This window comes from Pseudomonas sp. C5pp, assembly GCF_000814065.1.
GTDB lineage: Bacteria > Pseudomonadota > Gammaproteobacteria > Pseudomonadales > Pseudomonadaceae > Aquipseudomonas > Aquipseudomonas asiatica.
The window spans coordinates 1-57671 of record NZ_JWLN01000027.1 but is presented as its reverse complement, the minus strand read 5'-3'; the positions used below and the strand labels follow the sequence as shown (position 1 = coordinate 57671).

General features: G+C 63.3%; 46 protein-coding genes and 1 pseudogene (1 of these 47 running past the window's edge). 28 read left to right on the top strand and 19 right to left on the bottom strand.

Going from position 1 to position 57671, the window contains the following annotated elements; genetic code table 11:
• Positions 1-2354, bottom strand: the 5' portion of a protein-coding gene (locus RR51_RS20545; RefSeq protein WP_039614539.1) for an AAA family ATPase. The gene continues 1291 nt to the left of window position 1, outside the view; 2354 of the gene's 3645 nt are visible here — the first part of the coding sequence; it begins with the start codon at positions 2352-2354; its stop codon lies off the left edge, out of view.
• On the bottom strand, positions 2351-3589 hold the full coding sequence (locus tag RR51_RS20540; RefSeq protein ID WP_013971635.1) for an exonuclease SbcCD subunit D C-terminal domain-containing protein: 1239 nt from the start codon (positions 3587-3589) through the stop codon (positions 2351-2353). The genes RR51_RS20545 and RR51_RS20540 overlap by 4 nt, the downstream gene beginning before the upstream one ends.
• 307 nt (positions 3590-3896) lie before the next feature.
• Here RR51_RS20540 and RR51_RS20535 point away from each other — a divergent pair.
• The 7 genes and pseudogenes from RR51_RS20535 to RR51_RS20505 all read left to right on the top strand — a co-directional run bounded on the left by RR51_RS20535 (position 3897) and on the right by RR51_RS20505 (position 11906).
• Positions 3897-8129 (top strand): annotated as a pseudogene (locus RR51_RS20535) (RHS repeat-associated core domain-containing protein).
• Positions 8123-8539 (top strand): SMI1/KNR4 family protein, encoded by a 417-nt coding sequence (locus RR51_RS20530; RefSeq protein ID WP_013971636.1) that lies wholly within the window; start codon positions 8123-8125, stop codon positions 8537-8539. Before RR51_RS20535 ends, RR51_RS20530 begins: the two are co-directional and overlap by 7 nt.
• A gap of 70 nt (positions 8540-8609) precedes the next feature.
• Positions 8610-8966: an HNH endonuclease signature motif containing protein gene (locus RR51_RS20525; RefSeq protein ID WP_039614538.1), complete on the top strand. Its 357-nt coding sequence runs from the start codon at positions 8610-8612 to the stop codon at positions 8964-8966.
• Positions 8967-9017: 51 nt separating this feature from the next.
• Positions 9018-9509, top strand: a complete 492-nt coding sequence (locus tag RR51_RS20520) for an SMI1/KNR4 family protein (RefSeq protein WP_039614537.1) — start codon at positions 9018-9020, stop codon at positions 9507-9509.
• 32 nt (positions 9510-9541) lie between these two features.
• Complete coding sequence (locus RR51_RS20515) at positions 9542-9988, top strand: YrhA family protein (protein ID WP_236693287.1); 447 nt, start codon at positions 9542-9544, stop codon at positions 9986-9988.
• 430 nt (positions 9989-10418) lie between these two features.
• Positions 10419-11021, top strand: a complete 603-nt coding sequence (locus RR51_RS20510; RefSeq protein WP_039614536.1) for a suppressor of fused domain protein — start codon at positions 10419-10421, stop codon at positions 11019-11021.
• Positions 11022-11474: 453 nt separating this feature from the next.
• On the top strand, positions 11475-11906 hold the full coding sequence (locus tag RR51_RS20505; RefSeq protein ID WP_039614535.1) for a DUF2628 domain-containing protein: 432 nt from the start codon (positions 11475-11477) through the stop codon (positions 11904-11906).
• 321 nt (positions 11907-12227) lie between these two features.
• Here RR51_RS20505 and RR51_RS31605 read toward each other — a convergent pair whose 3' ends face one another.
• From RR51_RS31605 to RR51_RS20470, 7 genes are all read right to left on the bottom strand, one after another.
• The gene (locus tag RR51_RS31605) at positions 12228-12374 is read right to left on the bottom strand and encodes a hypothetical protein (RefSeq protein WP_236693286.1); all 147 of its coding nucleotides are present in this window, start codon (positions 12372-12374) and stop codon (positions 12228-12230) included.
• A 542-nt stretch (positions 12375-12916) separates the two neighbouring features.
• Positions 12917-14551: a BatD family protein gene (locus RR51_RS20495; RefSeq protein WP_015269458.1), complete on the bottom strand. Its 1635-nt coding sequence runs from the start codon at positions 14549-14551 to the stop codon at positions 12917-12919.
• Positions 14548-16266 (bottom strand): vWA domain-containing protein, encoded by a 1719-nt coding sequence (locus RR51_RS20490; RefSeq protein ID WP_039614534.1) that lies wholly within the window; start codon positions 16264-16266, stop codon positions 14548-14550. Before RR51_RS20490 ends, RR51_RS20495 begins: the two co-directional genes overlap by 4 nt.
• Complete coding sequence (locus RR51_RS20485) at positions 16263-17339, bottom strand: vWA domain-containing protein (protein ID WP_015269460.1); 1077 nt, start codon at positions 17337-17339, stop codon at positions 16263-16265. Before RR51_RS20485 ends, RR51_RS20490 begins: the two co-directional genes overlap by 4 nt.
• Entirely contained in the window at positions 17332-17826 is a 495-nt protein-coding gene (locus RR51_RS20480) for a DUF4381 domain-containing protein (protein ID WP_015269461.1), read from the bottom strand. Before RR51_RS20480 ends, RR51_RS20485 begins: the two co-directional genes overlap by 8 nt.
• Before the next feature lie 13 nt (positions 17827-17839).
• Positions 17840-18784, bottom strand: a complete 945-nt coding sequence (locus RR51_RS20475; RefSeq protein WP_013971643.1) for a DUF58 domain-containing protein — start codon at positions 18782-18784, stop codon at positions 17840-17842.
• A gap of 4 nt (positions 18785-18788) precedes the next feature.
• Complete coding sequence (locus RR51_RS20470) at positions 18789-19748, bottom strand: AAA family ATPase (protein WP_013971644.1); 960 nt, start codon at positions 19746-19748, stop codon at positions 18789-18791.
• Between the two features lie 231 nt (positions 19749-19979).
• Here RR51_RS20470 and RR51_RS20465 point away from each other — a divergent pair, with 231 nt between their 5' ends.
• Entirely contained in the window at positions 19980-21287 is a 1308-nt protein-coding gene (locus tag RR51_RS20465; protein WP_039614533.1) for a T6SS phospholipase effector Tle1-like catalytic domain-containing protein, read from the top strand.
• An 88-nt stretch (positions 21288-21375) separates the two neighbouring features.
• Here the strand turns inward: RR51_RS20465 and RR51_RS20460 are convergent, their stop codons facing one another.
• Both RR51_RS20460 and RR51_RS20455 read right to left on the bottom strand, forming a co-directional pair.
• The gene (locus RR51_RS20460; protein ID WP_013971646.1) at positions 21376-22572 is read right to left on the bottom strand and encodes an MFS transporter; all 1197 of its coding nucleotides are present in this window, start codon (positions 22570-22572) and stop codon (positions 21376-21378) included.
• Between the two features lie 59 nt (positions 22573-22631).
• Positions 22632-23846: a benzoate/H(+) symporter BenE family transporter gene (locus RR51_RS20455; RefSeq protein WP_024086547.1), complete on the bottom strand. Its 1215-nt coding sequence runs from the start codon at positions 23844-23846 to the stop codon at positions 22632-22634.
• A 102-nt stretch (positions 23847-23948) separates the two neighbouring features.
• On the opposite strand from RR51_RS20455, the gene pdxR reads away from it, so the two are divergent.
• On the top strand, positions 23949-25460 hold the full coding sequence (gene pdxR, locus RR51_RS20450; RefSeq protein WP_039614532.1) for a MocR-like pyridoxine biosynthesis transcription factor PdxR: 1512 nt from the start codon (positions 23949-23951) through the stop codon (positions 25458-25460).
• A gap of 37 nt (positions 25461-25497) precedes the next feature.
• Here pdxR and RR51_RS20445 read toward each other — a convergent pair whose 3' ends face one another.
• Both RR51_RS20445 and RR51_RS20440 read right to left on the bottom strand, forming a co-directional pair.
• Entirely contained in the window at positions 25498-26385 is an 888-nt protein-coding gene (locus RR51_RS20445; RefSeq protein ID WP_039614531.1) for a dihydrodipicolinate synthase family protein, read from the bottom strand.
• A gap of 44 nt (positions 26386-26429) precedes the next feature.
• Positions 26430-27212 (bottom strand): aldolase, encoded by a 783-nt coding sequence (locus RR51_RS20440; protein ID WP_015269467.1) that lies wholly within the window; start codon positions 27210-27212, stop codon positions 26430-26432.
• 237 nt (positions 27213-27449) lie between these two features.
• On the opposite strand from RR51_RS20440, the gene RR51_RS20435 reads away from it, so the two are divergent.
• The 3 genes from RR51_RS20435 (at position 27450) to RR51_RS20425 (ending at position 31534) form a co-directional block, all read left to right on the top strand.
• A complete protein-coding gene (locus tag RR51_RS20435) occupies positions 27450-28997 on the top strand; it encodes an AMP-binding protein (RefSeq protein WP_039614530.1) in 1548 nt (515 codons plus the stop codon).
• A 14-nt stretch (positions 28998-29011) separates the two neighbouring features.
• Positions 29012-30178 (top strand): acyl-CoA dehydrogenase family protein, encoded by a 1167-nt coding sequence (locus RR51_RS20430; RefSeq protein ID WP_039614529.1) that lies wholly within the window; start codon positions 29012-29014, stop codon positions 30176-30178.
• A gap of 102 nt (positions 30179-30280) precedes the next feature.
• Positions 30281-31534, top strand: coding sequence for an MFS transporter (locus tag RR51_RS20425; protein ID WP_039614528.1), 1254 nt, complete (start codon positions 30281-30283; stop codon positions 31532-31534).
• Between the two features lie 12 nt (positions 31535-31546).
• Here RR51_RS20425 and RR51_RS20420 read toward each other — a convergent pair whose 3' ends face one another.
• Positions 31547-32491, bottom strand: coding sequence for a LysR family transcriptional regulator (locus RR51_RS20420; protein WP_023663061.1), 945 nt, complete (start codon positions 32489-32491; stop codon positions 31547-31549).
• A gap of 214 nt (positions 32492-32705) precedes the next feature.
• Between RR51_RS20420 and RR51_RS20415 the strand changes: the two genes are divergently transcribed.
• From RR51_RS20415 to RR51_RS20400, 4 genes are read left to right on the top strand one after another with little or no spacing between them, the layout of a single operon-like run.
• Positions 32706-34559, top strand: coding sequence for a DUF1302 domain-containing protein (locus RR51_RS20415; protein WP_039614527.1), 1854 nt, complete (start codon positions 32706-32708; stop codon positions 34557-34559).
• 22 nt (positions 34560-34581) lie between these two features.
• Complete coding sequence (locus tag RR51_RS20410; protein WP_081014001.1) at positions 34582-35892, top strand: DUF1329 domain-containing protein; 1311 nt, start codon at positions 34582-34584, stop codon at positions 35890-35892.
• Complete coding sequence (locus RR51_RS20405) at positions 35892-36278, top strand: YidH family protein (protein ID WP_039614525.1); 387 nt, start codon at positions 35892-35894, stop codon at positions 36276-36278. Before RR51_RS20410 ends, RR51_RS20405 begins: the two co-directional genes overlap by 1 nt.
• Positions 36271-36564 (top strand): DUF202 domain-containing protein, encoded by a 294-nt coding sequence (locus RR51_RS20400; RefSeq protein WP_039614524.1) that lies wholly within the window; start codon positions 36271-36273, stop codon positions 36562-36564. Before RR51_RS20405 ends, RR51_RS20400 begins: the two co-directional genes overlap by 8 nt.
• An 82-nt stretch (positions 36565-36646) precedes the next feature.
• Here the strand turns inward: RR51_RS20400 and RR51_RS20395 are convergent, their stop codons facing one another.
• Together RR51_RS20395 and RR51_RS20390 are read right to left on the bottom strand one after the other, a co-directional pair.
• Positions 36647-38608: an alkyl/aryl-sulfatase gene (locus RR51_RS20395; protein ID WP_039614523.1), complete on the bottom strand. Its 1962-nt coding sequence runs from the start codon at positions 38606-38608 to the stop codon at positions 36647-36649.
• 101 nt (positions 38609-38709) lie between these two features.
• The gene (locus RR51_RS20390; RefSeq protein ID WP_039614522.1) at positions 38710-39633 is read right to left on the bottom strand and encodes a LysR family transcriptional regulator; all 924 of its coding nucleotides are present in this window, start codon (positions 39631-39633) and stop codon (positions 38710-38712) included.
• Between the two features lie 83 nt (positions 39634-39716).
• Between RR51_RS20390 and RR51_RS20385 the strand changes: the two genes are divergently transcribed.
• The 5 genes from RR51_RS20385 to RR51_RS20365 are packed head-to-tail and all read left to right on the top strand — an operon-like array spanning position 39717 to position 45554.
• Complete coding sequence (locus RR51_RS20385; RefSeq protein ID WP_039614521.1) at positions 39717-40955, top strand: 3-hydroxyacyl-CoA dehydrogenase; 1239 nt, start codon at positions 39717-39719, stop codon at positions 40953-40955.
• The gene (locus RR51_RS20380) at positions 40952-42727 is read left to right on the top strand and encodes an acyl-CoA dehydrogenase C-terminal domain-containing protein (protein ID WP_039614520.1); all 1776 of its coding nucleotides are present in this window, start codon (positions 40952-40954) and stop codon (positions 42725-42727) included. Before RR51_RS20385 ends, RR51_RS20380 begins: the two co-directional genes overlap by 4 nt.
• Positions 42728-42757: 30 nt before the next feature.
• Positions 42758-43921: an iron-containing alcohol dehydrogenase gene (locus RR51_RS20375; RefSeq protein ID WP_039614519.1), complete on the top strand. Its 1164-nt coding sequence runs from the start codon at positions 42758-42760 to the stop codon at positions 43919-43921.
• Positions 43921-44373: an acyl-CoA thioesterase gene (locus RR51_RS20370; protein ID WP_039614518.1), complete on the top strand. Its 453-nt coding sequence runs from the start codon at positions 43921-43923 to the stop codon at positions 44371-44373. The genes RR51_RS20375 and RR51_RS20370 overlap by 1 nt, the downstream gene beginning before the upstream one ends.
• Positions 44370-45554: an acetyl-CoA C-acyltransferase gene (locus RR51_RS20365; RefSeq protein WP_023663031.1), complete on the top strand. Its 1185-nt coding sequence runs from the start codon at positions 44370-44372 to the stop codon at positions 45552-45554. Before RR51_RS20370 ends, RR51_RS20365 begins: the two co-directional genes overlap by 4 nt.
• 95 nt (positions 45555-45649) lie before the next feature.
• Here the strand turns inward: RR51_RS20365 and RR51_RS20360 are convergent, their stop codons facing one another.
• Positions 45650-46510 carry a CAP domain-containing protein gene (locus RR51_RS20360; protein ID WP_039614517.1) on the bottom strand — a complete coding sequence of 287 codons (861 nt, stop codon included), beginning with the start codon at positions 46508-46510 and terminating at the stop codon, positions 45650-45652.
• 162 nt (positions 46511-46672) lie between these two features.
• On the bottom strand, positions 46673-48238 hold the full coding sequence (locus RR51_RS20355; protein ID WP_039614516.1) for a winged helix-turn-helix domain-containing tetratricopeptide repeat protein: 1566 nt from the start codon (positions 48236-48238) through the stop codon (positions 46673-46675).
• A gap of 244 nt (positions 48239-48482) precedes the next feature.
• Here RR51_RS20355 and RR51_RS20350 point away from each other — a divergent pair, with 244 nt between their 5' ends.
• Genes RR51_RS20350 through RR51_RS20330 form a run of 5 tightly spaced genes read left to right on the top strand, consistent with a single transcriptional unit; the run spans position 48483 to position 52771 of the window.
• Entirely contained in the window at positions 48483-49226 is a 744-nt protein-coding gene (locus RR51_RS20350) for an SDR family oxidoreductase (RefSeq protein WP_039614515.1), read from the top strand.
• A 38-nt stretch (positions 49227-49264) separates the two neighbouring features.
• A complete protein-coding gene (locus RR51_RS20345) occupies positions 49265-49678 on the top strand; it encodes a cupin domain-containing protein (protein WP_003260184.1) in 414 nt (137 codons plus the stop codon).
• 57 nt (positions 49679-49735) lie between these two features.
• Positions 49736-50809 carry an HlyD family secretion protein gene (locus RR51_RS20340; RefSeq protein ID WP_039614514.1) on the top strand — a complete coding sequence of 358 codons (1074 nt, stop codon included), beginning with the start codon at positions 49736-49738 and terminating at the stop codon, positions 50807-50809.
• Positions 50806-52428, top strand: coding sequence for an MFS transporter (locus RR51_RS20335; RefSeq protein ID WP_236693285.1), 1623 nt, complete (start codon positions 50806-50808; stop codon positions 52426-52428). The genes RR51_RS20340 and RR51_RS20335 overlap by 4 nt, the downstream gene beginning before the upstream one ends.
• Positions 52429-52474: 46 nt before the next feature.
• A complete protein-coding gene (locus RR51_RS20330; RefSeq protein ID WP_039614513.1) occupies positions 52475-52771 on the top strand; it encodes a DUF3144 domain-containing protein in 297 nt (98 codons plus the stop codon).
• 148 nt (positions 52772-52919) lie between these two features.
• Here the strand turns inward: RR51_RS20330 and soxR are convergent, their stop codons facing one another.
• Positions 52920-53375 (bottom strand): redox-sensitive transcriptional activator SoxR, encoded by a 456-nt coding sequence (gene soxR / locus RR51_RS20325; protein ID WP_039614512.1) that lies wholly within the window; start codon positions 53373-53375, stop codon positions 52920-52922.
• Between the two features lie 85 nt (positions 53376-53460).
• On the opposite strand from soxR, the gene RR51_RS20320 reads away from it, so the two are divergent.
• On the top strand, positions 53461-54558 hold the full coding sequence (locus RR51_RS20320; protein ID WP_039614511.1) for an efflux RND transporter periplasmic adaptor subunit: 1098 nt from the start codon (positions 53461-53463) through the stop codon (positions 54556-54558).
• Complete coding sequence (locus RR51_RS20315) at positions 54555-57635, top strand: MexW/MexI family multidrug efflux RND transporter permease subunit (RefSeq protein ID WP_039614510.1); 3081 nt, start codon at positions 54555-54557, stop codon at positions 57633-57635. The genes RR51_RS20320 and RR51_RS20315 overlap by 4 nt, the downstream gene beginning before the upstream one ends.
• Positions 57636-57671: the final 36 nt, after the last annotated feature.

The following is a 57671-nucleotide window of genomic DNA, read 5'->3' as shown; positions in this document are numbered from 1 at the left end:
AAGGCCTTGAGGGCCTCTTCGGGCAACACGCCGGCAAGGTCCTCAAGGCCTTGCTGCAACTGCTGCTCGTCGCTGGCCAGGGCCTGGTGCTGTTGCTCCAGGTGGCGCTGGGCTTGCTGTTGCGCCTGCTGGGCGGCCTGCAATTGCTGGTTGAGACGGGCTGCATCTTTTTGCAGGGCGAGCAGGGCGCTCTGGCGTTTCTCGTCCTGGCCGATTTCTTCGTCCAGGCGCCGCAGCTGGCTGTCGAGCCAGGCACTGCGGGCATTGTCGTCCTGCGGGGCCAGGGCGGGCCACAGGCTGTGCGCCTGCACCTGGGCCACCAGCGGTTGTAGCTGCTCGCCCAGTTGCTGCTGTTGCTGCTGGTAATCCTTGAGCTGGGCGTTGACCACGCCCAGCTGGGTGCGCAGCTCCACCAGCTTGCTGTTGAGGGTTTCGACCTGCTTCTGCGCGGCGTCTTCCTCGGCCTGGTCATGGCGACCCAGGCTTTGCAGCAGCGCTTCAGGCTGGTGGAACGGGTGCTCGGCGCTGCCGCACACCGGGCAGGGTTCGCCGTCGCGCAACTGGCCGCGCAACTCTTCGACGCTGGTGTTACGTGCCAGGCGCTGGCGTTCCAGCAACTGGCGGGTGAGGTTGAGCGCTTGCTCGGCGGCTTCCAGCTCGGCCTTGGCGGCGGTGCCTTCGGTAATCAGTTGCTGGCGCTGCTGCATGGCCTGCTGCTGACGCACGCGCACGGCCTCCAGCTGTTGGCGCAGCTCCAGTTCACGGCCATGCAGGCGTGACAGTTCTTCCACGGCGCGTTGCTGCTTGCGGTTGTCCTGCAGCATGCCACCCAGCAGGTCGATCTGTTCTGCCAGGGCCTGGGGTTCGGCCTTGGCTTCGCGGAACAGCAGCTCGAAGGCATCGCGCTCGGCCTGCAAGTGCGCATTGGCCTGGCTGGCCTGGGCCTGCAGGCCGGGCAGCTCTTCACGGCCCTTGGCCAGGCGGCCACCGATCAGCATCACTTGCTTCAGTTGCGGCAGGTAGGCGTGCCAGGCATTGGCCAGGCCCGCCAGGTGCTGGCTGTCGGCGAGCGCGGTGTCGATCTGCGCCAGTTGCTGCAGGCTGCGCTGCTGGTTGTCTTCCAGCTGCTGCAGGTGCTGCTGACCTTCGGCGACCTGCTGCTCGGCCTGCTGGCTGGCACTGCGCTGTGCTACCAGCTCCTGGTCCAGGCGGGCCAGGTTGTCCTGGGCGGCAAAGGCCTGGCGCAGGCGAGGGGCGTTCTCGCTGTGTTGGGCCTGGCTATCGGCAAGCGCCTGACGCGCGGCGTCCAGCGCCTGTTCGAGCTCGCTGGTGCGCACTTGCAGCTCGGCTTGCTGCTGCTGTTGTTCGGCGATCTTCGCTGCCAGCGGTGCCAGTTGCGCGGTCAGTGTCTGCTGGCGGTGGAACTGGTGACGCTGCGGGGCCAGGCGCTCCAGGCGCACCAGGTCCAGGCGCTGGTCAGCCAGTTGTTGCCAGTCCTGTTCGGCGGCTTGCAGCGCGGTGCCGGCTTCGGCGTGCTGGGCCTGCAACTGGCGCTGCTCGTTCAGCCAGTTGCGTTGCTGCTCCAGCTGGCGCTCGCCGGCCTGGTCGGCCTTGAACTGCTGCTGCGCCTGTTCCAGGCGCTGGTCGAGCTCGGCGCGGGCTTCGGTGGGCATCGGCAGCAGATGGCTGGCACGGTCCTTCAGGGCATTGTGGGCCTCGCCGGCTTCGCGTGCCTTGCTGAAGGCCCGCTGGCCCAGGCGGGTGTAGATGGCGGTGTTGGTTAGCTTTTCCAGCAGCTCGCTGCGTTCTTTGTCGTCGGCCTTGAGGAAGGCGCCGAATTCGCTCTGGGCCAGCATCACCGCGCGGGTGAACTGTTCGAAGTTCAGGCCCAGGCGGGCTTCGACCAGTTGTTTGTACTCGTTCTTGCCGCTGCCCAGCACCTGCTCGCTGTCCAGGTCGTAGAAGCTCTGGCGGCTGTGCTGCAGCTTGCCGTTGGCCTTGTCGCGGGCGCGGTTGGCTTCCCAGCGGGCGCGGTAGCGGCGGCCATCGATGCCGACGAAATCGACTTCGGCAAAGCCGCTGCCGGTGCCGCGGCGCAGCAGGTTGCGCGGGTCGGAGGTAGGGATTTCACCGTCTGCATCCGGCACCTTGGCCTCGCGGCCAATGTCGTTCAGCCGTGGCACGGTGCCGAACAACGCCAGGCACAGGGCGTCGAGCAGGGTACTTTTGCCCGCCCCGGTAGGCCCGGTGATGGCGAACAGGCCGGCGCTGGCCAGCGGTTCGGCGGTGAAATCGATATCGACCGGGCCGGCCAGGGATGCCAGGTTCTTCAGGCGGATGGCAAGAATCTTCATGGCTGTTCCTCTTCCTGCTGCACGTCCTGCAACAGCAGGGCGAAGTCGGCCAGCGCCTGTTCGTCGGCGGGGTTGCCATAGGCCTGCTCCCAGGCGCGGCTGAACAGGTCCTGCGGGGTCATCTGGGCCAGTTCGACAAAGGCCAGGTCATCGTCTTCGGCATTGTTGCGGCCGGCGTATTCGGCACTGATGCGGATCAAGCGCACGGCCTTGCCTTGCAGTGCGGTTTCGATCTGCTGGCGCAGGTCGGGTTGCGGCTCGTCCAGTATCACCCGCACCTCCAGCCAGGGCTGGCGGTTGGGGTCTTCGAGCAGGTCGATCACTGGCAGCTCGGCCAACTGCTCCAGCAGTTCGCCCAGTGGTGCCGGGCCGACCCGTTGCAGGGCCACGGCGCGCGGTACCGGGCGCGGTTCGACGCTGACCAGGCCGGTGCCGTCCAGTTCCACCTCCAGCACCTGGTGCGGGTAGTTGATTTCGGCGAACGACAGCGGGATCGGCGAGCCGCTGTAGCGGATGCGTTCTTCGCGGTTGACCTTCTGCGGCTTGTGCAGGTGGCCCAGGGCGACGTAGCTGATGGCCTTGTCGAACAGCTTGGCCGGTAGCGCCTCGGCGTTGCCGATGATCAGGCTGCGTTCGGAGTCCTCCGACACCGCGCCACCGGCCATGTGCGCGTGGCTGATGGCGATCAGCGCCTGGTCCTTCTTGCGCTTCTTTTGCGCGGCGGCGATCAGCTGCTGGTGCACCTGGGTAATGCCTTGCAGGTAGTCGTCACCCAATTGCGGGCCGGTCACCTCAGCCGGGCGCAGGAAGGGCAGGGCCAGGCACCAGGCGGCGACCTTGCCACGGCCGTTGGTCAGCGGAATCAGCAGGCGCTCGGCGTCCAGCTGGCCCTCGTCCAGCCAGTGCACACGGCCCAGGGCATGGGTGCGCAGGCGGCGCATCAGTGCCGCGGGCAGCTCGATGCGCGAGCCGGAGTCGTGGTTGCCGGCGATCATCACGATGTCCAGCTTCGGCTGTTGCTCGTGGGCCTGGACGATGAAGTCGTAGAGACGTTCCTGGGCTTTGACCGGCGGGTTGACCGTGTCGAAGATATCGCCGGCGATCAGCAGCGCATCCGGCTGGCGCAGGCGCAGCTGGCCGAGCAGCCAGTCGAGGAAGCAGGCGTGTTCGAAGTCGCGTTCCTGGCCGTGCAGGCTTTGGCCCAGGTGCCAGTCGGAGGTATGAAACAGACGCATGGATGACCTGTTGGTGTCGAGTCGAGCAAGCGGGGGCTTGGCTTGGGTGATGGGTGTTGCGCAAGGGCGGTATGGTAACCCAAGCCTATGCGGCAAGGCAGTCGCTCCTGGCGGGTAAGTGCTTTCCTACAAGCAGGTCCGCGCACTGAACGCCTTGTTCATTGACGGCCTAACGGCGTTTTCCTAGCGTCCTTGGGTTTCAAGCCTCAAGGACGCAACAATGATCAAGGATCTGACCGAGCGCTCGCTGCTTCAGTCTTGTCGTTCATTCGCGTTGCACAACTTGGCCGAACAGGAGTAACCCCTCATGTTCGAAGCGGCCAGGTTTGGCGACGAGATTTCACACACCGGCGCATTGGGCGGCTTCCTGCTGGGCGCTGCCCTGGGTATCGCACTGGTGGCCACGGTGGCCATCGCCACCTTTACCTGCGGGTTAGGCGTGGCTTTGCTGGCCGGCATCGCGGCAGGTCTCGGGGGCAGCTTGCTGACCGCTGCCGGCGAGGCACTGGGCAGTCTGTTCTCATCCCCCTCAGGGACGATACTGACGGCCTCGCCCAACGTCTTCATAAATAGCCGCAAGGCCGCCCGCGTCGAGAAAAGCATCGGTGCCTGCGACAAGCACCCGGGCCCGGTGCAGATCGCCGAGGGCTCGACCAATGTCTTCATCAATGGCGTCGCGGCGGCGCGCAAGGGCGACAAGCTGACCTGCGGCGCGACCATTTCCGGGGGTTCGAACAACGTCTTCATCGGCGGTGGCACTTACCGCTACCTGCCCGTGGATGACGAAGTCCCGGAGTGGCTGCGCACCACCGTGGATGTGCTGATGGCGATTGCTGGCGCAGCCAGTGGCCTCGCGAATGTGCTCAAGATGGGTACCCAGGCCGGTATGAAGGCCGCCCTACCTTGCGCCCTGAAATTCACGGCCGGCTTCATTGCTGGCGAAGTGGCCGCCCGCTACATGGTCGAACCTGTGGCACGCAGGGTGTTGGGTGGACTGGTTGGCAACCCGGTCGACCTCACCACCGGTCGCAAACTGATCCCCGATGAAATTGACTTCAGCCTCCCGGGCTTGATGCCGATCGAGTGGTCACGTTTCTACGCCAGCGACCTTACCGTCGACAGCGTGCTCGGGCGCGGCTGGGTGCTGCCCTGGGAGCAAAGCCTGCGTCGGCGGGGCTCATTCATTTACCTCACCGACAACCAAGGCCGCAAAGTTCCGTTCGTGACCCTGCAACCGGGCGAACGGATCTACAACCCGCACGAGCAGGTGTACCTGGTGTGCACCGAGGGCGGCCACTACATCCTGCAAACGCGGGACAACCTGTTCTTCTACTTCGGCGAAGTGCCAGACACCAACACCGAAGTGCCGCTGCAACGCATCGAGAACGTTCTCGGTCACTTCCTGCATTTCACCCGCACGCCTGACGGTACGCTGACCGACATCAGCGCCACCGGCGGTACCCGCGTGCACCTGCACTACGACCACCCGCTGGGCCGCCTGACCGACATCAAGCGCGTGGTGAACGACCAGGCGGTCGAAACGCTCACCCAGTACCGCTACGATGAACACGGCCAGCTGAGCGCGGTGATCAACCGCAACGGCCACACCGTGCGCAGTTTCAGCTACGCCGAAGGCCTGATGGTGACCCACAGCAACGCGCTGGGCCTGGGCTGCCATTACCGCTGGGAAACTCTCGGCGGCCAGCCGCGCGTGGTCGAGCACTGGACCACCGATGGCGAACGCTTCCACTTCCGCTACGACCTCGACGCCCGCACCAGCTGGGCCACCGATGTGCTCGCCCGTGAATTGGAAGTGCAGTACAACCCCGACCACCGGGTGATCGCCAGCCGCGACTACGGCGGCGAACGCTACGCCACCGAGCTGGACGACAATGGCAACATGGTCGACCTGACCTTGGCGGACGGTAACCGCCTGCAATTCAAGTACGACGAATTCTCCCGTCTGCTCGAAGAAACCGACCCGCTGGGCCGCAAGACCACCTACGAATATCACCACCTGACCACGCTGGTGACCCAGGTCAGTTACCCGGATGGCAGCACCTGGCGGGCGCGCTATGACGAAAAGGGCAACCTGCTCGCCGAATTCGATGCCCTGGGTCAAATGACCGAATACCTGAACAGCGATGACGGCCTGCCGCACACCATCATCGACGCGACCTACAAGTCCAAGTACCTGTGGTGGAACACCCTGGCCCAGGTCGAGCGTTACCAGGATTGTTCGGGCAAGAACACCTGGTACCGCTACGACGAACGCCAGCACCTCGTCGCGGTAACCGATGCGCTGAACCAGACCACCACGCTGGAGCGCAAGCCCGGCGGTGAGGTGCTGCGCATCAGCCATCCCGACAACACGGCGGAAACTTTCACCTACAACGACCTTGGTCAGGTGCTCGACCACACCGATGGCAAAGGCCAGATCACCCGCCTGCTACGCACTTCCCGTGGTTTGCCGAGTAACCGCCGGGACCCGAAAGGAGGTGTGGTTCGTTACGAGTATGACAAGGCTTGGCGCCTGACCGGGTTGGTGAACGAGAACAACGCCACGTACCGCTTTGCCTATGACGCCTCGGACCGGCTGACTGAAGAAGTGCGGGTGGATAACCTGACCCGGCGTTTCAGCTACAACCTCGGCGGCCATCTGACCCGGCTGGATGAGATTGGCTATGGCGAAAATGCCGAGCGGCCGGAGCGGCATACGCTGTTCGAGCGTGACAGCATTGGCCGGTTGGTCGCCAAGATCAACCGCGATGCGAGCCAGACCTTCGCGTACGACGACAGCGACCGGTTGCTGAGCATCGAGCGGCAGCCGACCGGGATCGGCAAGCAGCTAGGGATCAGCGAAGAAAAGCTAGAGTACACTTACGATTTGCTGGGCCGGCTGATCAAAGAAATCACCTCCGACGGCACGCTCGGCTACGAATACGACCCGCTCGGCAATCTGACTACGCTAACCCTGCCGGATGGCCGCAAGGTTAACCACCTGTACTACGGCAGTGGGTATCTGCACCAACTGAACCTGGACGGTCAGGTGATCAGCGACATGGAGCGTGATGACCTGCACCGCGAGGTTTACCGGACCCAGGGCAAGCTCACCAGTTGTTTCGGTTATGACGCGATGGGGCGCAAGGCGTGGCAATACGCCTCGATGCTGCCCGCCGACAAGCTCTCGCAGGTGCACAACACCGGTATCAATACCTCATTGCTGGTGGAGCATGCGTACAACCCGATTCACCGCCGTTATCAGTACGACCCGGCGGGTGAACTGGTGCGCACGCTGGACAAGCTGCGGGGCGAGATCAAGTACGAGTACGAAGCGAACGGCCAGTTGCGCAGCCGCGATACGGGCTCGCTGGTTGGCAGCGAAGAGTTTCGTTACGACCCTGCGGGCAACCGCCTGGATTTCAATGCCCGGCAATTTGCCAAGTCCAGGGACAACCGCATCACACACTGGCGGGATTAGGAGTACCGTTACGACCCGTGGGGTAACCTGATCGAAAAATGCTCGGAATATGGCAACCGGTTGCAGCGCTTCGGTTATGACGGTGAAAACCGGCTGGTGCGGGCGGAGACATGGGTCAATGGCAAGCTGGAGAGTACCGGGCACTACCGTTATGACAGCCTGGGGCGGCGGGTTGCCAAGCTGGCTGTGATCAATGGCCAGGTCGAGGAGAAGCGCTTCCTCTGGCAAGGGCTGAGAATGCTGCGGGAGGAGACGCCGGGGCAGAGCATCCTGTATCTGTATGAGCCGGGCAGCTATGCGCCGTTGGCGCGGGTTGATCAGGCGGAAGGGGAGGAGCAGAAGCTCTATTATTTCCATACGGACCAGATTGGTACGCCGCTGGAGCTGACGAACAGTGACGGCAAGATCGTCTGGCAGGCGACGTATCGTTCTTGGGGAGCAATAGATAGTCTGCCCGTCAAAGAGATCGAGCAGAGTCTGCGTTTCCAAGGTCAGTACTTTGATAGCGAAACGGGACTGCACTACAACACGTTCCGGTACTATGGTCCTGAGATAGGGCAATTTATCACCCAAGACCCAATTGGCTTGGGCGGGGGATGGAATCTCTATAAATATGCCAACAATCCGGTTGTTTGGGTTGATCCCTTTGGATTGGATGCATTAAGCACTCTTGCCGAGCGTGGTTATTTTGGTATAACTAAAACACTAGGTGGTGGGCTAGATTATTCTGGTAGCAATGCGCTTTATGCGAAAAATCCAGGGGTCAATCCCATAGTGGTAATTGAATATGCGGGAAATTATATTGAGGACTTTGAGGCTGCAAACAAAGTGGCCGAATTAAATCAAAAAACCACGCCGCGAGGCTATGTGTGGCATCATGTGGATGACTATAATCCTAAAACCAATAAAGGCACTATGCAATTAGTAGAGCAGAGGGCTCATCAAGGTGTTCCTCATAATGGAGGAGTATCTCAATATAAAGCTGCAACCGGAAAAGCTTATACATTCCCAGCCAGAAAGCCAGTGGCCGCGAAAAAAGCAGGAGGAATTTCATGTTAGATCTTGAAGGGTCTGAATCCAGTATTGATGTCGGTGATTTTTCAGAAATTGAAACTTTGGCAAATGGTAAGCTTCCGATCCTATTTAAGGAAATTTATCTTAGGAACAATGGCGGATTTCCCAGGATTACCGAGGTGGAAGGTGATGAGTATGTATTTAGTATAAATGGTTTCAATTCGGTAAAATTCGGGGAGCTACCGATAGAAAAATTAATGCAAGAATACAATGCTCAAGATAAGGCTTTGCATGGCTATGTGCCTTTTGCATATGACGATGGCGGCAACAGCTTCATGCTTTCTCTGAGGGAGGAAGACGCTGGAACTGTATATTTACTAATTCAAGATGGTCTGCAAATGGAGAGGGTCTGTGCGAGCTTTGATGATTTCGTAAATTCGCTGAGCATTGGGTGAGATAGTTGTTTTATTAAGGTGAGGTTCAGTTGTGAAAGTGCTGGATTCAATCGCTTAGCAAGAACTGCTTATGGGGTTGATAGATGTTGCGGCAATCGAGGTTGAACCGGAGTGCGTTGAGGTTTTCGCTCGGTTTGATTCTGCTAAACAGCGTGCGCCTGAACTGTGCTCTGACTTTACCGAGGCTTACAAACAGGCTGGACTGACAAAGGCTCAAGTGAAATTAATAGGCAAATACACTTGGCACCACTTGGACGATTTCGATCCTGTGACGGGCAAAGATACTATGCAGTTAGTAACGCAGTCTGCTCACAAGGCTTCGTTGCCGCATACTGGCTCAGTCGCGCAATTCGAAAAATATTTTGGTTTGCCTTCTGGATCTTATGGGATACCTGAAGCTATAGCTATCTCACAGGATAAGGGTTGACTAAAGGCCGCCCACAGAAAACAACATTAAAAACTTGTTGAAGATTCTATAATGGATGACTTTGAACTGTTTGATTCTGGTGCTCCCGTCTCGATATTAGATATTGATAACCTTGAGTCTGAAATTGGCATGCAAGTTCCAACGGACTTCAGGGAGCTTTACCTGTCTTTCAATGGAGGTACTCCGAATCGGGAGTTTTGGGCGGGCGATGAAAATTATGAGCCGATTAGAATTGAAGATTTTAAAAGCATCGCCAGCGCTGAAATCGTTGACAAAGACGAGACTAAATACATAGGCGGATGCTTCAATTTGATGGTGCATAGGAACGTATTGCCAGCACATTTGGTACTTTTTGCCGTTGATGAGGCAGGTAATTTTATTTGCCTTGATAAAGAAGGAAGTAGTGTTATTTATTTTGCGGTTGATGTTTTTCAGTCGGATATTGACATGCGCATAAATCACATTAACGCTCAAAAGATGTTGTCCTCTTCGTTTCGTGTGCTTATTGACTCCTTGGTTGGTGAGGATGAGGTCGATCAGTAGATTCTTGAGGGGCGTGCATATTAGGTCATTAGATGATTGAAATGAAAATGATGATCGACAAGTTGTCTGGTACGCCTGCACTTATTCCCGGTGCATCTGAAGAAGATCTGGAGTTATTTGTTCAGCGCTGTCAGTTGGCGTTGCTTGCTATGCCGCCCTCAGAGTATCTGGAGCTATTAGGTGTTTGTAATGGGGCTGCGGAGAATGGCGTATTTTTGTATTCAACTCGCCGAATACCATTTTCGGATTGTGCCGGTGAGACCAATGAATTTATAGAGATGAATTTGAATTGGCGTGATTTGGAATGGATGAAGGATTACTTGGTTTTTGGAGAGAGTGATATGGATGTTTATGTGCTGGAAATGTCCTCAAAAATATATCAGGTGAGAGATCGCCAGGCCTTCGATAATGTTTACTATGAGTTTTCAATATTTAATGAAATGGTAAGTCATATGTTTGGTTTGATGGCGGCCGGGTGAGTTTTGAAGGGGCGGTTTGCGTGGGTTTGGCTTTCTAAATATTGGGAGGAAACATGTTCCTGCGAAATGGACTGAATTTTCCTACACTATTGTCAGGGACAGAGAATTTCAATGGTGTAGTTAGTGGATTTGTTGAGATTACAAACTATAATGGTGAAGTGGTGGAAGTTCTATCTCCAAAAAAGAAGTGTTTACTCTAGTTTGTAACCGGAAAGATGATGCAGTGCTCAACATTCTCAATTGGTCTAGGTTTTGAACGGTTTTATTTTTGCTGGATGATGGAGTTTGCTAGGCAGAAGTTTCTGGGATTGGCGGTTTTTAAATGAAAATTTAACCCGTGGTTCTCAATGCTCAAGAACTGCTTCGACAAGCGGATCTTCCGGGGCACCACGGTCGAGGAAGTGTTCGCCATCTATATTGGGGTCCGTAAATGACTATTCCAAGCGAACAGTGCAAAGCAGTAGCTAGGCATGCTTTGAAGGTTTTTGGGGGTGAGCTCAAGGTTCAAGCTTATTATGATGACTTTAGAAGCGTTTCGGTAGATGTACTGACTACCCTGGACTCTTTGCATGTGGGGGTGAAGTCTTTAGGTACGATAGGGTTGTCGGAAGTTCCACTATTTACTGATGATGGCGAGGAATTTGCTACTCGTGTAGAGCTCTGTGCCGGGGCTTTGACTGAAGAGATCTACTGGGAAAATGCAATAGCTTCCGCAGCTTTCTTTATCCGAAAAAGCCAGCGTTATGTAATGCCGGGCGATGTAATTGTTGATGTGTTCAATGATTACCTAAAGGCTCCAAAAAAGCCTCATATGTATTTGACAATTCCTTTCATGTGGAACGATGCTCATTTTCCACAGCTTGAATTTAACTCGCTAAAAATAAATTGGTTGCAGTACATAGCGATTTATGAAGATGAGCGTGCTTTCATCGAGAAATTCGGAGGCGATGTTTTTGACGATTTGTTGTCTGATCAAGAGATAAATACGCTTGATCCTGATCGTCTTCCTGTTGATCTATCTCGATTTAAGTGATTTTAATTTGGTTTTATGGGGCGGCAGCTGATAGTGGCCTCGGCGCCCGCACCAACTGGGCCACCGACATGCTCGGCCGTGAAATGGAAGTGCAGTACAACGCCGACCATCGTGTAATCGCCTACTGGGAGCGAAACGGCTTCTGCCTAGGGCTCAAGCCATCGCTTACCGACATAGGAGCCCCTTTGCAGCGCTTATACGGGTTGCCACGTTGGTTCTATGAAATGCTTACATTAGTAGCGGGGCGTAGCTGATGCTGACTTGACCCACGGAAGTGTCGCTGCAAAGCATTCGAGAACACTCTCGGCCACTACCGCCCTGGGCGTTCTGTGACTTGGCTCTCGCTTTGCGGGAGGTATCAAGCTTGCCCTCAAAGGCATGCTGATTTACCCTCCGAACCGGCCATGATCATGGCTATTCGACACTCACGGACGATAATCACAGGAGTCACCAATGGAAGGCATCCCACAAACCCAATCCACCCCAGATAACCTCAAGCCAAAATGGCGGGAGCGTTTCGCTTTCTTCGATCAGTACGGCGCACCCACCTCCGAGCCCTACAAAGCCGCTTTCCGCGCCTTGCCATTTGGTAAGAAGCTGCTGATCAACAACAACTTCATCGCCTTTTTCTTCGGCCCGATCTACTGGTTCGTGCTGGGGTTGTGGAAGAAGAACCTGGTCATGCTGGCCATCATGATCGCCATCGGCGTTCTCCTGAGCTACTACGAGATCGCGACGGGTAGCGAAATCCCGCGCCCGGTGGATAACGGCATCAGCATGGCGTTTGCGTTTCTGTACAGCTTCCTGACCAACCGTGCCTACTACCTGAAGCAGACCAAAGGGCAACAGGGCTGGAACCCGTTCGAGGGGCAGCGGTTCATCTGACCCGTCAGCCAGTTCAACCGGTGCTCGCAGGTTGATGAAGCCCCGATCACGGTCTCTGTAGGAGCGGACTTGTGTCGCGAAAGGGCCGCAAGGCGGCCCCGGCGATTTTGCGGTGATGCGCAGATTCTGGGGGCGCTTCGCACCCCTATCGCGACGCAAGGCCGCTCCTACAGGGGCCGCGCATGTCTTGGGGCTGTGTAGTCAGTGCCAGGTGATATCCCCGGTTTGCCGGTGCAACAGCAACTCGGCCAGGGCTTTGGTCATCTGTACGTGATGCACCGCGTTGACCAGCATGTTGATGCCGGGCTCGCCGGCATTGGCTCAGATGTATTCGTCCAGTGAGTCTTCGATGCCGGCCATCAGCTGGAGGGTGTGGATCAGGGCGTCAACCGAGGGGGTGTCCTGGTTGATGGTGTAGAAGGGGCGGGCCGTTAGTTTTACGGGTGGATCGGGGACGATCTTTTTCATGATTCAAACCCTTTGCTTGATCAGAGAATGCCACCACCGCAACCTTCTCACGGGTTTAGGTGGCAGCCGTGCGCGGGGTGAGAAACCGAGGAAGCAAAGGAAAACTCGGCCAGACCGAAGTCTGCCCGCGCGCGGCCGCCATGAAAGCTGGCGGAAATTTGCTTATCGTCGGGTTCTCACACCCGGTCACCGAAGCGACCCGGAAACGTTATCCGTGAGGTGTTTCCCCGACAACAGCGATAGTTCGGCAGCGCGCGTAGGATAATTCCTAAGCGGGTTGATCCTGAAGCATTGGGTTGCAGGTTCAGAAATATCTTACGGTGGCACCGGCTGCGCCGGTGTTCGCGGGCACGCCCGCTCCCACAGGGGGCGTGTAAGCAGCCAATGACTGTAGGAGCAGCCTTGTGCTGCGAAGAGGCCGGTATGACAAAAGACTGTCTGTGGCAGTCATGGCCTCTTCGCAGCTCAAGGCTGCTCCTACAGGCCGGCGCGGTCATTGTGGGAGCGGGCATGCCCGCGAAGAGGCCCGCACAGGCAACCACTTACTTGGGATATAGCGGCGGCAGGCTGCCGTTCTCGCCGGTCGGCAGCAATACCTGCTCAGCCGGGGGAATCGTACCGATCGCCCGCCACAAATCTTCACCCTGCCAATACTGCCCGCTCTCGCTATACAGCGCCCCGTTCAACCCATCCAGTGCATCCGACAACGGCACGAACCGCGCCGCCATCTCGGCCAGGGTCTCCGGCTGCTGGCGGGCCCAGGCGTCCAGCGCCTGGCGGGTTGCCTGTGGGTCGTTGGCCTGGCACGCGCGCTTGAGATCATCCAGCAAGGTACGCGGGCTCGGCCCGGCTTGCGCGGCACGCAGCACCGCTGGCTGCGAGCGGGCGCGCCACCACAGGGCAAAGCCCAGCACGGTGGTGAGGGCGAACACCAGGGTGGCCAGCTGCCAGGGCCACAGCAAGCTGCTGGCACTGCTGTTGTCGCCGACCGGGGTGTCGGCGCTCAGCGCCGGGTTGTCCTGCACATTCAGCGTGCGCGCCGGCAGGCTGCTGTGCTCCAGGTGGTCTTCTCGGGTATTCCACCAGGCCACTTCCAGCGCCGGCAGGGCCAGCGCGCCGCTGTGGGTCGGCACCAAGGCTTCGCGCTCTTCGCGGTTGGCAATCATCCCTCGTTCGCTGATTTCGTTGCGCAGCAACGGCTGGTCGGGGTACCGGCGCAGGCCGGTGATTTCGGTGGCTGGCAGCGGTGGCAGCTGGGTGCTGGACAAGCCTTCGGCACGCAGGGTGATGTTGCGGGTCAGCGAGTCGCCAATCTGCACCTGCTGGTTGCCAGGGTCGGGGTTCCAGTGCTCTTCAAGTGTCAGGCTGCGGGCCGGTAGCCAGGGCACGCCAGCAGGCCAGGCCGCCGGAATCGGCCGTACGGCCAGGCGCAATGGCAACGAACTGACCTGCACCTGGTGGCCGGCCCGGGCCGTGCCGTTGGCTTGCGGTGCCTCGTCCTGGCTGGCGGCGGCGGTGGCGGTGAAAGTCAACGGTGGGATGTCGAGGGTGCCGCTTTGTTGGGCATACACGGCATAGCGGGTTTCGATCACGCCGTGGCGGACGCCGTTGATTTCCTTTTCATAGGTGCGCGATTCACCCAGCGGTTCGACCTTGGCGTTTTCCAGTTGCAGCGGGCTGAGGCTGCTGTCGTCGTACAGTGCCACTGAATGGTAGATGCGCAGGGTGAGCACGGCCTGGGCCTGGACGTAGACCTCGCTGCTGTCGAGCGTGGCTTCGATGAACACCTGTGAGGCACTGTCCTGGCGGCTGGCATCGGCCTGCAGCACTTGCAGTTCGATGGCCTGGCTGTGCGACTGGCCCAGTTGCAGTTCGGGGATGCGCAGGCTGCCGCTGCGCCGCGGCAGCAGGGTGATGATCCAGCGGGTACTGGCGCGGGTTTCGCCGTCAAGGCTGTGCAGGCTGTTCAGCTGGCGCGTGCCGCGCACTTCGAAGTCACCCTCCAGCGCGCGCAGGTCGGGCTTGCCGAACTGGGTGACGTCCTGGCTTTCCAGGGTCAGCTCCAGGCTTTCGCCGGCTTCCAGGCGGGTACGGTCGACGCTGGCGCGCAGCAACGGTTCGGCCTGGGCCAGCACGGCCCACAGCAGACAGAGGAGAAAGACGCCGAAGCGACTCATCGTGAGGTTTCCTGATGCAATTGCTGTTCATACCAGAATTTGCGCCGCAGCAGCTCCGCCGGGTTGTCGGGGATCTCCCGCAGCCATTGTTCCAGGGCCTGGCGCTGTTCGGTATCAAGGCTGGTCGATACCGGGCGCTGCGGCGGCTGGGTGACGCTGTCGTCCGCGCCCGCTTGGTTGCCGGGCGTTACCTGGCTGTTGCTGCTGCCTTCGCCGGGCTGTTCGGCGCTGGCCTGTTCGTCGTTGCCGGGCGTGCCCTGGGCCGGGCTGCTGGCCGAGCTGCTGTTGCCTTCGGTTTCGCTGCCGGGCGTGCCTTGGGTATCGCTGCTGGCCGGTTGTTCCTCGGCAGTGGCCTCGCGCTGTTGCAGCAGTTGCTGCACCAGTGCCTGGTTGTCTAGCGCCGCTTGCAGGTCGGGCTGGCGTTCAAGGGCTTGTTCGTAGGCGTCCAGCGCAGCTTCCAGCTCACCGCCGCGGGCCAGGGCATTGCCTCGATTGTAGTGGGCGGCGGCAGTGTCGCCTTGGGAAAAGGCTTCGGCGGCGCCAGCATAGTCGCCCGCCTGGTACAGGGCCATGCCGCGCCATTGCGGGTCCTGGAACTGGCGCGCGGCACTGGCGGGGCGGTTCTGCTCCAGCAGGCGCTGGCCTTGCTGGTCGGGGCGCAACCACAGGTCGTTGAACTCGAAGGCCTGGCTGGGCTGGGGCAGGGCCAGCAGCAGCGGCAGGCAGAACAGCCAGCCGCGTCGGCCGGCACAGGCGGCCAGCAGCAACAGCGGCAGCAGCAGCCAGTACCCCTGGTCGGCCCAGCTGTCCAGTTGCAGGGTCTGGCCATCATTGCGCCCGGTGCGCGGGCTGTCGAACAGGCCCAGGCCTCGCAGGTCGAGGTCGTCGATGCGAGCATGCCGGTAGCGCCCGCCGGTGCCGTTGATGAAGCCCTTGAGGCTGGCGCTGTCCAGGCGTGGCAACAGGATGCCGCCCTGGTCGTCCTTCAGGTATTCGCCATTGGCCTGGCGCACCGGTGCGCCTTCGCTGCTGCCGATGCCCAGCATAAGCAGGCTCGGGCCCTGGCGGCCAAGGGCCTGGGCGATGCCTTCGCGCTCCGGGGCGCTGAGCGACGAGCCGATCAGCAGCAGGCGGCCCTGGCCCAGGCCGCTCTGGGCAAGCAGGGCGAGGCCTTTTTGCACGGCCAGGTCGGCGCGCTGGCCGGGCTTGGGCATGATCGATGGGTCGACCGCCTCGAGCAGGTTGCGGCTGGTGGCCAAGTCATCGGACAGCGGCACCAGGGTGTGTGCGGAGCCAGCGTAGACCACCAGCGCGGTCTGGCTGTCGCGGCGGTGCTCCAGCAGGTCGAGGATTTTGCGCCGCGCCTGCTCCAGGCGGTTGGGCGGGCTGTCCTCGGCGAGCATCTGCGGGGTCAGTTCGAGCAGGATCACCAGTGGGTCGGCCGGGCGCTGGCGGCTTTCTTCCACGCGCTGCCAACTCGGCCCGAGCAGCGCCAGGATCACCAGCACCCAGGCCAGGCCCAGCGCCACCCACGGCAGCTTGCTGGTGCTGCCGCTGCCACCGCCGAGCAGGACGCCATGGAACGCCGGCGGCAGAATCATCTGCCAGCGCCCGGCGCGCTTGCGCCGGTGCCACAGTTTGTACAGCAGCCAGGCGAGCAGGGGTACGGCCAGCAGCCAGAGCGGGCGCAACCATTCGGGCCACAGTTCGATCATCGCCGCCTCCTCAGGCGCAGGCGCTTCAGGCGCTGGCGCCATTCCGGGTGCGGTTGCAGGAAGCGCGGCTTGCGCAGCAGGCGGTGCAGCAGGTTGTCCGGCCATTGCACGGCCAGCACCAGCAGCACGCTCAGCAGCAGGGCAAGGGCCAGGGGCCAGGCATACAGGGCCTTGGCCGTGCGCGCCTGGGTCGGTTGCTGGGCCACCGGTTCGAGCTGGTCGAGGGTGTCGCCGATGGCGTCCAGTTCGGCGCCGTCATGGGCGCGGAAGTAGGTACCGTGGGTGATGTCGGCAATTTCCTTGAGCGAGGCTTCGTCCAGGTCCAGGCTCGGGTTCAGGCCGAGCAGACCAGGGGTGCCGCTGGCTTCGGGGTTGGCGCCGATGCCGATGGTGTAGATGCGCACGCCTTCCTGGGCGGCCAGGCGGGCGGCGGTCAGCGGGTGGATCTGCCCGCCGTTGTTGGCGCCGTCGGTGATCAGCACCAGCACCCGGCTTTGTGCCGGGCGTTGACGCAGGCGCTTGACCGCCAGGCCAATGGCGTCTCCGATGGCGGTGTTCTTGCCGGCGATACCGATCTGCGCCTCGTCGAGGAAGGTACGCACCGTGCGCCGGTCGAAAGTGAGCGGGGCCTGCAGGTAGGCCTGGCTGCCGAACAGGATCAGGCCCACGCGGTCGCCTTCGCGGTCCTGCAGGAAGTCGCCGAGCAGCGCCTTGACCAGGTCGAGGCGGCTGATCTCTTCGTTCTGCCACTGCATGTCGGGGAAGTCCATCGACCCGGACACATCCACCGCCACCAGCAGGTCGCGGCCACTGGCAGCCACTGGCACCGGCTCGCCCAACCATTGCGGGCGGGCGGCGGCGCACAGCAGCAACAGCCAGATGACGACGAAGGGCGCCTGCTGGCGCCAGGTTGGCAGGTTGAGCCGCGCGCGGCGCCCGGCCAGGCCTTCCAGTTCGTCGAGGAAGCCCACCTTGAGCACCGGTTCGCCGCTGTCGGCGGCCGGCAGCACCAGGCGCGCCAGCCACGGCAGCGGCAACAGGGCGAAGACCCACGGCCAGGCCAGTTCAAACATGCTTGCGAATCCAGGTTTCGACGGCTTGGCTGAGCCCGGCGATGGCCTTGTCGTCGAGCTTGCACTCGGGTTTGTAGGCGCCCTCTACCAGTACCATCCAGCGGGTCAGGCCGGCGGCCGGGCAGCGGTTGTCGAGAAACGCCAGCCACTGGCGGCCGTTGAGGGTATGGCTGTTGGCGCCTGGGTAGTGGCTGCGGCACAAGCGCTTGAGCAGGGCGTTGATCTGTTGCAGCCACGCCCCGGCCGGCGCGCCATCGTAGGGGCGCGGCAGGCGGGCCAGTTCGGCCAGTGCTTCCACGCGTACCGGGTCCAAGGGTTGTTCGGCACGCACGATACGACGTTTGCCCGGGCGCCAGTGGCGCACCCGCCACAGGCCCCAGGCCAGCAGCGGCAGTACGGCCAACAGCAGCCACCAGCCGGGTGCTGGTGGCCAAAGGCCGATCGGCGCGGGGGCGATCAGCGGCTGCAGTTGATCAAGCGGGTTCATTGGCCGCTGCTCTTCATGACGCGCTCCGTGGCCGCTGGGCGTTCAGGTATTCGCGCAGCTGCTCGATCATGTCGCTTTGGGTGCTCAGTGGCATCAGCAGCACGCGCAGCTTTTGCGCCATCAGCTCCCAGCGCTCGATACGCGCTTCGGCCTGCTGGCGGTAGGCCTGGCGCAGGTTGGCGTCCAGGGTGTCGAGCTCCAGCTGCGCGCTGCGCTGGGCGAAGCGCAGCAGGCCGGCGGCGGGCAGGGCATGGTCGAGCGGGTCGGACACCGGCATCAACAGCAGGTCGCAATGGCGCGAGAGCATGGCCAGGTGCTGCTCCACCTGTGCAGTGAGCGAGCGCTCATCGCAGATCACGATGGCCAGGCTGCCGGGGCGCAGCACTTCGCGGGCGCGGCGCAGGGCCAGGCCGAGGCTGTCGGCACCGGGCGTGGCCTCGGTGTGCAGCGCCTGGTTGACCTTGGCCAGGCGGTTGAGCAGTTGCAGCAGGCTCTGCTTGCTGCGCCGGGGCTTGATTTCGTGGTGCTCGTTGTCGCCGAACACCAACCCGCCAATGCGGTCGTTATGGCCCAGCGCGGCCCAGCCGAACAGCGCTGCAGCCTGGGCGGCCAGCACCGACTTGAACATCAGCCCCGAGCCGAAGAACAGCCGTTGGCTCTGCTCGACAAGAATGAAGATGGGCCGTTCGCGCTCTTCGTGGAACAGCTTGGTATGCGGCTCCTGGGTACGCGCGGTAACCCGCCAGTCGATGTTGCGCACATCGTCGCCAGCCTGGTAGACGCGCACCTGGTCGAAGTCCACGCCGCGCCCGCGCAGCTTGGAGTGGTGCAGGCCCACCAGCGGGCTGCGCTGGCCGGGCCGGGAAAACAGCTGGATTTCGCGCACGCGGTGGCGCATGTCGATCAGCTCGGCAAGGCCGATGCGGATGCCGGGTTCGGCCAGCGATGCAGTGGGCATGGGCTCAGGCAACGGCGACGACGTCGAGGATGCGCTGGACCACGCGGTCCTGGTCGATCCCTGCCGCCTCGGCCTCGAACGAGAGGATGATGCGGTGGCGCAGCACGTCGAACAGCACCGCCTGGATGTCTTCGGGGCTGACGAAATCGCGCCCGGCCAGCCAGGCGTGGGCGCGCGCGCAGCGGTCCAGCGAAATGGAACCACGCGGGCTGGCGCCGTAGGCGATCCAGTCGGCCAGTTCGGCGTCGAACTTGGCCGGAGTGCGGGTGGCCATCACCAGCTGCACCAGGTATTCCTCCACCGCGTCGGCCATGTACAGGCCGAGGATTTCCTTGCGGGCGGCGAAGATCGCCTGCTGGCTGACCCGGCGCTCGGGCTTGGTCTCGCCGCCCAGGGCTTCACCACGGGCCTGCAACAGGATGCGCCGCTCTACTGCAGCGTCGGGGAAGCCGATTTTCACGTGCATCAGGAAGCGGTCGAGCTGGGCTTCGGGCAGCGGGTAGGTGCCTTCCTGCTCGATCGGGTTCTGCGTTGCCATCACCAGGAACAGCGGCGACAGGTCGTAGGTGCTGCGGCCCACGCTGACCTGGCGTTCGGCCATGGCTTCGAGCAGTGCGGACTGCACCTTGGCCGGGGCGCGGTTGATTTCGTCGGCCAGCACCAGGTTGTGGAAGATCGGCCCCTGCTGGAACACGAAGCTGCCGGTTTCCGGGCGGTAGATTTCGGTGCCGGTGATGTCGGCCGGGAGCAGGTCGGGGGTGAACTGGATGCGATGGAACTGCGCCTCGATGCCTTCGGCGAGCTCTTTGATGGCCTTGGTCTTGGCCAGGCCCGGCGCGCCTTCGACCAGCATGTGGCCGTCTGCCAGGAGCACGATCAACAGCCGCTCGACCAGTTTCTCCTGGCCTAGGATCTGTGAAGAAAGAAAGGTGCGCAGCGCGATCAGCGCTTCACGGTGTTCCATCGGTGACGGTTCCTGGTATGGGGCCGCAGGCGGCTGGAAGCAGCTGCCCTGGCAAGGGGTGATACTTTAATCCATCCGGGGGGGTGGCGACCAATGGCGGTAGGGAAATTTATCCTTGCCGGGGGCCATGCAGGTCCGGAAATGTCCTGTGTATCGCTGGCCATTGGCTGATGTTCCGCAGCAGCGTGCTGGCGCCTGCTTGTGCTTTTGGTACAAGCAGGAAGCACGACGATGGACCTGAACAGCTATAGCACTGCACGCATCACGCCGATCACCCTGCGTTTTGGCGTGTTCTTCGATGGCACCGGTAACAACCTGAGCAATGTGATGCCGGTGGATGCACCGGGGAACAAGGGGGGCAGTTATGCCAATGCCTTGAGCAATGTGGCCCTGTTGCATGCACTGTACCCGACGCTGGGGGCCAATGCTGATGGGACCATGGCGTTTCTGAAGCGCTATGTCGAGGGCGTGGGCACCCTGGCGGGGGAGGCGGATCATGCCTATGCCTCGGCCACCGGGTGTGGGCGTAGAGGGGCCGAGGCGCGGGTCACCGAGGCCTTGGCGGGGATTGCCGGGCAATTGCGGGACTGGTGCCAGGCGCACCCACAGGCAAGGCTCGAGCGGGTCGAGTTCGACTTGTTCGGTTTCAGCCGCGGCGCTGCGGCTGTGCGTCATCTGGCCAACCTGCTGCATGATGGCGGCAGCAGCCTGTTGGCTGTGCCCTGTGGCATCGTGATCAACTTCATCGGCCTGTTCGACACGGTTGCTGCGATTATCGCGCCGCTGCAGGGCGACTTCGATCCTGCCGACGACCGCCATGGTGGCTTGCGCCTGGGCCTGGGCGCGGGCATTGCCCGGCAAATGGTGCAACTGGTGGCGGGGGACGAGCAGCGGCACAACTTCCCGCTGGTACGCAGCGGCCATGACATCGTGTTGCCAGGCGTGCACTCGAACATTGGCGGTGGTTACCCGGATACCACGCAGGAGCAGGTGCTGCTGTGCAAACCGCATTCTCAGCGGGTGCCGCTGAGAATGCGCGCCGAGCACACGCGTGCGCATGCCACAGTCAGTGCGTTGCTGGCGTCGTCGTTTGGCGAAATGGGCGCGCCCAGGCCGCGTGTGCTGGCCTGGGAGGTTCCGATTGCCGGTGGCCTGCCTAGCGAGGCGCAGAAACAGGTGTATGCGGCGGTGTACCGCGAACGGGAAGTGGCGGGGCAGCTGTCGCGGGTGTACCTGAGCATCATGCGGGAGCTGGCGGTGCGCGCTGGTGTGCCGTTTGCGCAACTTGGCGGGCAGGTCGAGCACCGGCTGCCGGATGAACTGCTGGGCATCAGCCGCAAGTTGCATGCGTTTGCCCTGGGTGAATGCGAACAGCCTGGGTTGACCGAGGATGAGCAGCGATTGTTGCGAGACAGGTACGTGCATGCATCAGCGAACTGGAATGCGTTGAAGGGGTTGCACGGCAGTGTGCTGGATGTGTTGTTCGTCAATCGGCCGGGGGCAGGTGGGCGGGTGGTGCATGCCAATCCGGTCGCCTGAGTAGCCAGTGCGCAGATGAATCAATGGCCATGTGCTGTTCTGCAGGGTCTGCCTTGCATTGCGAAAGGGCTGCAAAGCAGCCCTGGGGCTAGACAGGCTGTCGGTGCTTCCTGGCCAGGTAGGCCTCCTGTGCCAAGGTCAGCAGCACCGTCAGCAGCATGAACACGATCGATGCCACGAAGATGCCATGAGGCAGGCGTTGGTCGAGCATCCAGCCAAACGCCACCGGCCCTAGGGCACCGCCGATGCTGAAGCCGGTCGAGACCAGCCCGAACGCTTTGCCCTCGGCGCCGCTCGGTGCCGCTGCCTTCACCAGCATGTCCCTCGACGGGGCGATGATCCCGGTCAGCAAGCCAATGGCACCGAGAACCACCACCAACCCCCAGCCCCGAAGCAGCCCGAGGGCCACCAGCGTTGTCAACGCGGCAGCCAGGGCAAAGGCCGAGGCCGCCACCAGGCCGTGACGCCGGGTCCGGTCAGCCAAGGCCCCACCGCACAGTACACCTGCAGCACTGCTGAGCAGAAAGGCCGTGAGTGCCGTGTTGGCCCAGGCCAGGGTCAGGTCTTGGCCCTGGACCAGGGCGGCCACGGAGAACTTCTCGATGGCACTGGTGCTCAGGTTGAGCAAGATGAACAGGACCGTCAGCAGCCCGAGCATGGGCGTGAACAGTCGCGCGCGACCTGCTGCAGTGGGGCCAGAGCCGCCTTTGCCAGGCTTGGCAACGTGGTGGATTCCACTGCCTGGAACCGATATCAACAGCAAGGCGGCAACCCCCGCAGCCGCGCCCGCCATCAGGGCAGCCTGCGTGCCGAATAGTGCAGCGATGCCTAGAAATATCGCTGGCGTTACCGCCGAGCCGAGGAAGCCGGCAAAGGTATGGATCGAGAACGCCCGCCCCAGGCGGCCTTGTTCGATGCCGTTGGCCAGCAGCGCGTAGTCGGCCGGGTGGTACACGCCATTGGCCAGGCCGGCCATGGCCATCGCCACCAACAGCAGGATGTAGCTGGGGCTGACAGCAACCAGCAGGAAACTGATGCTGCCCAGCAGCAAGCCCGCCTTGAGCACCTTGCGCGCACCGTAGTGGTCGACGGCATAGCCTAGCGGTGCCTGCACCAGGGCGGAGACGATATTGAACACGGCCAGGGCTGCGCCGAGTTCGACGAACCCTACCCCCAGCAAGTCGGGGAGCACGGGTAGCAGCGCCGGGATAAGCATGATGTGCACATGGCTGACGAAGTGTACGGCAGCAATTTGGGTAAGAAGCTTGGGGCCAGCTTTGGGCATGTCGATACCTGTTGTACGGCGTGCGCACCTGGCGCACGGCAGGATGGTGGAAAGCCCGCTTACCGGGAGAAGTGGCAGAAACCGGGTAGGCGGCCGTTCAGTACGGCATAGGCCAGCAAGCCAATGACCAGCCCCCAGAATGCCCCGCCAATGCCAAACAGGTTGATGTTGGCTGCCGCGGCCAGGAATGTGATCAGTGCCGCTTCGCGTGAACGGGCATCTGCCATTGCGTTGGCCAGGCTGGCGCCGATGGTGCCCAGCAGCGCAAGGCCGGCCAGCGTGGTGATGAAGGTGGCCGGCAGGGCCATGAACACACTGGCCAGGGTGACCCCGAATACCCCTACGAGGATGTAGCAGACACCGGCAGCGATGCCCGCGACCCAGCGTTTGCCCGGGTCTTCGTGGGCTTCCTTGCCAGTGCAGATGGCGGCGGTGATGGCAGCGATGTTGAAGGCGTGCGACCCGAACGGTGCCATCAGCAACGACCCCAGGCCAGTGACTGCCACGATCGGATTGGCGCTGGTCTTGAAGCCATCGTTGCGCAGCACCAGCATGCCTGGCATGTACTGACCGGTAAGGGTGATCAGGAACAACGGCAGGGCCACGCTCAGGGCGGCGTTGAGGGAGAAGGTGGGCGCGGTGAACAACGGCGTGGCGAATTCCAGCCTGAGCGCTGTCAGGTCCACCTGGCCCTGCAGTAGCAGGTAGCCCAGGCCTAGCAGCAGAATGCCTACTACGGCATAGCGGGCGGTAAAGCGTTTGAATGTTACATAGGCCGCGATCAACAGCCCGGCCAGGGCGGGGTCGACCGACAGGCCGCCGAATGCACCAATGCCGAATTGCAACAGGATACCCGCCAGCAGGCCGGCGGCAATTCCGCCCGGGATGGCCCGCACCAGGCGCTCGAAGTAACCGGTCACTCCCAGCATCACGAAGCCGGCTGCCGACAGCAGGTAGGCACCGATGGCGTCACTGTAGGGCACGCTGGCCAGCGCTGTGACCAGGAACGCAGCGGCCGGCGTGGACCAGGCGGTGATCACCGGCTCGCGGCTGTACCAGGACAGGACCAGGCCACTGAGCCCGACGCCGATCGACACTGACCAGACCCACGAGGAGGTCAGCGCCGGGCTCAGCCCGGCCAGCTTGGCGGCCTGGAACACCAGGATGAAGGTGCCGCCATAATTGACTATTACCGAAACGATCCCCGCCACCACGGGGTGAAGGATGTCTGTCAGCCGTAGCGGGGTTGGAACAGTGTGTGCGGGCGTGTTCATCGAGGCCTCGGTCGTTCTGGCGCATAGGGTTGGAAAGGCTGGTTTTTATAGCGCTAGAATGGCCGGTATAGCCCCACCACTTTTCCACACATGGCCATACCAATGTTCAAGCATGCACAACTGGAGTCGGTGAAAGCCTGGATCGGCGACCCAGAGCGCGCGTCACTGCCCTTGCACGTAAGAATCCAGCGTGCGATACGCCAGCTTGTTCTCGAAGGGGCGTTGCCCGTGGGCAAGGCGTTGCCCGCCTCCCGTGCGCTGGCGGCCTCGCTGGCTGTGTCACGGGATACGGTCGAGGCTGCATATGGCCAGCTGCACGCCGAAGGCTTCATAGAGCGCCGGGTGGGCAGTGGCAGCTTCGTTTCACCCCGTGCGCAGCACCTGCCGGCCCAGCCCCGGGGCCGCAAGGTGAAAGCCCCGGACGAACCGCCGGCAATCAGCCGTCGTGGCCAGGCGCTATGCCAGGAGGGCGGAGTGCACAATTTCTTCGTTTCTCGGCCGTTTGCGCCGGGGGTGGCGGAAACCCGCAACTTCCCGTTGCAGGCCTGGGAAAAGCTGCAACGGCAGGTGTTCAAGGAACATGGCTCCCAGGCATTGCAGCCCAGTAGCGCGCAAGGTACCGAGCCACTGCGGCGGGCTATTGCCGATTACGTCAATCTTGAACGTGGCGCACAGGCCACGGCTGACCGCGTGCTCATCCTTACCAGTTCACAGCAGGCGTTCAGCCTGTGTGCTCACGTACTGGCCGACGCGGGCGACCAGGTGGTTATCGAAGACCCGGCCTACCATGGGGTCAGGAAGGCTCTGGGTGCTGCTGGCCTGCATTGCATCGCCGTGGCCGTGGACACGGACGGCATGCAGGTCGCGCAGATAACACGGCTGGCTCCCCATGCCAGGGCTGTTTTCCTGACCCCTTCGCATCAGTTCCCTACTGGCGTGACCCTGTCCCTGGACCGGCGTCTGGCGGTGATCGAGTGGGCCCGGCAACAACGCGCCTGGATCATCGAGGACGATTACGACAGCGAGTTTCACTATGCCGGCAAACCCACCGCGTGCGTGCAAGGCCTGGATGCCCACGACCGTACGGTTTACATCGGCACGTTCACCAAGTCCCTGTTCGCCGGCTTGCGCATTGCCTACATGGTCTTGCCGCCGCAACTGGTCGAGCCGATGACCGCTGCGCGAACCTTGCAGGACGGGCATACGGCTTCGCTGGCACAACTGACCTTGGCCAGGTTCATCGAAGGCGGGCACTTCGGCGCCCATGTGCGCTTGATGCGGGCGATCTATGCGGAGCGCCGCGATGCCCTGGCGTCATTGGTGCAGGCACAGCTGTCGGACTTTCTTGTCGCGCGTGTGCCCGCAGGCGGCATGCAGATGCCTTGTGTTTTCACCAGGCCGATGCCTGAAGAGCAGGCCGTGAAGGCGGCGCAGGCCGCTGGTATAGACCTGCTGGGGCTAAGTGGCCTGTATGCGTCGACGAAAGGGGAGGCGGGATTGCTGATGGGGTTTGCGGCGCATACCCCTGGTGAACTGGCGATGGCCGTGGCGAAACTGGCGAAGGTGTTGCGCCAGGTCGAGTCTGGCCAAGGGCGAGCAACGTTGCCAGGATGAAGCCCGGCAGCAAGACGCCGCCGGGCAGTTGTCACGGTCAGTCGGCCAGTTCTACCAGCATGCTCTTCAGGTAGTCGCTGCCTTGCGCATCCAGCGGCTGCAGGGGCAGGCGTGGAGCGCCGACATCCTGGCCGAGCATCTTCAAACCGGCCTTGATGGTGGTGGGCAGGCCACGGCGGGTGATGTATTCCAGCAGTTCGTACTGGCGGTAGAACAGCGCGCGAGCTTCGGCCAGGTTGCCTTGCTGCACCGCGTCCCACAGCGCCAGGTTCAACGCCGGGATCAGGTTGGGCGCGGCGGTGCACCAGCCGGTGGCACCGGCCACCAGGGCTTCCAGGGTGAGCGGGTTGCAACCGTTGTAGAAGGCCACCTGGCCATCGGTGGCCTTGAACAGGCGGTGCATGCGCTGGATGTCGCCGGTGCTTTCCTTGACCATGGTCACATTGGGCACTTCGCCGAGGATGCGCAGGATCAGCTCCACCGACAGGTCGGTGCCGCTGGTGCCCGGGTTGTTGTAGAGCATGATCGGAATGTCGATGGCCGCGCCCACCGCCTTGTAGTGGGCGACCACTTCGGCTTCGGTGAGCTTCCAGTAGGAGATGGGCAGCACCATCACCGCCGTGGCGCCGCAGGCCTGTGCCAGGCGGGCGCGCTGCACGGTGCGTGCGGTAGTCAGGTCGGAGACGCTGACCACGCTGGGCACGCGGCCGGCGATGCGTGCCTGGCTGAAGCGCACCACCGTTTCCCATTCGCTGTCGGACAGGTAGGCGCCTTCGCCGGTGCTGCCCAGCGGTGCGATGGCGTGCACGCCGTCTTCTATCAGGCGGTCGATGGACAGGCCCAGGGCATCCAGGTCGAGCGCGCCGTCTGCCTTGAAGGGAGTGATGGTGTAGCCGATAACGCCGCGAATTACAGGTGTAGACATAACCAGGCACCTTTGCCGTTGTTGGGGAAAGAGTACAGCTTCAGTCAGCCCAGGCAGTCGCCATGGGCACGCAAGGCACGGCGCGCGTAATAGCTGAACGCGGCACCATGACGTTTGGGGGTGGAGATCCAGTCGTGGGCTTCCTTGCCCAGGGCATCCGGGATGGGGCGAATTTCACCGGCGCCCATGGCCAGCAGCTGCATCTTTGCCGCGCGCTCGAACAGCATGGCAAGGACGCAGGCTTCCTCGATCGAGCGGCCGGCGATCAGCAAACCGTGGTGGGAAAGCAGGATCGCGCGCTTGTCGCCGATCGCCCTGGAAATGATTTCACCTTCTTCGTTGCCCACCGGTACGCCAGGCCATTCCTTGAGGAACGCGCAGTCGTCGAACAGCGGGCACAGGTCCATGTGCGAGATCGCCAGTGGCACTTCCAGCATCGACAGGGCGGCGCTGTGCAGTGGGTGGGTGTGGATGATGCAGTTGACATCGGGGCGTGCGCGGTACAGCCAGCTATGGAAGCGGTTGGCCGGGTTGGCCATGCCGCGGCCTTGCAGCACGGTGAGGTCTTCGTCGACCACCAGCAGGTTGGAAGCGGCGATCTCGTCGAAGCCCAGGCCGAGTTGTTGCGTGTAGTAGGTGCCAGGCTGCTCGGCGCGGGCGGTGATCTGCCCGGCCAGGCCCGAATCGTGGCCGCCGTCGAACAGGATGCGGCAGGTAAGGGCGAGTTTCTGGCGAGGAGTGTAGGTGTTGTCGGCCAGCGCCGTCAGCATCTGCTGCTGGGCGAGTTTGACGAGCTGATCCTTGGGGGTCTGCATGGTGGTCGTCATGGGCTGTACCTGCATGAAGGGCCTATAAAGGCTGATTGGCGCGAAGCGCTATCAGGACACAAAATCGATATTAATGACACAAGGTGTCATTTGCAAGCGATGTGTCATCACCACTGCCGCTCATGCGATGTGGTCCAGTGCAAACCGTTATGGCCCGCATACGTAACTGGTATTACTTGCTCCGACCGCACGCTGTTTAGCATCGACCGGGTCTTAAACCGCGACGAGAACAACAACGTGAACCTCGCAACCCTAACCAGTCGAAGTGCAAGATACTGGCCTGAGCGCTTGGCGGTGATCGACCGCCACACTCGCCTCACCTTCGCGCAGCTTGAACAGCGGACCAATCAGTTGGCCTCGGCCTTGTTGGCCCATGGCATCACCAGCGGCGAACATGTCGCGATCCTGGCTCCCAACCGGGTCGAGCTGGTGGAGGCTGAGGTGGCTTTCTACAAGGCCGGCCTGGTCAAGGTCCCGGTCAATGCACGCCTGGCGCTGGATGAAGTGATCCAGGTACTGAATGACGCCTGCAGCGTCGCGCTGATCGCCGACCCGCAAGCTGCCGAGGCCTTGCTGGCGCGCAGGCAGGAGGTGCCTGCGCTACGCCTGATCGTTACCCTCGGCGAGCAGGGTGGCGATATCGGCTACGGCGCACTGCTGGCCCAAGGCAGCAGCCAGCCGGTCAGTTGCGATCTGCCTGACGATGCACTGGCCGTATTGCACTACACCTCGGGCAGTTCCGGTGTGCTCAAGGCAGCAATGCTCAGCGTCGGCAACCGCAAGGCGCTGATCCGCAAGAGCATCGCCAGCCCCACCCGGCGTGCCGGCCCAGGCGACATCATGGCCCATGTCGGCCCCATCACCCATGCCAGCGGCATGCAGCTGATGCCGCTTCTGGCGGTGGGTGCCTGCAGCCTGTTGCTGGAACGCTACGATGACCAGTTGCTGCTCGAGACCATCCAGCGCGAGGGCGTGACCCGGTTGTTCCTGGTGCCGGCCATGATCAACCGTCTGGTCAATTTTCCCGGGGTCGAGCGCTATGACCTGAGCAGCCTGCGCCTGGTGATGTATGGCGCAGCGCCAATGGCGCCAGCGCTGGTCAAGCGGGCTATCGAAGTGTTCGGGCCGATTCTGGCCCAGGGCTACGGCGCTGGCGAAACCTGCTCGCTGGTGACGGTGCTGACCGAGCAGGACCACCTGTGCGAAGGCGGCGACTACCGCCGGCTGGCCTCGTGCGGACGATGCTACTTCGAGACCGACCTGCGTGTGGTGAACGACGATTTCCGCGATGTCCAGCCAGGCGAGGTGGGCGAGATCGTGGTCAAGGGACCGGACATCATGCAGGGCTACTGGCGCGCACCGCATCTCACCGCCGAGGTTATGCGTGATGGCTACTACCTCACCGGCGACCTGGCCACGGTGGACCAGCAGGGCTACGTGTTCATCGTCGACCGCAAGAAGGAAATGATCATTTCCGGTGGCTTCAACATCTACCCCAGCGAAGTCGAGCAGGTGCTCTACAGCTTGCCGCAAGTGTTCGAGGCTGCCGTGGTAGGCGTGCCCGACGAACAGTGGGGCGAAGCGGTGCGGGCAGTGATCGTGCTCAAGCCTGGCATGCAGCTGCAGGAGCACGAGGTGATCGAGCATTGCGCCCAGGCTCTTGCCGGGTTCAAGAAACCGCGCGGTGTGGACTTCGTCAGCGAGCTGCCGAAGAACCCCAACGGCAAGGTGGTGCGCCGCCTGATTCGAGACGCCTACTGGCAAAACAGCGAACGCCGCATCTGACTTGAGGAATTGCCATGTACCAGCCAAGCGAAAAGGCCAAACAGATCATCGAGGCCATCGGCGGCTTCGTTCGCAACGAAATCCTGCCCCTGGAGCAACGCGCCGGCCTCAGCTGGGCCGAACCGCACCCGCGAGAGGTGCTGCAGCAGGTGTGGCAACGCTCGTGCGAGCAGGGCTTCTACAACATCATGCTGCCCGAAACGATTGGTGGTGCAGGATTGAGCGTGTCCGACCTGTGTGCGGTGAAGGAGGCCACGGTGCTGACGGGCTCTATGCTGGCGCCGCACATTCTCGGCGAGCTTTCCGGGCCGCCGCGTATCGGCCATCTGTTCAAGGTGGCCAGCCCGGCCCAGGTCGAGGCTTTCCTGCAGCCGGTGTGCCGAGCCGAAAAGGCCGTGTGCTTCGCGCTGACCGAAAGTGAAGCCGGGTCCGATGCCACGGCGATCAGGACTACCGCTCGGCGCGACGGCGAGCATTACGTGCTGAGCGGGGCCAAGCGCTACATTTCCGGGGCGCCTTATGCTGATATCGCAATACTGCTCGCGGTCACCGGCCCCGGGCGTGGCGCCCAGGGGATCTCGGCATTCTTTGTCGAGCTGGATGCGCCGGGCGTGCGGGTGGAAAGCGATTACTCGGTCATGTCCGGTGGCGGCGCCCATGGCGACATCCTTCTCGATGAGGTACGAGTGCCGGTGGCCAACCGCATTGGCGAGGAGGGGCAGGGCTTCAAGCTGGCAATGGGGCGCATCACTCTCAATCGTCTGCTGCATTGCCCAACCATGCTGGGCATGGCGGGCCTGGCGCTGAACCTGACGGTCGACTACGCCCGCACTCGCAAGCAGTTTGGCCAGCCGATCGCGATGTTCCAGTCGATCAATCACATGATCGCCGACATGGCCACCGAACTGCATGCGGCACGCAGCATGGTCTATGCCACTGCCGCGGTGAATGACGCCGGTGGCGATATCCGCACCCAGGCGCCGATGTGCAAGCTGTTCGTATCGGAAACGGCCTTCCGTATCGCCGACCGCGCGGTGCAGATTCATGGGGGTGCCGGGCTGTTGCGGGGCAACCCGGTGGAGTGGATCTTCCGTGCGACCCGTATGATGCGCATTCTTACCGGGACCAGCGAAATCCAGCGCAACACCATTGCCAAGGGCGTGCTCATGCCCGAGCAGTGAAACTGCACGCCCGGCCTCGAGTGGCCGGGCTCTCCCACAAGAACAATAAGAGAGATCGACATGACTCATACTGACTCCCGCGCGCGTGCAGGCACGGCCTGGATGATAGCGGTACTGCTGGCACTGCTTATGCTGGTGAACTTCCTGGACAAGGTGGTCATCGGCCTTGTAGCGGTACCCATGTCCAGGGAACTGGGTTTGTCCCCGGCCGAGTTCGGCCTGGTGGGCGGCGCGCTGCACTGGTTCTTCGCCATCTCTGCAGTGGTCGGTGGCTTCATGGCCAACCGCCGGCCGACCCGCACCCTGCTGTTGGGCATGGGCGCGTTCTGGGCGCTGATCCAGTTGCCCATGCTGTTCGTCACCTCCCTGTGGGCTATTGTCGCTTGCCGGGTGCTGCTGGGCATCGGCGAAGGGCCGGCGTCACCGGTGGCAACCCATGCCTTGTACAAGTGGTTCCCCAACGACCGGCGCAACCTGCCGGTGGCGCTGTTGCATACCGGTAGTGCACTTGGGCTGCTGGTGGCAGGCGCAATGATTCCATGGATCAGCGTGCACTATGGCTGGCGCATGAACTTCATCGTGCTGGCCTTGATCGGTGCGGCGTGGTGCGTGCTGTGGTGGGCATTGGGGCGCGAGGGTACTCTTGACCGCAGCCGCCCCGGCCAGCCCAGGGAAGAACAGGCGCACATCGCCTACCGCCGTCTGCTCGGCGACCGCACCGTGCTGGGCAATTACCTGTGCCACTTCGCCGCCAATTGGTCGCTGGCCCTGACCTTGACGTGGGTGCCGAGTTATCTGGAAACCGGGTTGGGCATCGACCCGATCATGACCGGTCGGGTGTTCGTGCTTTTCGTGGTGGTGACCACGCCGCTGAGCCTGTTCATGGCCTGGCTGTCGCAGCGCATGATGCGCGCCGGGGTGGCGACACGCTGGTCGCGCGGAGCCTTCGTGTCCCTGTGCCTGATTGCCAGCGGGTTGTTGTCGGCGGCATTGTTCCTGCCGGGCCTGGGGAATGTCGAGCGAATCATCAGCCTGACTTTCAGTGGCGGGCTGGCGCTGGTCATGTACTCGGTGGGGCCAGCCATGCTGGCGGAGTTCACGCCCAGCGGGCAGCGTGGCGGCATCCTGGCTATCGGCAATGGTATCGCTTCGCTGGCCGGGCTGGCGGCACCCGTAGTCACGGGGTTTCTGGTGCAGGGCGCCGGAGCCGACCACCCGGCAGGGTATGGCCAGGGCTTCCTGGTATGCGGGGCGGTGCTGGTCATTGCCGGGTTGACAGGGTTGGTATGGATGGACCCTCAGAAAACCCGCCAACGGCTGCTTCAGGTGGGCACGGCTGCGCTGGCCCGGGCCTGACCTGCGCTGCGTTCAGAGGCTCTGCTGGGGGAGGGGGGCACGCTCTATCAGGGTGCCTTTCCAGCGCTCGCTGCGCACCGCATCCACGAGCAGCCCGCGCACCAGGTCGCGCATGCAGGCGGCGGCGAACGACAATGGCTTGTGTTGCGAATGGGCCAGGGCAATCGTACGAGTGATGCGCGGCTCCACGATCAGCCGCGCGCTGGCCGGGGCGGCCAGGTCCAGCAATGGCGGCCAGTTGCTGATGGTCGCCGCCAGGCCGGCGCGTACCAGGCTGGCTATGCCGGGCGCAGACTGCTGTTCATAGCTTGAATCCAGGGCCACGCCGGTTTCCATGGCAGCCTGCTCGATGCGCCTGCGCAGGTGCAGGCTGCGCGGCGGCATTACCAGCCGGCTCGACGCGGCCTCGGCCAGGGTGATCGGTGAATCGTCCGGACCATGCGCAGGCAGGCCGACCCAGTACAGGTCTTCGGAGAACACGGGCTCGGCGACAATGTGCGCCAGCTCCTCGGCATTGGGCACCACACCGAAATCCACCTTGCCCAGCTCGATCGCCTGGCCGCCTTCGCGGCTAAGGCCGTCCCATACGGTGAGCTTGATACCAGGAAAGCGCGCCTGCGCCTGGGTGATGATGGCTGGCAACAACAGCGCCGAAGCCGTGGCCGGAATCGAGATGGCCACGTGGCCCTTGGGGTTGCCGCGGCTGGACTTGAGTTCGTCCTTCACCGAATCAAGCTTCTGTATCACCGAGCGTGCCACTTCGTAAAGCTGGCGCCCTGCATCGGTCAGCTCGATGCCGTCATGCTGGCGCGCCAGTAACTGCATTTCCAGCTCGCTTTCCAGCAGTCCTATCTGACGGCTCAATGCTGGCTGGGCAATGAACGCGTGGCGCGCGGCGTTGGAGAAGCTGCCGGCTTCGACAATGGCAATCAGGTAACGCAGCTGTTTCAAAGTCATGGCAATTCTCAGGCTATGCCGAAGTGGTATGGCAACTATCGAGAGACGTTATTTGTTCAGCTCTAGTGGCCTACTTAGTATCGGGGAACACCGGATCGAGGATAACAGAAACTTTCACTTATTTACCCAGCCCCTTTTACACAAGCCTTTGCGCCGTGTTTCGGCGCTAACTCGCAACTCACTCTCGAATAAACACAATAAGAGGTTAAGAGTGATGGCATTTCGTGCTTCTGGTCTTTCGGGACCATTGTCGCTGCTTGCGTCGTCTGCACTTTTTTCTGTGCCTGCCCTGGCTGTTCAATTTAATCTGGGAGAGTTTGAAGGACAGTTTGATTCAGCGTTTTCGTTTGGCACCAGCATTTCCACTGCCAACCCGGACCCGGCTTTGCACAATAGTGCAAACAGTGATGACGGCCGCCTGAACTTTGCCTCGGGTGATGTATTTTCGGCAGTGTTCAAAGGTACCCATGATCTGGAACTCAAACATGCCAACCTGGGTGTGTTCCTGCGTGGCACCTACTGGTACGACACGGCGCTGCGCGACCATGACCAGCGCTTCAAGCAGGTCGAGGACAACAACCGCAAGCGCTCGGCCAAGACCGCAGGTACCCAGCTGCTCGACGCCTTTGGCTACTACCTCTACGACATCGATGGCCAGCCAGGCTCGGCAAGGCTGGGCAAGCAGGTAGTGAACTGGGGCGAGAGCACCTTCATCCAGGGCGGGCTGAACGTCATCAACCCCTTCAACCTGGCGGCGCTGCGCCGCCCAGGTTCCGAGGTGAAGGACGCGCTGGTGCCGGTGAACCTGTTCTACTTCACGCAGAACCTGACCGAGGCGTTGTCGGTCGATGGCTTCTACCAGTTGGACTGGGACCAGACCCAGCTCGACAACTGTGGCACGTTCTTCTCCAACAACGATTTCCTGCCCGATGGTTGCGATGGCCTGGACGTGGGAGCCAGGTTGCTTGGCAACCCGGCTGCCGTGGCCGGCCTTGCACCGTTTGGCGTGAACCTGACCAGCGAAGGCGTGCGCATACCCCGGGGCAGTGACCAGGATGCCCGCGACGGCGGGCAGTGGGGTGTGTCGTTGCGCTGGTACGTGGCGGCGCTGGATACCGAGTTCGGTGCCTACGCAGCCAACTATCACAGCCGCACGCCTTATCTGGGGACGGTCAGCAGCCCTTATTTCGACAACAGCCGCTTCGCCCCCCAGTTGTGCGCCAACCTGGGTATCGGCCCGGCCGGTTGCGCCGGGTTCCTCGGCTCCGCTGCCGGTCAGTCGCTGGTCGGTGCATTGCGCCTGGGTACCTCCCAGTACCGTGTGCAGTACCCCGAGGACATCCGCATGTACGGGTTGTCGTTCGCCACCACCCTGCGCAGCGGTACGGCCCTGCAGGGTGAGCTGAGTTACCGGCCGAATATGCCCATGCAACTCAACGGTACCGACATCATCCAGTCGCTGCTCAACGTCGAGGGACGTTCGCCTTTGCTGGGCGACGGGCTGCGGCCAGAAAGCGCCAGCACCCTGTTCGACGGCTACCGGCGCAAGGAGGTGACCCAGCTTCAGGTGACCGCCGTACATGCCTTCAGTCAGGTACTGGGGGCCAACCAGATGCTACTGGTGGGCGAGGCCGGGGCCACCTACGTCGGTGGGCTGGAGGGCGGCGGAGGCCCGCGCTACGGCCGCTCGGGTACCTTCAACAGTGGCGAGCTGGCGGACAACAGCGTCTGCCGGGCGATTTCCAAAACGCCAGAGCACTGTAACGACCAAGGCTTCATGACCCCGTTCTCCTGGGGCTACCGGTTACGCGCGACCTTGACCTACCCCAACGTGATCGCCGGCTTCGACCTGCGGCCGAACCTGTCCTGGTCGCACGATGTGCACGGTACAGGCCCGGTGGAAGGCTCGGCTTTCAGCGAAGGCTCCAAGGCCATGAGCATCGGGCTGGATGCGACGCTTGCCAGTACCTACAGCCTGAGCCTGTCGTACACCGACTTTATCGATGGCGACTATGGCACCCGTGGTGACCGGGACTTTGTCTCGCTGAGCCTGGGCGTCACCTTCTGAGGGCATGATGATGAATATGCGAATGGTGATGATCGGCCTGTTCTGGGCCAGCGGCGCACTGGCTGCGACAGGCCTGCCAGACAACCTGACCCCTGTGGGCGCCGAACGCGCGGCCAGCCCGGACGGCCGTATCCCGGCCTGGCAAGGCGGGTTGAGCGTCGCCCAGCAGCGCCTGGGTGACAACGGCACGCCGCTGGATCCGTATGCCGCCGAGCAGCCGCTGTACCGGATCACGGCGGCCAACTATCGGCGTTACCAGGGCCAGCTTTCCGACGGCCAGGTAGCCTTGCTCAAGCGCTTCCCGCACACCTTCGAACTGCCGGTCTACCCCACCCATCGCAGTGTCGCGGTGCCTGCCGGCGTCGCCGCCTCGGCCGCCCGCAATGCAGCGCAGGCGCAGCTGGATGACCAGGGCAACGGCCTGCGCGGGTTCAATGGAGTGATTGCGTTTCCCCGGCCGGACAACGGGCTGGAGGTGATCTGGAACCATCTGACCCGGCACCGCAATGCCAGTTACATTCAGATGTCCGACAGCGTCACACCGTTCAAGAACGGCCGCTTCGTGCTGATGAGCGCGCGCCAGGATGTAGCCCGCCCGGAAGGCCTGGGTGGGCTGGGTGCAAGCAATGTGTTGTATTACTTCACCTACCGCATGACGGCACCATCACGGCTTGCCGGTGATGCCATGGTGGTTCACGAAACCCTTGACCAGGTAGCCGAGCCCCGCTTGTCCTGGGTCTACAGTGCCAGTCAGCGGCGTGTGCGGCGCGCGCCGAACATCGCCTACGACACCACGGGGCCAGGCACCGCAGGCCTGCGTACTGCCGACAGCCGCGACATGTTCAATGGCGCCCCCGACCGTTACCAGTGGAAGCTGCTGGGCAAGCAGGCCCTGCACGTGCCGTACAACAGCTACCGCCTGGCATCGCCCGAGCTGCGCTATGCCGAGCTGATCAGGCCTGGTCATGTCAATCCGGCGCCCACACGCTACGAGCTGCACCGGGTGTGGGTGGTGGAGGCGACGCTGAAGCCCGGCGCACAGCACATCTACGCCAAGCGACGCTTCTATGTGGACGAAGACACCTGGGCCATTCTCGAAACCGACAGCTACGATGCTGGCGGCCATCTGTGGCGTACATCACAGGCCCACAGCTTCTACCACCCAGGCGGCGAGGTGGCGGTCAACGCAATGGAGGTCACCTATGACCTTAAGAGTGGCCGCTACCATGCGTCGGGGCTGATCAACGAGCAACGTCGCCCGTTCGACTTCAATGTTCGCACCAGCCTTTCGTATTTTTCTCCCGGCGCCCTGCGCAGCTTTGGCGTGCGCTGATGGACGCCTTTGAACCACGGCCGGACTGGGCTCGGCGTCTGCTGGGGCAGGGCGAGGCGCCCGACCCTCGCTTCACCTTGGCCAACGAGCGTACGTTCCTGGCCTGGATCCGTACCGCGCTGGCGTTGCTGGGAGGTGGCATTGCCATCGAGACCTTTGCCGGCCAGGCCCTGCAGGCGCCGCTTCGGCTCTGGCTTGTCGGCAGCCTGATGTTGCTGAGCATGTTGCTGAGCGCCGGCGCCTGCCTGCGCTGGCTGCGGGTGGAGCGTGCCTTGCGTCAGCTCCGGCCATTGCCGCTGCCGGCGCTGGTGCCGCTGTTGGCGCTGGGTTGCCTGGTCGCGGCGTTGATGGCCGCTGTCGTGTTGTGGCCGCGCTGGCATGCCTGATCCGGGCTTGCAGGCCGAACGCACCGAACTGGCTTGGCGGCGTACCTGGTTGGCGCTGGTGGCGGTCGCGGGGTTGGCTTTGCGACAGGGCGACCTGGCGCTGGCGGCAGTAGTCGGCTTCGCAACGCTGACGCTGTTGACCCGTCAGGGGCGGCGCTACAGCGAGGGGCTGGCGATGTTGCGGGCCGAGCGCGGTCAGCCTGCGATTCTGCCGGTAATGGCACTGGGTAGCGCGGTGTGCCTGATGGCGCTGGCAGGGTTGTACCGGTTGGCGAACGGGGGCTGAAACCCCTCCCACAGATACGATGTGAATCCAGACGCCATTGCGGTACCTGTGAGAGCGGGCTTGCCGGCGAAGATGCCGGCGCTCAGGGGGTCACGATGTTGAAACGGGAATCGGCGTTCTCCAGGCCGCCCATGAAACGCAGGAACTTCACCCGCTCACCTTCGATGGAGATCTCGCCCAGCGTGGCCTCCTTGAGGAACCCGGTCTGCTTCAGGGCAATGCGGTCCAATGTCTGTTTGCTCATGCTCACCTGCACATTGGCCTGGGCGTGACGAGCCAGGTCGCGATGGGTGAGCACGCCGTTGCGCAGGGTCAGGGCATAGTCTTCACCCAGGTCGGTGAAGCGCCAGTTGATGCTCAGGTCGCTCTCCGCCGCCTTGAAGGCATCCACCCGTACCCCAAGGTAATCGAAGAACAGGCTTGGGGTCAGTGCCCGCACCATGTCGTCGGCATTGCCGCCACTGCCGGTGGCGGCGGCTATTCCACCGCGCAGCTCCTGGGCGCCGCTGAGGTAGGCGTTGCGCCAGGTAGCGTTCTCGCTCTGGTAACCCAGCTGTTCCAGCGCATCGGCCTGCAGTTCGCGCGCTGCGGTATTGTCTGGTTCGGCGAATACCAGATGGTTCACCAGCTGCGCGACCCAGCGGTAGTCACCTTCGGCAAAGGCTTGGCGTGCCTGGGCCAGCACCTGATCGGCGCCACCCATTGCCGCCACGTAGCGCTTGCCGGCAGCTTGCGGCGGCAGTGGGTCGAGGTTGGCCGGGTTGCCATCGTAAAAGCCCATGTAGCGTTGGTAGACCGCACGTACGTTATGGCTTAGCGAGCCATAGTAGTCGCGGCTGTACCACTTGCTGGCCAGGCGCGGCGGAAGGTTGGCCAGGCTCTGGGCGATTTCCATTGGTGTCTGGCCCTGGTTGATCAGGCGCAAGGTCTGGCTATCGATGAAGGCATACATGTCGCGCTGGTCGGCCAGGTACTCGCGGATTGCCGGCCCGCCCCAGGTCGGCCAGTGATGCTGGGCGAACACTACCTCGGCCTGGTCGCCGTAACGCAACAGCGATTGGTCCAGGTAGTGCGCCCAGACTTTCGGGTCGCGTACCAGCGCACCGCGCAGGGTCAGAACATTGTGCTGCACGTGGGTGGCATTCTCGGCCATGCACAGAGCCTTGAGCCCAGGGAAGTAGATGTTCATCTCCGCTGGCGCTTCGGTGCCAGGGGTCAACTGGAACTCTACGTCCACGCCGCTGAGGGTCATGCGTTGCAGCGGCTGGCTGATTTCCAGCGTCGGCGCTATCAGGCTGACGGTGGCGTTGGCCGGCACCCCTTTGCCCAGGCCGGCATCCACTTGGCCGCGTGGCCCGCGGGGCAGCGGGGCACCGTACATGTACTGGGCGCGGCGTTTCATGGCCGGGCCGGCCAGCACGTTTTCGCCGATGGCATGCTCGAAGAAGCCTTCGGGTGCAATGACCTGGACCTTGCCGGCCTTTACGTCCGCCTCGTCGATCACCCCGCGCGCGCCGCCGAAATGGTCGATGTGCGGGTGGGTGTAGATCAGCGTGGTCACCGGCTTGCGCGGGCGGTGCCGAAAATACAGTTCAAGGCCGGCCTTTGCGGTTTCGACGGCCAGCAGCGGATCGAGCACGATCAGCCCGTCCTGGCCTTCAACGATGGTCATGTTGGCCAAGTCCAGGCCGCGGACCTGGTAGATGCCTTCGGTGACCTTGAACAGGCCGGCGATGGTGTTCAGTTGGGCGATGCGCCACAGGCTCGGGTTTACCGTGGCCGGGGCCTGCGTCGGGTCGAGAAAACGATACTGACCCAGGTCCCACACAGTCTTGCCATCGGCGGTCGCGACCGGCCCGTCGAAGCGTTCAAGCAGCCCGCGCCGGGCCGCTTCGAAATCCCCGTGGTCATCGAAAGGCAGGCGTTGCAGCCATTGCTGGTTGCTGGCGTGGGTGGCCGGGGTGGCATCCTTTGCCGCCGTAGTGGCCAGGCTCGGGAGGGGCGCCAGCAGGGCGAGCGCCAGCATCGACAGTGGGAAGCGCATGGTGTGTCCTTGTTGTTATGGTGGCGGACCACTGTAGGGGACGGGTTCGGGCACCAGCCAATACCAGAGCGGCATGGTTGCCATCGCATTTGCTGATGGCCTCAGGCAGGCGGAAGCTCCAGGATCTGCTCCACCAGCCAGGCCAGGGCGGGGTCGTGCCGACGATGGGTCAGGTGCACCAGTTCCAGCTCGAACGGCTCCAGGGCGAAGGGCAGTTCGTGCACGGCCAAGGGCAGCAACTTGGCGAACTGCTGCGCAAGTTGCCGCGGCAGCACCACGCACATCTCGGTGGCGGCGGCCAGATGCGCTGCTTGAAGGTAGTTGGGGGTGGTGTAAGCAATTTTCCGGGTCAGGCCTTGTTCGGCCAGCCATTGGTCGACCATGCCGCGGGTCTGGCCACCGTGTACCCAGATGTGCCGCAAACCAAGAAACGCCTGAAGATCCAGTGCCTGGTCCGGCGCCAGTTGCGGATGCTTCTGGCGCAGCGCGACTTGCAGGGTTTCACGCCTCCAGGGGCGGCGGCTGAAACGTGCCGGCACCTCATCGAAGCGCCCCAGTACCAGGTCGAGGTCGCCGCGGTCCAGCGCTTCGGCCGGCAGGTTGGGAGCCAGGTGCACCACATCGATGCGCAAGTGCGGGGCCAGTACCTGCAGGCGTGCCAGCAGCGGTGGCATGCACAACTGTTCGACGAAGTCGGTGAGGGCGATGCGCAGTTGACGGTGGCTGCGCCGTGGCTCGAAGGCATCGCCAGTGGCCAGGGTCTGCTCGATTTGTTGCAGCGCCGCTCGAATCGGCCCTTCCAGCGCCAACGCCCGTGGCGTAGGGCGCATGCGCCGGCCCACACGAACCAGCAGCGGGTCGCCCAGCTGGTCGCGCAACCGCGCCAGGGCGTTGCTGACAGTGGGCTGGGTCAGGGCCAGGCGTTCAGCCGCCCGTGAGACGTTCTGCTCGCGCAGCAACATGTCGAAGACCCGCAGCAGGTTCAGATCGAAGTTGGAAATATTCATGGGCAGAATATATGGCATACGAAATTGAAATTTCAAAAATACCTGCGGCCTGCTTAGGGTGATGCCTGTCCTCATACCTACAACAAGCAGGAGCGTTGCGCGTGAATACCCCCTTTCCGATCAACCAGGTGGCCGTGATAGGCGCAGGTACCATGGGCCGCGGCATTGTCATCAGCCTCGCCAGTGCCGGGCTGTCGGTGCTGTGGCTCGACAGCAACGCATCAGCCCTGGACGCTGGCCTGAGCATGGTCAGCCAGGCCTGGACCCAGCAGGTGGAGAAGCAGCGTGTCACCCAGGCCGAGGCCGAAGCCTGCCTGGCGCGAGTGCAGGCGGTGGATGGCTACGCCGCGCTGGCCCAGGCCGATCTGGTGATCGAGGCAGTGTATGAAAGCCTTGAACTGAAACAGGAAATCTTCCGGGCCCTGGACCAGCACCTCAAACCGGAGGCGATCCTGGCCAGCAACACCTCGGCGCTGGACATCGACGCGATCGCGGCGGTGACCCGGCGACCGTCGCACGTACTGGGCCTGCATTTCTTAAGCCCCGCGCATGTCATGAAGCTGCTCGAGATAGTGCGCGGCGCGCACACCGACCAGGCGGTGCTCCATACCGCCCTGGCGCTGGGCGAGCGCCTGGGCAAGGTGGCGGTAGTGGCCGGCAACTGCCCCGGTTTCATCGGCAACCGCATGCTGCGCAGTTATGTGGCCGAAGCGCGCAAGTTGCTGCTCGAAGGTGCGCTGCCGCATCAGGTGGATGCGGTGCTGCAACAGTTCGGTTTTGCCATGGGCCCGTTCCGCATGTACGACGTGGTCGGTATCGACCTGGAATGGCGTGCCCGCCAGCTGGCCAGGCAGGGCATGCACGATCCGCTGGTGCAAGTGGATAATGCGCTGTGTGATCTGGGCCGGCTGGGTCAGAAGACAGGGAAGGGCTATTACCGTTATGCACCTGGCAGCCGCCAGGCCGAGCATGACCCCGAGGTCGACGCCCTGGTGCTCAAGATTTCCAACGACCTGGGTTACCGACGCCGGGGCATCAGCGCCGAGGAAATCGTCGAGCGCTGCCTGCTGGCGCTGGTCAACGAGGGCGCGAAGATTCTGCAGGAAGGCATCGCTGCCAGCAGCGCCGACATCGACCGGGTGTGGCTCAACGGCTATGGCTTCCCTGCGGCCACAGGTGGCCCGATGCGCTGGGCCGATGACCAGAGTGCAGCATTCGTCCTGGCTCGGCTGGAATACCTGCAAAGCGTACTGGGCGAGCACTGGCGCCCGGCCGCTCTGCTCTGCACGCTGGTGGCCAACGGCAAGCGTTTCGAGCAGCAGCCGGAGGTTCAGGCATGAACTACCAGGCTCCCTTGCGCGACATGCGCTTCGTGCTGCACGAGCTGTTTGACGTTGCCGCCCATTGTCAGCAGCTGGGTATCGAACTGGACCGCGACACACTCGACGGCATACTGGAAGAGGCCGCGCGCTTTACCGGCGAGGTAGTCGCTCCGCTCAACCGCAACAGTGACGAGCAGGGCTGCCAGTTGGCTGATGGGGAGGTCATCACGCCCGATGGTTTCCGCGACGCCTACCGGCAATACGTGGCCCATGGCTGGGCCAGCATGACCGGGCCGCAGGCTTACGGCGGGCAGGGCCTGCCGCAAATGGCCTCGGCCAGCTTCCACGAAATGCTGATGGCCGCGTCGTTGTCGTTCCGCATCTACTCCGGCCTCACCGAAGGTGCCGTGCTGGCTTTGCATCGCCATGGCAGCCCGGCGCTGCAGCAGTCCTATCTGGCGCGCATGGTCAGTGGCGAGTGGGCCGGCACCATGTGCCTCACCGAGCCGCAGGCCGGCACCGACCTGGCCTTGCTGCGCACCCGTGCCCAGCCGCAGGTCGACGGTTCCTATCGCATCACAGGCAGCAAGATCTTCATCAGTGGCGGCGAACAGGACCTGACCGACAATATCGTTCATCTGGTACTTGCACGCCTGCCCGATGCGCCGGCCGGGGTGCGGGGCATCAGCCTGTTCCTGGTGCCCAAGCTGCTGCCGGGCGGCGAACGCAACGCGTTGGGCTGTGGCGCGCTGGAGCACAAGATGGGCATCAAGGGCGCCTCGACTTGCGTGATGAATTTCGACGGTGCCCAGGGATGGCTGGTAGGCGAGGCCAACCAAGGCCTGGCGTGCATGTTTACCATGATGAACGACGCCCGTTTCCAAGTCGGCCTGCAAGGGCTGGGCATTGCCGAAGCGGCCTTCCAGGGGGGGCTGGCCTATGCACGCGAGCGCTTGCAATCGCGCGCGCTGACCGGCCCGGCGGCGGCGGACAGGCCGGCCGATCCGATCATCGTCCACCCGGATGTGCGACGCATGCTGCTGACCCAGAAAACCCTCACCGAGGGCTGCCGAATGCTGGCCATCTATACCGCCCGGCAGCTCGACCTGGAGCACGCAGCGGCTAGCGATCAGGCACGCATGGGCGCAACCCGGCGGGCGGCACTGCTGATCCCGATCGTCAAGGCGTTTTTCACCGATGTCGGGCAGGAGGTCGCCAGCCTTGGCGTGCAGCTATATGGCGGACACGGTTATATCCGCGAGTGGGGCATGGAGCAGTTGATGCGCGACAGCCGCATCACCCAGCTCTATGAAGGCACCAACGGCATCCAGGCTCTCGACCTGGTGCGCCGCAAGCTGCTGGGCGACGGCGGGGCCGAGCTGAACTTGCTGGTCGATGAACTGGCCCTGCATGTCGAGGCGGCTGGTGTCGGTGGTGGTCTGCATGCCATGGCGACAGCGGTCGGGCAGCGCCTGGAGGAATGGCGTGCGCTGGCAGGCCATGTAGTCGAGGCTTGCCAGCGTGACCCTCAGGAAATGGGCGCGGTCTCGGTGGACTTCCTGGCCTACTCGGCCTATGTGCTGCTCGCAGCGTTTTGGCTGCAGGCGGCCGTGCGCGCCGAGACGGCGCTGGCTGGCGGCAGTGCCGAAACGGATTTCTACCGGGCCAAGCTGCACGCGGCGCAGTTCTACTGGCGACGCGTCCTGCCCCGCGCCACCGCGCACCGCGAAGCCCTGCTGGGCGGTGCAGATTGCCTCATGGCACTGCCAGCGAGTGACTTCGCCTTCTGACGCAGGGCCAACGACGACAAGGAGAGCCAGATGCAGCCTTTCAGTTTTGCCACTACCGGGCAGATCCTCTGCGAAGCGGGCGCGGTGCAGCGCCTTGCCACTCTGTGCCGCGAGCGCGGCGCACGGCGCGTGCTGATCGTCAGTGACCCCGGTATCGCCCGCCTGGGCATGCTCGATGATCTGCTACCGGGATTCACGACGGCCAAGGTCGGCGTGGCGATCTTCAGCGAGGTTACCGCCGACCCCAGCGAAGCTTGTGTACTGGCAGCCACCCAGCGGGCCCGGCATATCGGTGCCGACCTGGTGGTGGGCTTTGGCGGCGGCAGTTCGATGGATGTTGCCAAGCTGGTCGCGCTGCTGGCCCACCGCGACTGCAACCAGTCGCTTGCCGAACTCTATGGCATGGACAAGGCCAAGGGCCGACGCCTGCCGTTGATCCAGGTGCCGACCACGGCCGGCACCGGTTCGGAGGTGACGCCGATCGCCATCGTCACCACCGGCGCCACCAGCAAGATGGGCATCGTCTCGCCGCTGCTGCTGCCGGACCTGGCGGTACTCGATGCCGTCTGCACGCTCGGCCTGCCCCCGGCAGTAACCGCCGCAACCGGTATCGATGCCATGGTGCATGCCATCGAAGCCTATACCAGCCGCCTCAAGCGCAACCCGCTGTCCAGCCTGCTGGCGCGCGAGGCGCTGCGGCTGCTGGCGGAAAACCTGGATCAGGCCGTGCACAATGGCGGCAATCTGGATGCGCGTCAGGCCATGCTGCTGGGCGCCTGCCTGGCCGGCCAGGCGTTTGCCAATGCCCCGGTGGCGGCGGTGCACGCGCTGGCTTATCCGTTGGGTGGGCACTTCCACATTCCCCATGGCCTGTCCAATGCATTGGTGTTGCCGCATGTGCTGCGTTTCAACCTGCCCGTGACGGTGACGGACTATGCCCAGCTGGCGGTGCCCCTGTTGGGCGCACGGTTGCAGCCTGGCGACCTGTACCGGCGGGCTGATCAGTTCGTCGAGGAACTGGCCGCGCTGGGCGCCCGCTGCGGTTTGCCTGGGCGGCTGCGTGATGCCGATGTTCCGCGCCATCGCCTGCCGCAACTGGCAGAAGATGCCATGCAACAGCAGCGCCTGCTGGTCAACAACCCGCGTGAAGTCACCCAGGCCGATGCACTGGCCATCTACGAGGCTGCCTACTGATGAGTGTGCATCGGCAACGTGACTACTACCGGCACTACACGCCAATCGCCACCCGCTGGCATGACAATGACGCCTACGGGCACGTGAACAACGTGGTCTATTACGGCTTTTTCGACAGCGCCGTGAACCGCCTGCTGATCGAGCAGGGCGGACTGGATATCCACCATGGCGCGGTGATTGCGCTGGTGGTCAGTTCGGCCTGCGACTACCAGTCGCCTGTAGCGTTTCCGCAGGGCATCGAGGTGGGCCTGGCGGTAAGCCGGCTGGGCAACACCTCGGTGCAGTACCAGTTGGCCGTATTCATCCAAGGCCAATCCCTGGCTTGCGCCACCGGACGCTTCGTCCATGTATTCGTCGACCGGCAGGGCCGACGCCCGGTTTCGGTGCCTGCCCGCTTGCGGCAGGTGTTGAGCGAACTGCAGCCTTTACTCCCCGAGGAATTTCGACCATGAAAGACGCCGTGATCGTAGCCACTGCCCGCACACCCATCGGCAAAGCCATGCGTGGCGCCTTCAACGACCTGAAAACCCCCAGCATGACTGCCGTCGCCATTCGGGCAGCCGTCGAGCGGGCTGGTATCGAGCCGGCGCAGGTGGAGGATCTGGTGCTGGGTACCGCCATGCAGAGTGGTACCGCCGCGATCAATCCTGGCCGACTGTCGGCGCTGGCTGCCGGCTTGCCGCAATCGGTCAGCGGGCAGACCCTCGACCGCCAGTGTGCGTCGGGCCTGATGGCCATCGCTACAGCGGCCAAGCAGATCATTGTCGATGGTATGCAGGTGACCATCGGCGCCGGCCAGGAGCAGATCAGCCTGGTCCAGCAGGTGCACAACCAGCTGGCCAGCGAGGCCTATGACCCTGCCGTGCTGCGAATGAGCGAACACGCCTACATGCCGATGCTGCAAACCGCCGAGTTTGTCGCCCGCCGCTATGGCATCAGCCGGGAAGCGCAGGACGCCTACGCCTTGCAGTCGCAGCAACGCACTGCAGCGGCGCAGGCGGCGGGGTTGTTTGCCGATGAAATCGTGCCTGTCTCGGCACGCAGGAAGGTGGTCGACAAGCTGTCCGGTGCAGTGAGCCATGAGGAAGTCTGCCTCAGCCAGGACGAAGGTAACCGGCCGGCGACCACCCTGGCAGACCTGCAAGGGCTGAAGCCAGTTGTCGAAGGCGGCTGCGTGACGGCCGGCAATGCCAGCCAGCTGTCTGATGGCGCCAGTGCCTGCGTGCTGATGGAAGGCGCACTGGCCGCAAGGTCGGGCAAGGCGCCGCTGGGGCTGTATCGTGGTATCGCCGTGGCCGGTCTGGCTCCTGAGGAAATGGGTATCGGCCCGGTGCTGGCGGTGCCCAGGTTGCTGCACCAGCACGGCCTGAACGTGGACGACATCGGTCTGTGGGAGCTGAACGAAGCGTTCGCCTGCCAGGTACTGTACTGTGCCCAGCGTTTGCAGATAGACCCTGCGAAGCTGAACGTCAATGGCGGTGCCATTGCCATCGGCCACCCCTACGGCATGAGCGGTGCGCGGATGGTCGGGCATGCGCTTCTGGAGGGCAGGCGGCGCGGGGTGAAGTACGTGGTGGTGACCATGTGTGTTGGCGGCGGGATGGGCGCGGCAGGGCTGTTCGAAGTGCTGTAGGGCATCCGTCAGGCCAGCCCCGGCGTCTGCGGCTGGCCGTGGGGTGGCCTGCAAGTCTGAACGGCGGCTCGTTCGGGGTCTGCAGCCTGAGTCAGTCAGGGCGCGCCGAACAGCATCGTCCAGTACACGCCGTTATCGCTACGCGAGTTCTCGGCAAAGGCCGCACCCACCTGGGTAAACATCGGGTTCATCAGGTTGGCGCAATGCCCGGGGCTGGCCAGCCAGCCTGCCATTGCCTTGCTCGGTGACCCTTGGCCTGCGGCAATGTTCTCGCCGATCTGCCGCCCACGGTAGCCGGCATCCCATGCCCGATCCGCAGGTAGATCACCGTCGAGGTCGCGGTGCGCGAAGAAATTATCGTTGGCCATCGCCCGGCTGTGTCGCTGCGCCGCCGTTCCCAGGGCGGTGTTCCAGGCCAGCGGGCGTGCAGCGGCAAAGCGCTTGCGACCACACAGGCGTGGTTTCGCCCGTGCAGCGTTCACCTGTGCCAGCAACGCTTTGCTTGCCGATCGCCCATCGCCGAGCTGGGCATCGAGCAGGGGCCGAGCCAGCAGCACCCGCCACTCGTTGCGTGAGCGACTGACGCCGATATCGGCATATTGGCTATCGAGCAGGGCCGTGCAGTAGTCGCTGCGCAGCATGTCGAACGCCTCCTCGGCATCTTGTGCGCCGACCAGACGGATAGCCCGCACCTTCACCGCCTGATACCCCGCAGCCTTCAATCCTTCCCGCAAACCCCCGCCGTAGCCGACCGGCAACGCCAGTTTCGGCTTCAGCACCAGCGGCGTCGAGCCCCGGATAATGCGCCGCTCGCAGCGTTGTGGCTGGGTGCGATAGTCGTTGATGGCTGCCACCAGTTGCCTTTCCCCGCTGGCATGGGCGGGGTTGGCAAACAGGGGAAGAAAAGGAATGAAGCAGAGCGAGACAAAGGGGGAGCGACGGACTGCTTGGCGCATGGGGTGAATGGCTCTGGTGAATGACGGCGGCAAGGCCGAATTAAGGGCTCGGCTAAGACTGTGCGCCTCAATCCAGGTTCACTGGTGGCGGGTACAAATTTGTAGCTGGAGCTTCGGTACTCCAACGAAGGCAATCCAGGCCAGGGTTTCATGCATCCCCGATCAAGCCGGTAACCCCGCCAACCTCAACCCTTCGGCAAATCGGGCCAGATCCTCATCGCGGTAAATCGGCAGCCACTGGCGCAAGGTCGACACCCGCAGCCCTGGGTCTTGTGCTCGCAAGCGCTCCATCGCCCGGTGCGCGCTGTCCATCCGCCCGCTCAGTGCATGGCTGGCCGCCAGCAGGGCCACCGCCGCCAGCAGGCTGGGCAGATTCCCCAGCGACTTTTCCGCCCACTCCACAGCCTCATCCAGCCGCCCGGCAAAGAAATGCGCCAACGCCATGCCCACCTGCATGCGAAACATCTCCGGGTCCAGTGGGCTCAGCCGTGTGGCGTGCTTGAGATTGTCGATGGCGGTCTGTGTCTCGCCGCGTAACGCCCTGAGTATTCCGCCCAGGTACCAGGCCGGCGCCAGGTTTGAGTTGAGCAGGCGCGCCCGGTCAAGCAGCGCTATCGCGCCGTCCAGGTCACCCGTCAGGTGCCCCAGGGCATGGCCGCCGCGGGTCAACGCCACGGCATCGTCACGCCCCAGTTCCACTGCCAGGCGCGCAAGCCGGGCACCCTCGGTGATTTCCTGGGCGCGATCATCCATCCAGCCATTGAGCTTGCGCCAGAAGTAGCACCACGCCGCCATGCCATAGGCCGAAGCGAACTCAGGGTCCAGTTCGATGGCTTGGTAGTACAGCGGTAGAGCCTGAGCGATGGCGTCGCGAGTGCCGTTATGCAGCTTGGCCGTGCCGCGCAGGTAGTAATCGTAGGCGCACAGGTTGTCGGTGGGCTTGCGCTTGGCACGTTCGATCTCCGCCCTTTCCAGCTGCGGGGCGATGGCGCCCACCACGCTTTCGGTCACCTGATCCTGCAACTCGAACAGATCGTCGAGCCGCCCCTCGAAACGCTCGGCCCACAGATGCTCGCCGCTGGTGGCGTCGATCAGCTGGCCGGTAATGCGTAGCCGCTTGCCAGCCTTGCGCACGCTGCCTTCGAGCACATAGCGCACGCCCAGTGCCTGGCCAACCTGCTGCACATCGATGCGCTGGCCTTTGAAGGTGAAGCTCGAGTTGCGGGCGATGACGAACAGCCAGCGAATGCGGGACAGGGCGGCGATGATGTCCTCGACCATCCCGTCGGCGAAATAGTCCTGCTCAGGGTCACCGCTGAGGTTCTGGAAGGGCAGCACGGTGATCGACGGTTTATCGGGCAGGGCAGGCCCGCAGGCGACGGGAACAGGTTCGGATGGGGCCTGTGCCGCGCTGCTGGAAGGCTCGCGGACCAGGCCGACGAAGCGGTAGCCCTTGCGCGCGATCGTGCGTACCAGGCGCTGCTCTTCACCGGAATCGCCGATGGCTTTGCGCACGGCATTGATATGGCTGGTGATGGTCGATTCCGAGACGATCTTGCCGTTCCACACGCGCGCCAACAACTCGTCACGCCCCAGCACCTGGTCGCGGTGACTGACCAGTTGCAAGAGCAGGTCGAACACCTGCGGGCCGATGGCCACGGCCTTCCCGCACAGGGTCAGCTCCCTGCGCTGTTCGTCGAGCACATAGTCGTCAAACTCGAATGGCACGTGACATCCCCTCGCACGCCCTAGGCTTCGTGTCCGAGGCGACTGTTCAGTGGTATGGGCCGATGATACGGCAGCGCAAAGCTGGCTGCACATGCCAGGGCGTGGATTGAACAGTTTGGACGGAAATTCAAGCAAGCCTGGAGGCAAATCCAGCCGGTGCGCAAGGACTCTGCACAGGGCGGCGGCGCATGCTTGAACCACCACGACGGCAATGGTTGCAGTCGTGAACGTGGAGACAGCCCCAATGAAAATCGTGGTGATCGGAGGCACTGGCCTCATTGGTTCGAAGCTTGTCGATGGCCTGCGCGAGCGCGGCCACGATGCCGTTGCGGCAGCGCCGAGCACGGGGGTGAACAGCATCACCCGCGAGGGATTGGCAGAGGCGATGAACGGTGCGGATGTGGTTGTGGATGTGGCGAATGCCCCGTCCTGGGAGGACCAGGCGGTGCTCGATTTTTTCGAGACGTCCACCCGCAACCTGCTGGCAGCCGAGAAAGCTGCAGGGGTCAAGCATCATGTCGCGTTGTCTATCGTGGGCAGCGAGCGGTTGCCGGAAAATGGCTACTTCCGGGCCAAGGTCGCCCAGGAGGCGCTGATTAGGGAGTCCGCGCTGCCGTACACCATTCTGCGCGCCACGCAGTTCTTCGAGTTCGTCGAAGGCATTGCCCAGGCAGGGACGGTGGGAGAGGAGATTCGCCTGTCGCCGGCGCTGTTCCAGCCTTTGGCCGCGGATGACGTGGTCGCGGCGCTGATCGATGTGGCGTTGGCGCCACCCGTGCTCGGCACGCTGGAGGTCGCCGGGCCAGAGGCCGCGCCACTGGATGAGCTCGTGCGCCGCTTCCTGCGCCTGCGTGGCGATACGCGAAAGGTGGTGCCGGATGTGCACGCCCGCTATTTCGGTGCCGAGCTCGATGACAAGTCGCTGACTCCCGGCAGCGGCGCGCGGCTTGGCAACATCCGCTTCGAAGACTGGCTGGCTCGCCAGTGAGCGATTCAACCCCTATCCCTAAACGAAGGAGCAAACTCATGTTCAGCCGCCCCCTCCTGGCCGCCGCGTTCACCGTGCTGGCCATAACCCCGGTAATCGCCGCCGAGCGGCCAGTCAGCAAAGTCACCGTGGTCTTCGACAGACCACTGCCCAACGTGCCAGGCAAAAGCATGCGCGGAGTGATCGTCGACTACGCCCCCGGGGCCGCGTCGCCCGCGCATCGGCATCCGAAATCCGCATTCATCTATGCCACGGTGCTGGAAGGCGAAGTGCGCAGCAGCGTCAATGGCGAGCCAGCCAAGGTCTACAAACCTGGCGAAAACTGGTACGAGGCACCGGGCGCTTTCCATGGCGTCAGTGCCAACGCCAGCGACAGCAAGCCGGCCAAGCTGATGGCCGTGTTCGTGCTCGACAGCAATGAGACGGTACTGGTCACGCCGAGCGAGAAGTAGGCCTTCGGCCCTGTTGGCAGTGCCATGCCACCAGGGCCGAATACAGGACAACGCATCATGAACACACATGAACCTGAGCAGGCCCGCGCGGCGGTGATGCCGCAGCCTGCACGGATGAAGATAGTGGGCGTCGTGCTGTGCGTGGCAGCGATACTGTTGCTGGCTGTGGGCTGGCTGACGTTGCGCTCTGCTGACGCCGCCTTTACCGACAACGCCTATGTGCGTGGAGATGTAACGTCGCTGGCGGCCAAGGTGTCGGGTTACGTGACGGCGGTGGAGGTCGGGGACAATCAGCAGGTCAGGGCCGGTGACGTGTTGTTCCGTATCGATGACCGCGACTACCGTGCGCACCTGGCCCAGGCGCAGGCCAACCTGAAGGCTGCCGAGGCGCGTCTTGGCGATGTCGACGCTCAGACACGCCTGCAGCAGGCGCAGGTCCGCCAGGCCGAGGCGCAGCGCCAGTCGGCCCAGGCCGAGCGGCAGCTGGCCAGCAAAACCCACGAGCGCAGCCGCAAGCTGATTCAGTACAGTGCAATCAGCCAGGCCTTGGTCGATCAGACCGACGCCGCCCGAAGCAGCGCCGAGGCCGCGCTGAAGGCTGCGGCGGCGACACTCGATGCTCAGCGTCAGCGTATCGCCGTGCTGGATGCCCAGCGCGAGGCGGCCGTGGCGGCTATCGCCCAGGCCAGGGCCGCGCGCGACCTGGCGCTGATCGAGCTTGAACATACCGTGGTGCGGGCGCCGGTTGCCGGAGTGATTGGTAATCGCCAGGTACGGGTCGGACGATTCGTTATGCCGGGTGCTGCCTTGCTCGATCTGGTCACGGTCGACGGGGTATGGATCGTGGCCAACTTCAAGGAAACCCAACTGGAGCAAATCCAGCCTGGGCAGCGGGCACGGGTCACCCTGGATGGCTACCCGCAGGACAGCCTCGAAGGCGTGGTAGACAGCTTCGCACCTGGCAGCGGCGCGGCGTTCAGCCTGTTGCCGCCGGACAACGCAACGGGCAATTTCGTGCGTGTGGTGCAGCGGGTGCCGGTGAAGATTCGCCTGGCCCACAACCCGTTGCCCGGGCGCATCGTGCCGGGGCTGTCGGCGCGAGTGCGGATCGAGGTCGGAGGTGGCTCGTGAGCACCCGGAAGGTGGGCGTCAGGTGGCTTAAAGGGTGGCTGCTGGTTGCTGGCATCGTACTGGCTGCGCTCACCGACGCCATCGCCAGCAGCGTGCTGGCGATAGGGCGCAACGACATCATGGGCGATACCCATGCCACGCCGGATGAATTCGCCTGGCTGGACGTTGCTTACACCGCCTGCAAATTGGCAGGGTTCCTGTTCGCGCCCTGGCTGCTGGGCAGGCTGCCACCGCGCGCGGTGATCATCGGAGCGACCTTGGCCATGGGGTTGGCCTGTGTCGGTGCGGCGCAATTGGTGAGCATCGAGCTACTGGTGGCTTTGCGCGCCTGCCAAGGCCTGGCAGGCGGTGTATTGCTGGTGGCGGGGCAGACACTGATCTTTCTTGCCTGCCCGCGGCGGCAGCAGCCGGTCTTGCAAGGCTTGTTCGCCATTGGTGCGGTGGTCGCCCCAGCGGCACTCACGCCGTCGATGCAGGGGTGGTTGATCGATAGCCAGGATTGGACCTGGATATTTCTCAGCGTTGCGCCGCTGACCTTGGCGGCGACCGGCCTGTTGCTGCTGGTCGAGCTGCCTACCCATGGCCTGCCAGGCCGGCGGTGCTTCGATTGGCCGGGCTGGGTACTGGCGGCCACCGCGTTGCTGTGCCTGACCTACCTCCTGACCCAGGGCAGCCGCTGGGATTGGTTCGAGGCAGCACACATGTGCTGGGCCGGCGTGGTCGGTGGCGCGGCGTTGTTGCTGTTGCTTGGCCAGCAACTGACGGGTAATGGGCAGGGGTTGCTGGACTTCAGTCTGTTCCGGTCGAGTGATTTCACCTTCGCCTTCATTGTCAGCTTCGTTGCTGGCGCGGCATTGTTCGGCAGCGCCTTTGTGATACCGGCTTTTGCCTTGTCCATGCTGGGTTTCACCGCCACCGACGCCGGCCTGTTGCTTCTACCCAGTGGCGTGGTGTTCATCGCCGTGCTGCTGGGGGTGGCGTACCTGATCCAGGTGCGTGGTATCGCGCCTTTTGCCACTGTGCCGTTTGGCATCCTGGCAATCATGGCGGCGATGTGGATGCTTTCGGGCTCGACCCGCGAGAGTGGCATGCACGACATGATGGCCGCGGTCATGCTGCGCGGTGCCGGGCTGGGGTTGCTGTTTCTGTCGCTTACTCTGATTGCCTTTGGCAGGCTGGGCCGGCACAGAGTGGCCAGCGGTATCGGACTTTTCAATACCGGGCGGCAGGTGGGTGGGCTTTTGGGGGTGGCAGGATTGCAGACGCTGCTCGACCAGCATGGCGTGCTCAATGCCCAGACGCTTGGTGCGCATGTGAGCACAGGCGCGACGGCGGTAAATGAACGGCTTGATTCGGTGACGTCGATGTTGCGGCTTGAGGGTATTGACCCGCCGGCAGCTGGACGAGTGGCCATGAGCCTGTTGTCGCAGGCAGTGACGGGGCAAGGGGCGGTGATCGCCTTCGACACGGCGTTCATCGCTGTGGCGTTGCTGTTCGCCGTGGCAGCGCCGCTGCTGGTGTGCATCAAGTTGCTGTTGGCGCGCATGGCCGGGAAACAGGACGCCGGGCAATCTCATGAAGGTGAGTTGCCGGTTTCACGTCGTGAGCTTTCGCTGTAAAACGGCGCTGTGCCTAATTTGAATGCAGCAACAAGGTAAAACCGCAATGACACAAGCTACCGATCAGGCTTTTTACGACCGCGCGGATGCGCATATCGAACTGGCGAACCAGCAGATAGAGAAAATCGAAGACTTGGGCAAGGTCAGCGCTTCACTGACCTTCGGCGCCTCGCGCTTCAATGCCTGGATGAGTGCCCGCAGTTTCAAGACCGGTGCCGAACTGGCTGCCGCGCGGGAGGAGCTGTTGAAGTATTTCTGCGAGCAGTACCGGATGATGCTCGAGGACAACCTGGACGAGCACATCGAGTATTTCGACCGGTATGTGCTGGGCAAAGGCGACTGAGCCATGGGAATAGATGGCTCATCGATTTAGCGGGTAATTGTAGGAGCAGCCTTGTGCTGCGAAGAGGCCAGTAATGACAATGCGTATCTGTTGCCTGTACCGGCCTCTTCGCAGCACAAGGCTGCTCCTACAAAGTGGAGTGCATGCCTTATCGGGCCTTCTTCTCCAGAATCCGCGGCCCGGTACCTTCCTTGCCCAGCACATCCTCGGGGTTGCGCAGTGGGCAATCTTCCAGCGACAGGCAGCCGCAACCGATGCAGTTGTCCAGGCTGTCGCGCAACGCTTCCAGAGTACGAATGCGGGCGTTCAGGTCTTCGCGCCAGGCGGTCGACATCTCGCCCCATTGCGCTGCCGTGAGCTTGCTGTTGGGCGCATAGCGGCTGAAGGCCTGCTTGATCTCGTCAAGCGGAATACCCGTGCGCTGCGCCACCTTGATGATGGCCAGCGTACGCAACACCAGTGAAGGATAGCGGCGCTGGTTACCCGCCGTACGGACGCTGGCGATCAGCCCCTTGGTCTCGTAGAAGTGCAGCGCAGAAACCGCCACGCCGCTGCGTTTGGCCACTTCCCCTACCGTTAGCATCCGTGTGTTGTCCGCTGCCATGCCTGTTGACCTCAAGTTAACTCGAGCTCTTATAGTCCTGCCCGATCTTCCCCGCAACCGCTTTCCCTGATGATCGGAGCACTGCATGAACAAAAGGACGTTACTGGCCTGGGCTGGCGCTGTTGCAGGTGTGCTGGCCGCTGCCTATGCATTGGTCGGAAGTGGCTCGGCGCCGCCGGCTGCGGCGGCATGGCCGGCGACCAAGGTGGCGCTGGCCACGGCCGAGCAAGTGCAGCTGGCACGGCAGAACTTTGCTTCGGGGGAGCTGGAGGCGGTCAACCAGGTACAGGTGGCGGCCGAGACGGCGGGGCGCATCACCCGCATCGCCTTCGAGTCGGGGCAATGGGTGAGTGCAGGGCAATTGCTGGTACAGCTGAACGATGCCCCGGAGCAGGCCCAGCGCGTGCAGTTGCGCGCCAGGCTGCGCAATGCCGAAGTGGTGCTGCAGCGCAGCCGCAAGCTGCGCGCGGTGAACGCCGTGTCACAGGAGTTGCTCGACAATGCGGCCACCGCCGTGGACGTGGCCAGCGGTGAGCTGCTGCATGTCGAGGCGCTGATCGCGCAGAAGGCAATTCGCGCGCCGTTTGCCGGCAAGCTCGGCATTCGCCGGGTGCATCAGGGCCAGTACCTGAGTGCCGGTGAGACCATCGCCAGCCTGGCCGACATCAGCCAGCTGCACGTCAATTTTTCCTTGGGCGAACAAGCCGCCCCCGAAGTGCACGTGGGGCAACTGCTGGCGCTGACGGTGGATGCGGTGCGCGGGCAGGACTTCCAGGCCCGGGTGGTCGCGGTGGACCCGGTGGTGAGCAAGGCGCGCCTGGTGCAGGTGCAGGCGGCCTTGCCGAACCTGGGCGGGCAGTTGCAGCCGGGTATGTACGCCGGCGTGCGCCTGAATGCCGCGCAGCCGTCAAGCGTGCTGGCCGTGCCGGAAACCGCGATCACCTACACCGCCTACGGGCAGACGGTGTTCGTCGCTACCCGGGACCCTGAACAGGGCACCCGGGTCAGCCGGGTGCGGGTGACTACCGGTGAGCGCTGGCAGGGGCGGGTGGAGATCACCTCAGGCCTGGCACCCGGTGACCAGGTGGTGGTTTCCGGCCAGTTGAAACTGAGCGACGGCATGCCGGTCGAGCCAGTGGCTCAGGACAGTCTGCAGGCCAGCCAGGGAGGGCGGGAATCGTGAAGTTCACCGACCTCTTTGTCCGCCGCCCGGTGCTGGCGCTGGTGGTCAGCAGCCTGATCATCCTGTTGGGGCTGTTTGCCATGGGCAAGCTGCCGATCCGCCAGTACCCGCTGCTGGAAACTTCCACCATCACCATCAGCACCGAGTACCCGGGCGCCTCTGCCGAGCTGATGCAAGGCTTCGTGACCCAGCCGATCACCCAGGCGGTGTCGTCGGTCGAAGGCATCGACTACCTGTCCTCGTCGTCGCAGCAGGGGCACAGCCTGATCACCTTGCGCATGGTGCTCAACCGCGATTCGACCCAGGCGCTTGCCGAGGCCATGGCCAAGGTCAACCAGGTGCGCTATCGCCTGCCGGAAAAGGCCTACGACCCGGTGGTGGAGCTGTCGGCAGGTGACTCCACGGCGGTGGCCTACGTGGGCTTTGCCAGCGAAACCTTGTCGATACCCGAACTGAGCGATTACCTGTCGCGGGTGGTGGAACCGCAGTTCTCCGGCATCGACGGTGTGGCCAAGGTGCAGTCGTTCGGCGGGCAGCGCCTGGCCATGCGCCTTTGGCTGGACAGCGAACAGATGGCCGGGCGCGGGGTGACGGCCGCCGACGTGGCACAGGCGGTGCGTGCCAACAACTACCAGGCGACGCCGGGGCAGGTGCGTGGGCAGTACGTGCTGGCCGATATCCAGGTGGACACCGACCTGACCCGGGTCGAGGACTTCCGCGAGCTGATCATCCGCAACGATGGCACCGACCTGGTGCGCCTGCGCGATGTCGGCACCGTCGAGCTGAGCGCGGCGGCCACCCAGACCAGCGCCACCATGGACGGCAAGCCCGCCGTGCACCTGGGGCTGTTCCCCACCCCGACCGGCAACCCGCTGGTGATCGTCGAGGGTATTCGCCAGCTGCTGCCGCAGATCCGCCAGACCCTGCCACCCGGGGTGGAGGTGGCGCTGGCCTACGAAACCGCACGCTTCATCGACGCCTCGATCGACGAGGTGCTGCGCACGCTGGTGGAGGCCATGGTGATCGTGGTGCTGGTCATCTGGCTGTGTCTGGGTTCGCTGCGCAGCGTGGTGATCGCGGTGGTGGCCATCCCGCTGTCGATGCTCGGTGCGGCGGGCTTGATGCTGCTGTTCGGCTTTAGCCTGAACCTGCTGACCTTGCTGGCGATGGTGCTGGCCATCGGCCTGGTGGTGGACGATGCCATCGTGGTGGTGGAGAACGTGCACCGTCATATCGAAGAGGGCATGTCGCCGATTGCCGCGGCGCTGGCCGGGGCGCGGGAAATCGCCGGGCCGGTGATCGCCATGACCCTGACCCTGGCCGCCGTATACGCGCCGATCGGCTTGATGGGCGGGCTGACCGGCACGCTGTTCCGTGAGTTTGCCCTGACCCTGGCGGGGGCGGTGATCGTGTCCGGCATCGTCGCGCTCACCCTGTCGCCGGTAATGAGTTCGCTGTTGTTGCAACCCGGCCAGCAGCATGGCGCCATGGCCAACATGGCCGACCGCCTGTTCGGTATGCTGACCGGGGCCTATGGGCGAGTACTCGCCTACACCCTGTCGCATCGCTGGATCAGTGGTGGTGTGGCGCTTCTGGTGTGCCTGAGCCTGCCTTGGCTGTACCTGCTGCCGCAGCGCGAATTGGCCCCGCCCGAGGACCAGGCGGCGGTGCTGACGGCCATCAAGTCGCCGCAGCATGCCAGCCTGGATTATGTGGAGCGCTTTGCCCTGAAGCTGGACCAGGTGATGAAGTCCCTCGCCGAAACCACCGACACCTGGATCATCAACGGCACCGACGGCCCGGCCGCCAGTTTCGGCGGCATCAACCTCAGCGCCTGGCAGGCCCGCGAGCGTTCCGCCGCGCAGGTGCAGGCGCAGTTGCAGCAGGCCGTGGCGGACATCGAGGGCAGCAGCATCTTCGCCTTCCAGGTGGCCTCGCTGCCGGGTTCCAGCGGTGGCTTGCCGGTGCAGATGGTGTTGCGCAGCGCACAGGACTACCCCGAGCTGTACCAGACCATGGAGATGATCAAGCAGCGCGCCCGCGACAGCGGCCTGTTCAGCGTGGTGGACAGCGACCTCGACTACAACAACCCGGTGGTCAAGGTGCGCATCGACCGCGCCAAGGCGGCCAGCCTGGGCATCAGCATGCAGGCCATCGGCGAGTCGCTGGGTGTGCTGGTGGGTGAACAGTACCTCAACCGCTTCGCCCTGTTCGGGCGCTCCTACGACGTGATCCCGCAAAGCATCCAGGACCAGCGCCTGACGCCGGCAGCGCTGAACCGCCAGTACGTGCGCGCCGAAAACGGCAGCCTGGTGCCGCTGGCCACGGTGGTGCACCTGGACATCGAAGTGGCGCCCAACCGCTTGCTGCAGTTCGACCAGCAGAACGCCAGTACCCTGCAGGCGATCCCGGCGCCCGGTGTGTCGATGGGTAATGCCGTGGCATTTCTCGAACAGCTTGCCGCCGAACTGCCACCTGGCTTCAGCCATGACTGGCAATCGGAGTCGCGCCAGTACGTGCAGGAGGGCTTTGCCCTGATGTGGGCGTTTCTCGCCGCCCTGGTGGTGATCTACCTGGTGCTGGCCGCGCAGTACGAAAGCCTGGTGGACCCGCTGATCATCCTGGTGACCGTGCCGCTGTCGATCTGCGGTGCGCTGCTGCCGCTGGCGCTGGGCTGGGCCACGCTGAACATCTACACGCAGATCGGCCTGGTGACCCTGATCGGCCTGATCAGCAAGCACGGCATCCTGATGGTGGAGTTCGCCAACGAGATCCAGGTGCGTGACAACCTCGACCGTGCCACCGCCATCGTCCGCGCCGCGCAGATACGCCTGCGGCCGGTGCTGATGACCACGGCGGCGATGACCTTCGGCGTGCTGCCACTGCTGTTTGCCAGCGGTGCCGGGGCCAACAGCCGCTTTGGCCTGGGGGTAGTGATCGTGTGCGGGATGCTGGTGGGGACCTTGTTTACATTGTTCGTGCTGCCGACGATCTATGCCTTGCTGGCGCGAGACCATCGGGTGACCACGGTGCGGGGGCAGGAGTTGGATGAGGCTGAGCGGGTGCTGGGCGTGTGAGGGGGAAACAGGGCCATTGGGGCCGCTATGCGGCCC

What these genes read in the sequence shown, in the direction of transcription:
- RR51_RS20540 (WP_013971635.1), bottom strand. Translation starts at nt 3,589, where the DNA reads ATGCGTCTGTTTCATACCTCCGACTGGCACCTGGGCCAAAGCCTGCAC.
- RR51_RS20530 (WP_013971636.1), top strand. Translation starts at nt 8,123, where the DNA reads ATGTTAGATCTTGAAGGGTCTGAATCCAGTATTGATGTCGGTGATTTT.
- RR51_RS20525 (WP_039614538.1), top strand. Translation starts at nt 8,610, where the DNA reads ATGGGGTTGATAGATGTTGCGGCAATCGAGGTTGAACCGGAGTGCGTT.
- RR51_RS20520 (WP_039614537.1), top strand. Translation starts at nt 9,018, where the DNA reads ATGGATGACTTTGAACTGTTTGATTCTGGTGCTCCCGTCTCGATATTA.
- RR51_RS20515 (WP_236693287.1), top strand. Translation starts at nt 9,542, where the DNA reads ATGATTGAAATGAAAATGATGATCGACAAGTTGTCTGGTACGCCTGCA.
- RR51_RS20510 (WP_039614536.1), top strand. Translation starts at nt 10,419, where the DNA reads ATGACTATTCCAAGCGAACAGTGCAAAGCAGTAGCTAGGCATGCTTTG.
- RR51_RS20505 (WP_039614535.1), top strand. Translation starts at nt 11,475, where the DNA reads ATGGAAGGCATCCCACAAACCCAATCCACCCCAGATAACCTCAAGCCA.
- RR51_RS31605 (WP_236693286.1), bottom strand. Translation starts at nt 12,374, where the DNA reads ATGAAAAAGATCGTCCCCGATCCACCCGTAAAACTAACGGCCCGCCCC.
- RR51_RS20495 (WP_015269458.1), bottom strand. Translation starts at nt 14,551, where the DNA reads ATGAGTCGCTTCGGCGTCTTTCTCCTCTGTCTGCTGTGGGCCGTGCTG.
- RR51_RS20490 (WP_039614534.1), bottom strand. Translation starts at nt 16,266, where the DNA reads ATGATCGAACTGTGGCCCGAATGGTTGCGCCCGCTCTGGCTGCTGGCC.
- RR51_RS20485 (WP_015269460.1), bottom strand. Translation starts at nt 17,339, where the DNA reads ATGTTTGAACTGGCCTGGCCGTGGGTCTTCGCCCTGTTGCCGCTGCCG.
- RR51_RS20480 (WP_015269461.1), bottom strand. Translation starts at nt 17,826, where the DNA reads ATGAACCCGCTTGATCAACTGCAGCCGCTGATCGCCCCCGCGCCGATC.
- RR51_RS20475 (WP_013971643.1), bottom strand. Translation starts at nt 18,784, where the DNA reads ATGCCCACTGCATCGCTGGCCGAACCCGGCATCCGCATCGGCCTTGCC.
- RR51_RS20470 (WP_013971644.1), bottom strand. Translation starts at nt 19,748, where the DNA reads ATGGAACACCGTGAAGCGCTGATCGCGCTGCGCACCTTTCTTTCTTCA.
- RR51_RS20465 (WP_039614533.1), top strand. Translation starts at nt 19,980, where the DNA reads ATGGACCTGAACAGCTATAGCACTGCACGCATCACGCCGATCACCCTG.
- RR51_RS20460 (WP_013971646.1), bottom strand. Translation starts at nt 22,572, where the DNA reads ATGCCCAAAGCTGGCCCCAAGCTTCTTACCCAAATTGCTGCCGTACAC.
- RR51_RS20455 (WP_024086547.1), bottom strand. Translation starts at nt 23,846, where the DNA reads ATGAACACGCCCGCACACACTGTTCCAACCCCGCTACGGCTGACAGAC.
- pdxR (WP_039614532.1), top strand. Translation starts at nt 23,949, where the DNA reads ATGTTCAAGCATGCACAACTGGAGTCGGTGAAAGCCTGGATCGGCGAC.
- RR51_RS20445 (WP_039614531.1), bottom strand. Translation starts at nt 26,385, where the DNA reads ATGTCTACACCTGTAATTCGCGGCGTTATCGGCTACACCATCACTCCC.
- RR51_RS20440 (WP_015269467.1), bottom strand. Translation starts at nt 27,212, where the DNA reads ATGACGACCACCATGCAGACCCCCAAGGATCAGCTCGTCAAACTCGCC.
- RR51_RS20430 (WP_039614529.1), top strand. Translation starts at nt 29,012, where the DNA reads ATGTACCAGCCAAGCGAAAAGGCCAAACAGATCATCGAGGCCATCGGC.
- RR51_RS20425 (WP_039614528.1), top strand. Translation starts at nt 30,281, where the DNA reads ATGATAGCGGTACTGCTGGCACTGCTTATGCTGGTGAACTTCCTGGAC.
- RR51_RS20420 (WP_023663061.1), bottom strand. Translation starts at nt 32,491, where the DNA reads ATGACTTTGAAACAGCTGCGTTACCTGATTGCCATTGTCGAAGCCGGC.
- RR51_RS20415 (WP_039614527.1), top strand. Translation starts at nt 32,706, where the DNA reads ATGGCATTTCGTGCTTCTGGTCTTTCGGGACCATTGTCGCTGCTTGCG.
- RR51_RS20410 (WP_081014001.1), top strand. Translation starts at nt 34,582, where the DNA reads ATGGTGATGATCGGCCTGTTCTGGGCCAGCGGCGCACTGGCTGCGACA.
- RR51_RS20405 (WP_039614525.1), top strand. Translation starts at nt 35,892, where the DNA reads ATGGACGCCTTTGAACCACGGCCGGACTGGGCTCGGCGTCTGCTGGGG.
- RR51_RS20400 (WP_039614524.1), top strand. Translation starts at nt 36,271, where the DNA reads ATGCCTGATCCGGGCTTGCAGGCCGAACGCACCGAACTGGCTTGGCGG.
- RR51_RS20395 (WP_039614523.1), bottom strand. Translation starts at nt 38,608, where the DNA reads ATGCGCTTCCCACTGTCGATGCTGGCGCTCGCCCTGCTGGCGCCCCTC.
- RR51_RS20390 (WP_039614522.1), bottom strand. Translation starts at nt 39,633, where the DNA reads ATGCCATATATTCTGCCCATGAATATTTCCAACTTCGATCTGAACCTG.
- RR51_RS20380 (WP_039614520.1), top strand. Translation starts at nt 40,952, where the DNA reads ATGAACTACCAGGCTCCCTTGCGCGACATGCGCTTCGTGCTGCACGAG.
- RR51_RS20375 (WP_039614519.1), top strand. Translation starts at nt 42,758, where the DNA reads ATGCAGCCTTTCAGTTTTGCCACTACCGGGCAGATCCTCTGCGAAGCG.
- RR51_RS20370 (WP_039614518.1), top strand. Translation starts at nt 43,921, where the DNA reads ATGAGTGTGCATCGGCAACGTGACTACTACCGGCACTACACGCCAATC.
- RR51_RS20365 (WP_023663031.1), top strand. Translation starts at nt 44,370, where the DNA reads ATGAAAGACGCCGTGATCGTAGCCACTGCCCGCACACCCATCGGCAAA.
- RR51_RS20360 (WP_039614517.1), bottom strand. Translation starts at nt 46,510, where the DNA reads ATGCGCCAAGCAGTCCGTCGCTCCCCCTTTGTCTCGCTCTGCTTCATT.
- RR51_RS20350 (WP_039614515.1), top strand. Translation starts at nt 48,483, where the DNA reads ATGAAAATCGTGGTGATCGGAGGCACTGGCCTCATTGGTTCGAAGCTT.
- RR51_RS20345 (WP_003260184.1), top strand. Translation starts at nt 49,265, where the DNA reads ATGTTCAGCCGCCCCCTCCTGGCCGCCGCGTTCACCGTGCTGGCCATA.
- RR51_RS20340 (WP_039614514.1), top strand. Translation starts at nt 49,736, where the DNA reads ATGAACACACATGAACCTGAGCAGGCCCGCGCGGCGGTGATGCCGCAG.
- RR51_RS20330 (WP_039614513.1), top strand. Translation starts at nt 52,475, where the DNA reads ATGACACAAGCTACCGATCAGGCTTTTTACGACCGCGCGGATGCGCAT.
- soxR (WP_039614512.1), bottom strand. Translation starts at nt 53,375, where the DNA reads ATGGCAGCGGACAACACACGGATGCTAACGGTAGGGGAAGTGGCCAAA.
- RR51_RS20320 (WP_039614511.1), top strand. Translation starts at nt 53,461, where the DNA reads ATGAACAAAAGGACGTTACTGGCCTGGGCTGGCGCTGTTGCAGGTGTG.